55 protein-coding genes (1 of these 55 running past the window's edge) are annotated in these 57,671 nt (G+C 59.1%); 41 read left to right on the top strand and 14 right to left on the bottom strand.

What is annotated here, in order from left to right:
• The 3 genes in view from J122_RS09180 to pilG are tightly spaced (at most 32 nt apart) and all read right to left on the bottom strand, a layout consistent with a single transcriptional unit that may run on beyond the window.
• Window positions 1-40 carry the 5' portion of a chemotaxis protein CheW gene (locus J122_RS09180; protein WP_061331966.1) on the bottom strand. It extends 506 nt beyond the left edge of the window, so the window shows 40 of its 546 coding nt (coding positions 1-40); its start codon is at window positions 38-40; its stop codon lies beyond the left edge, outside the window.
• Between the two features lie 20 nt (window positions 41-60).
• The gene (pilH, locus tag J122_RS09175; protein ID WP_011787171.1) at window positions 61-423 is read right to left on the bottom strand and encodes a twitching motility response regulator PilH; all 363 of its coding nucleotides are present in this window, start codon (window positions 421-423) and stop codon (window positions 61-63) included.
• Window positions 424-455: 32 nt separating this feature from the next.
• The gene (gene pilG, locus J122_RS09170; protein WP_058090780.1) at window positions 456-848 is read right to left on the bottom strand and encodes a twitching motility response regulator PilG; all 393 of its coding nucleotides are present in this window, start codon (window positions 846-848) and stop codon (window positions 456-458) included.
• A 291-nt stretch (window positions 849-1,139) separates the two neighbouring features.
• Here pilG and gshB point away from each other — a divergent pair, with 291 nt between their 5' ends.
• The 8 genes from gshB (at window position 1,140) to J122_RS09130 (ending at window position 8,086) form a co-directional block, all read left to right on the top strand.
• The gene (gene gshB / locus J122_RS09165) at window positions 1,140-2,093 is read left to right on the top strand and encodes a glutathione synthase (RefSeq protein WP_061331965.1); all 954 of its coding nucleotides are present in this window, start codon (window positions 1,140-1,142) and stop codon (window positions 2,091-2,093) included.
• 46 nt (window positions 2,094-2,139) lie between these two features.
• Complete coding sequence (locus tag J122_RS09160; RefSeq protein ID WP_061331964.1) at window positions 2,140-3,006, top strand: energy transducer TonB; 867 nt, start codon at window positions 2,140-2,142, stop codon at window positions 3,004-3,006.
• Window positions 3,003-3,569 carry a YqgE/AlgH family protein gene (locus tag J122_RS09155; protein WP_061331963.1) on the top strand — a complete coding sequence of 189 codons (567 nt, stop codon included), beginning with the start codon at window positions 3,003-3,005 and terminating at the stop codon, window positions 3,567-3,569. Before J122_RS09160 ends, J122_RS09155 begins: the two co-directional genes overlap by 4 nt.
• Entirely contained in the window at window positions 3,562-3,993 is a 432-nt protein-coding gene (gene ruvX / locus J122_RS09150) for a Holliday junction resolvase RuvX (RefSeq protein ID WP_061331962.1), read from the top strand. The genes J122_RS09155 and ruvX overlap by 8 nt, the downstream gene beginning before the upstream one ends.
• A gap of 19 nt (window positions 3,994-4,012) precedes the next feature.
• Complete coding sequence (pyrR, locus tag J122_RS09145; RefSeq protein ID WP_061331961.1) at window positions 4,013-4,522, top strand: bifunctional pyr operon transcriptional regulator/uracil phosphoribosyltransferase PyrR; 510 nt, start codon at window positions 4,013-4,015, stop codon at window positions 4,520-4,522.
• A 26-nt stretch (window positions 4,523-4,548) separates the two neighbouring features.
• On the top strand, window positions 4,549-5,568 hold the full coding sequence (locus J122_RS09140) for an aspartate carbamoyltransferase catalytic subunit (protein WP_061331960.1): 1,020 nt from the start codon (window positions 4,549-4,551) through the stop codon (window positions 5,566-5,568).
• Window positions 5,565-6,860 (top strand): dihydroorotase, encoded by a 1,296-nt coding sequence (locus J122_RS09135; RefSeq protein ID WP_061331959.1) that lies wholly within the window; start codon window positions 5,565-5,567, stop codon window positions 6,858-6,860. Before J122_RS09140 ends, J122_RS09135 begins: the two co-directional genes overlap by 4 nt.
• Before the next feature lie 206 nt (window positions 6,861-7,066).
• On the top strand, window positions 7,067-8,086 hold the full coding sequence (locus tag J122_RS09130; protein WP_061331958.1) for a putative solute-binding protein: 1,020 nt from the start codon (window positions 7,067-7,069) through the stop codon (window positions 8,084-8,086).
• Between the two features lie 65 nt (window positions 8,087-8,151).
• Here J122_RS09130 and J122_RS09125 read toward each other — a convergent pair whose 3' ends face one another.
• Window positions 8,152-8,424: an HU family DNA-binding protein gene (locus J122_RS09125; RefSeq protein ID WP_058090771.1), complete on the bottom strand. Its 273-nt coding sequence runs from the start codon at window positions 8,422-8,424 to the stop codon at window positions 8,152-8,154.
• A 273-nt stretch (window positions 8,425-8,697) separates the two neighbouring features.
• On the opposite strand from J122_RS09125, the gene J122_RS09120 reads away from it, so the two are divergent.
• Window positions 8,698-9,741, top strand: coding sequence for a hypothetical protein (locus J122_RS09120; protein WP_061331957.1), 1,044 nt, complete (start codon window positions 8,698-8,700; stop codon window positions 9,739-9,741).
• Window positions 9,742-9,767: 26 nt separating this feature from the next.
• Window positions 9,768-11,834 (top strand): TRAP transporter large permease subunit, encoded by a 2,067-nt coding sequence (locus J122_RS09115; RefSeq protein WP_061331956.1) that lies wholly within the window; start codon window positions 9,768-9,770, stop codon window positions 11,832-11,834.
• 83 nt (window positions 11,835-11,917) lie between these two features.
• On the opposite strand, the gene J122_RS09110 is transcribed toward J122_RS09115, so the two are convergent.
• The 6 genes from J122_RS09110 to mutM all read right to left on the bottom strand — a co-directional run bounded on the left by J122_RS09110 (window position 11,918) and on the right by mutM (window position 17,084).
• On the bottom strand, window positions 11,918-13,453 hold the full coding sequence (locus J122_RS09110; protein WP_061331955.1) for a phosphoenolpyruvate carboxykinase: 1,536 nt from the start codon (window positions 13,451-13,453) through the stop codon (window positions 11,918-11,920).
• A gap of 177 nt (window positions 13,454-13,630) precedes the next feature.
• Window positions 13,631-14,485 carry an Hsp33 family molecular chaperone HslO gene (gene hslO / locus J122_RS09105; protein ID WP_061331954.1) on the bottom strand — a complete coding sequence of 285 codons (855 nt, stop codon included), beginning with the start codon at window positions 14,483-14,485 and terminating at the stop codon, window positions 13,631-13,633.
• A 99-nt stretch (window positions 14,486-14,584) separates the two neighbouring features.
• Window positions 14,585-14,992: a ribosome-associated heat shock protein Hsp15 gene (hslR, locus tag J122_RS09100; protein WP_061331953.1), complete on the bottom strand. Its 408-nt coding sequence runs from the start codon at window positions 14,990-14,992 to the stop codon at window positions 14,585-14,587.
• 63 nt (window positions 14,993-15,055) lie between these two features.
• Window positions 15,056-15,742, bottom strand: coding sequence for a GMP/IMP nucleotidase (yrfG, locus tag J122_RS09095; RefSeq protein ID WP_061332072.1), 687 nt, complete (start codon window positions 15,740-15,742; stop codon window positions 15,056-15,058).
• Window positions 15,743-15,833: 91 nt separating this feature from the next.
• Window positions 15,834-16,166, bottom strand: a complete 333-nt coding sequence (locus tag J122_RS09090; protein WP_061331952.1) for a hypothetical protein — start codon at window positions 16,164-16,166, stop codon at window positions 15,834-15,836.
• 105 nt (window positions 16,167-16,271) lie between these two features.
• The gene (mutM, locus tag J122_RS09085; protein WP_061331951.1) at window positions 16,272-17,084 is read right to left on the bottom strand and encodes a bifunctional DNA-formamidopyrimidine glycosylase/DNA-(apurinic or apyrimidinic site) lyase; all 813 of its coding nucleotides are present in this window, start codon (window positions 17,082-17,084) and stop codon (window positions 16,272-16,274) included.
• Window positions 17,085-17,269: 185 nt separating this feature from the next.
• Here mutM and J122_RS09080 point away from each other — a divergent pair, with 185 nt between their 5' ends.
• Window positions 17,270-18,448, top strand: coding sequence for a fatty acid desaturase (locus tag J122_RS09080; protein ID WP_061331950.1), 1,179 nt, complete (start codon window positions 17,270-17,272; stop codon window positions 18,446-18,448).
• Between the two features lie 75 nt (window positions 18,449-18,523).
• On the opposite strand, the gene rsmD is transcribed toward J122_RS09080, so the two are convergent.
• Window positions 18,524-19,156 (bottom strand): 16S rRNA (guanine(966)-N(2))-methyltransferase RsmD, encoded by a 633-nt coding sequence (gene rsmD, locus J122_RS09075; protein WP_061331949.1) that lies wholly within the window; start codon window positions 19,154-19,156, stop codon window positions 18,524-18,526.
• A 159-nt stretch (window positions 19,157-19,315) separates the two neighbouring features.
• Between rsmD and ftsY the strand changes: the two genes are divergently transcribed.
• From ftsY to J122_RS09035, 8 genes are all read left to right on the top strand, one after another.
• Window positions 19,316-20,539 (top strand): signal recognition particle-docking protein FtsY, encoded by a 1,224-nt coding sequence (gene ftsY, locus J122_RS09070; protein WP_061331948.1) that lies wholly within the window; start codon window positions 19,316-19,318, stop codon window positions 20,537-20,539.
• A gap of 28 nt (window positions 20,540-20,567) precedes the next feature.
• Window positions 20,568-21,260: a cell division ATP-binding protein FtsE gene (gene ftsE / locus J122_RS09065; RefSeq protein WP_061331947.1), complete on the top strand. Its 693-nt coding sequence runs from the start codon at window positions 20,568-20,570 to the stop codon at window positions 21,258-21,260.
• Window positions 21,250-22,257, top strand: coding sequence for a permease-like cell division protein FtsX (gene ftsX / locus J122_RS09060; RefSeq protein ID WP_061332070.1), 1,008 nt, complete (start codon window positions 21,250-21,252; stop codon window positions 22,255-22,257). Before ftsE ends, ftsX begins: the two co-directional genes overlap by 11 nt.
• A gap of 192 nt (window positions 22,258-22,449) precedes the next feature.
• The gene (rpoH, locus tag J122_RS09055; RefSeq protein WP_058090758.1) at window positions 22,450-23,310 is read left to right on the top strand and encodes an RNA polymerase sigma factor RpoH; all 861 of its coding nucleotides are present in this window, start codon (window positions 22,450-22,452) and stop codon (window positions 23,308-23,310) included.
• Between the two features lie 238 nt (window positions 23,311-23,548).
• Window positions 23,549-24,481, top strand: a complete 933-nt coding sequence (locus tag J122_RS09050) for an NAD(P)-dependent oxidoreductase (protein ID WP_061331946.1) — start codon at window positions 23,549-23,551, stop codon at window positions 24,479-24,481.
• Between the two features lie 10 nt (window positions 24,482-24,491).
• Window positions 24,492-25,271, top strand: a complete 780-nt coding sequence (gene hyi / locus J122_RS09045) for a hydroxypyruvate isomerase (protein WP_061331945.1) — start codon at window positions 24,492-24,494, stop codon at window positions 25,269-25,271.
• Window positions 25,272-25,374: 103 nt separating this feature from the next.
• Entirely contained in the window at window positions 25,375-26,055 is a 681-nt protein-coding gene (locus J122_RS09040) for a response regulator transcription factor (RefSeq protein WP_011787144.1), read from the top strand.
• Window positions 26,042-27,523, top strand: coding sequence for a sensor histidine kinase (locus tag J122_RS09035; protein WP_061331944.1), 1,482 nt, complete (start codon window positions 26,042-26,044; stop codon window positions 27,521-27,523). The genes J122_RS09040 and J122_RS09035 overlap by 14 nt, the downstream gene beginning before the upstream one ends.
• A gap of 3 nt (window positions 27,524-27,526) precedes the next feature.
• Here the strand turns inward: J122_RS09035 and J122_RS09030 are convergent, their stop codons facing one another.
• Window positions 27,527-27,799, bottom strand: coding sequence for a hypothetical protein (locus J122_RS09030; protein WP_061331943.1), 273 nt, complete (start codon window positions 27,797-27,799; stop codon window positions 27,527-27,529).
• Between the two features lie 287 nt (window positions 27,800-28,086).
• On the opposite strand from J122_RS09030, the gene greB reads away from it, so the two are divergent.
• Together greB and J122_RS09020 are read left to right on the top strand one after the other, a co-directional pair.
• Window positions 28,087-28,602: a transcription elongation factor GreB gene (greB, locus tag J122_RS09025; RefSeq protein ID WP_061331942.1), complete on the top strand. Its 516-nt coding sequence runs from the start codon at window positions 28,087-28,089 to the stop codon at window positions 28,600-28,602.
• A 181-nt stretch (window positions 28,603-28,783) separates the two neighbouring features.
• Window positions 28,784-29,164 (top strand): hypothetical protein, encoded by a 381-nt coding sequence (locus J122_RS09020; protein WP_138436131.1) that lies wholly within the window; start codon window positions 28,784-28,786, stop codon window positions 29,162-29,164.
• A 26-nt stretch (window positions 29,165-29,190) separates the two neighbouring features.
• On the opposite strand, the gene J122_RS09015 is transcribed toward J122_RS09020, so the two are convergent.
• Both J122_RS09015 and J122_RS09010 read right to left on the bottom strand, forming a co-directional pair.
• The gene (locus J122_RS09015; protein WP_061331940.1) at window positions 29,191-29,502 is read right to left on the bottom strand and encodes a site-specific integrase; all 312 of its coding nucleotides are present in this window, start codon (window positions 29,500-29,502) and stop codon (window positions 29,191-29,193) included.
• 141 nt (window positions 29,503-29,643) lie between these two features.
• Window positions 29,644-29,904 (bottom strand): acyl-CoA-binding protein, encoded by a 261-nt coding sequence (locus tag J122_RS09010; RefSeq protein ID WP_061331939.1) that lies wholly within the window; start codon window positions 29,902-29,904, stop codon window positions 29,644-29,646.
• Window positions 29,905-30,175: 271 nt separating this feature from the next.
• On the opposite strand from J122_RS09010, the gene tssB reads away from it, so the two are divergent.
• From tssB to J122_RS08910, 20 genes are all read left to right on the top strand, one after another.
• On the top strand, window positions 30,176-30,673 hold the full coding sequence (tssB, locus tag J122_RS09005; RefSeq protein ID WP_058090748.1) for a type VI secretion system contractile sheath small subunit: 498 nt from the start codon (window positions 30,176-30,178) through the stop codon (window positions 30,671-30,673).
• Window positions 30,674-30,734: 61 nt separating this feature from the next.
• The gene (gene tssC, locus J122_RS09000) at window positions 30,735-32,216 is read left to right on the top strand and encodes a type VI secretion system contractile sheath large subunit (RefSeq protein WP_058090747.1); all 1,482 of its coding nucleotides are present in this window, start codon (window positions 30,735-30,737) and stop codon (window positions 32,214-32,216) included.
• A gap of 3 nt (window positions 32,217-32,219) precedes the next feature.
• Window positions 32,220-32,657, top strand: a complete 438-nt coding sequence (tssE, locus tag J122_RS08995) for a type VI secretion system baseplate subunit TssE (RefSeq protein ID WP_061331938.1) — start codon at window positions 32,220-32,222, stop codon at window positions 32,655-32,657.
• A gap of 333 nt (window positions 32,658-32,990) precedes the next feature.
• Window positions 32,991-34,763 (top strand): type VI secretion system baseplate subunit TssF, encoded by a 1,773-nt coding sequence (gene tssF / locus J122_RS08990; protein ID WP_061331937.1) that lies wholly within the window; start codon window positions 32,991-32,993, stop codon window positions 34,761-34,763.
• Complete coding sequence (gene tssG, locus J122_RS08985; protein ID WP_061331936.1) at window positions 34,727-35,743, top strand: type VI secretion system baseplate subunit TssG; 1,017 nt, start codon at window positions 34,727-34,729, stop codon at window positions 35,741-35,743. The genes tssF and tssG overlap by 37 nt, the downstream gene beginning before the upstream one ends.
• A 17-nt stretch (window positions 35,744-35,760) precedes the next feature.
• Window positions 35,761-37,095 carry a type VI secretion system-associated FHA domain protein TagH gene (tagH, locus tag J122_RS08980; RefSeq protein ID WP_061331935.1) on the top strand — a complete coding sequence of 445 codons (1,335 nt, stop codon included), beginning with the start codon at window positions 35,761-35,763 and terminating at the stop codon, window positions 37,093-37,095.
• Window positions 37,092-37,625 (top strand): type VI secretion system lipoprotein TssJ, encoded by a 534-nt coding sequence (gene tssJ, locus J122_RS08975; RefSeq protein WP_061331934.1) that lies wholly within the window; start codon window positions 37,092-37,094, stop codon window positions 37,623-37,625. The genes tagH and tssJ overlap by 4 nt, the downstream gene beginning before the upstream one ends.
• Window positions 37,625-38,959: a type VI secretion system baseplate subunit TssK gene (gene tssK / locus J122_RS08970; RefSeq protein ID WP_061331933.1), complete on the top strand. Its 1,335-nt coding sequence runs from the start codon at window positions 37,625-37,627 to the stop codon at window positions 38,957-38,959. Before tssJ ends, tssK begins: the two co-directional genes overlap by 1 nt.
• A 3-nt stretch (window positions 38,960-38,962) precedes the next feature.
• Window positions 38,963-39,784 carry a type IVB secretion system protein IcmH/DotU gene (gene icmH / locus J122_RS08965; protein ID WP_061331932.1) on the top strand — a complete coding sequence of 274 codons (822 nt, stop codon included), beginning with the start codon at window positions 38,963-38,965 and terminating at the stop codon, window positions 39,782-39,784.
• Window positions 39,750-42,437, top strand: coding sequence for a type VI secretion system ATPase TssH (tssH, locus tag J122_RS08960; protein WP_082780544.1), 2,688 nt, complete (start codon window positions 39,750-39,752; stop codon window positions 42,435-42,437). Before icmH ends, tssH begins: the two co-directional genes overlap by 35 nt.
• Window positions 42,438-42,686: 249 nt before the next feature.
• Window positions 42,687-44,252, top strand: coding sequence for a sigma-54 interaction domain-containing protein (locus J122_RS08955; protein ID WP_061332068.1), 1,566 nt, complete (start codon window positions 42,687-42,689; stop codon window positions 44,250-44,252).
• The gene (gene vasI / locus J122_RS08950) at window positions 44,249-44,890 is read left to right on the top strand and encodes a type VI secretion system-associated protein VasI (RefSeq protein WP_061331930.1); all 642 of its coding nucleotides are present in this window, start codon (window positions 44,249-44,251) and stop codon (window positions 44,888-44,890) included. Before J122_RS08955 ends, vasI begins: the two co-directional genes overlap by 4 nt.
• Before the next feature lie 10 nt (window positions 44,891-44,900).
• A complete protein-coding gene (gene tssA, locus J122_RS08945) occupies window positions 44,901-46,343 on the top strand; it encodes a type VI secretion system protein TssA (RefSeq protein ID WP_061331929.1) in 1,443 nt (480 codons plus the stop codon).
• Window positions 46,344-46,367: 24 nt separating this feature from the next.
• Window positions 46,368-49,961: a type VI secretion system membrane subunit TssM gene (tssM, locus tag J122_RS08940; RefSeq protein WP_061331928.1), complete on the top strand. Its 3,594-nt coding sequence runs from the start codon at window positions 46,368-46,370 to the stop codon at window positions 49,959-49,961.
• A gap of 102 nt (window positions 49,962-50,063) precedes the next feature.
• The gene (locus tag J122_RS08935; protein WP_061331927.1) at window positions 50,064-52,151 is read left to right on the top strand and encodes a type VI secretion system Vgr family protein; all 2,088 of its coding nucleotides are present in this window, start codon (window positions 50,064-50,066) and stop codon (window positions 52,149-52,151) included.
• Window positions 52,151-53,017, top strand: coding sequence for a DUF4123 domain-containing protein (locus J122_RS08930; RefSeq protein WP_061331926.1), 867 nt, complete (start codon window positions 52,151-52,153; stop codon window positions 53,015-53,017). The genes J122_RS08935 and J122_RS08930 overlap by 1 nt, the downstream gene beginning before the upstream one ends.
• Window positions 53,010-55,874, top strand: coding sequence for a toxin VasX (locus J122_RS08925; RefSeq protein ID WP_061331925.1), 2,865 nt, complete (start codon window positions 53,010-53,012; stop codon window positions 55,872-55,874). The genes J122_RS08930 and J122_RS08925 overlap by 8 nt, the downstream gene beginning before the upstream one ends.
• Window positions 55,849-56,724, top strand: a complete 876-nt coding sequence (locus J122_RS08920) for a hypothetical protein (RefSeq protein WP_061331924.1) — start codon at window positions 55,849-55,851, stop codon at window positions 56,722-56,724. The genes J122_RS08925 and J122_RS08920 overlap by 26 nt, the downstream gene beginning before the upstream one ends.
• A 132-nt stretch (window positions 56,725-56,856) precedes the next feature.
• Window positions 56,857-57,318 (top strand): hypothetical protein, encoded by a 462-nt coding sequence (locus J122_RS08915; RefSeq protein WP_197463830.1) that lies wholly within the window; start codon window positions 56,857-56,859, stop codon window positions 57,316-57,318.
• 65 nt (window positions 57,319-57,383) lie between these two features.
• A partial coding sequence (locus tag J122_RS08910; protein WP_197463833.1) for a transposase occupies window positions 57,384-57,671 on the top strand: 288 nt, incomplete at its 3' end.

The raw sequence follows: 57,671 nt of genomic DNA, 5'->3' as shown, positions 1-57,671 counted from the left end.
TATCCGTCAGAACGGCGAAAGGGGCGGCCTGGGCGGACATGCTTACTCCACGGTTAGGGATCAGGCAATCAGGCTGTTGATTGTTTTGATCAGGTCATCTTCGTTAACCGGCTTGACCAGGTAACCCTTGGCGCCCTGGCGGGTTCCCCACACGCGGTCGGTTTCCTGATCCTTGGTGGTAACAATCACAACCGGAATGGACGCGGTTTCTGGCGCGCGGGTCAGCTGGCGGGTGGCCTGAAAGCCATTGAGGCCAGGCATGACCACGTCCATCAGAACCAGGTCCGGGGTTTCTGCGCGGGCTTTGGCCACGCCGTCCGCACCGTTGTCGGCGGTCAGCACTTCGTGCTTGTGTTTTTCCAGGATGGTGGAAATTTTTTTAACTTCTGTTGGCGAGTCGTCAACAATCAGAATGCGGGCCATGTTTTCCTCGATAATTACTGGTGTCAGCAGGTTTACTGTTGCGCCTGTGGAATGTACTGGCGAATAGTATTGAGCAGCTCATCCTTGCTGAACGGTTTGGTCAGATACTGGTCCGAGCCAACGATCCGGCCTTTTGCCTTGTCGAAAAGGCCGTCCTTGCTCGAGAGCATGATAACCGGCGTCTTTTTGAAAGAGGAATTGTTCTTGATAAGTGCGCAGGTCTGGTAGCCATCCAGTCGGGGCATCATGATATCAACAAAAATGATGTCCGGCTGGGAATCGGCAATCTTGGCCAGAGCGTCAAAGCCGTCAGTGGCGGTGATGACCTCACAACCGACCTTTTTGAGAAGGGTTTCTGCGGTGCGACGAATGGTTTTGCTGTCGTCAATCACCATAATCTTCAGATTCTCGAAGTTGTCATCCATTGTCCAACTGCCTTGCGCTCTAGCGACTGTCGTTATTTTCAAACGGGGGTTTTAACACAAACCTTAAGGTTGTTCTATAAACCCCGCTCATTTATAGAGTATCGATGGCCGGATAAAAAGTATTAGTTTGTGACCAAATGTACTTCTGCCTGTGCCGTCACGGATTTAACTGTGGATTTCACCGGGTGCAATCAAGGCTCGGGTACAATACCATTTCCAGCATAGCACTTTATCGCTGGTTCGCTCTGCTGACCGGTTCGTGTTTTCACATCGAAATTCCAGGAGACTCTGATGACAGTCCGGCTCGGGATCGTGATGGATCCTATCGAAGACATCAGCTTCAAGAAAGACAGTTCGCTGGCCATGTTACTGGCGGCGCAGAAACGCGGTTGGCAGATCGAGTATATGGAACAGCACGATCTGTATCTGGCGGGTGGCCAGGCCCGTGCCCACACCCGCGATCTCACCGTGCATATGGACCCGGAAAACTGGTTCAGCTATGGCGCCAGCCAGGATCGGGCCCTGGGTGATCTGGATGTTATTCTGATGCGCAAGGATCCGCCGGTGGATCGCGAGTTCCTGATGGCCACTTATATATTGGGGGCTGCTGAGCAACAGGGTGCGCTGGTGGTCAATCCGGCGGCCACGCTGCGGGATTGCAACGAGAAGCTGTTTGCCACCCAGTTTGAGGACCTCACGCCGCCGTTGATCGTCACCCGTTCCTCCCAGCGTTTCCGGGAGTTCTATGCTGAGCATGGCGACATCATCATGAAACCCGTGGATGGCATGGGCGGCCGGTCGATTTTCCGGGTCAGGGAAAACGATGCGAACCTTGGGGTGATCATTGAAACCCTGACCAACCATGGCGCCCACCAGGCGATGGCGCAGAAATTCATTCCGGAAATCACCGACGGCGACAAGCGGATTCTGCTGATCGAGGGCGAGCCGGTGCCTTACGCCCTTGCGCGAATTCCATCCCAGGGTGAAAATCGCGGCAACCTGGCGGCCGGGGGGCGTGGAGAGGGGCGCGAACTGACCGCGCGGGATCGGGAAATCTGTGCCCGCGTAGCGCCGGTGATCAAGGAAAAAGGGCTGATGTTTGTCGGGCTGGATGTGATCGGCGATTACCTCACCGAAATCAATGTCACCAGCCCAACCTGTATCCGCGAGCTGGATGCGGCCTTTGGCATCGACATTGCCGGCATGCTGATGGATGCCATTGATCGGCGCCTGGGCCGGAGCTGAGTCAGGCTTCCTCCAGGCACGTGCAGATAAACTATCAGGAAAGGTAATGGCAGTTCAGGTAAGCGATTTCGACCGGTTGTCCTTCACGCTGTTCATGGCGCTGGCGGTGCATGCCATTGTGGTTCTGGGCATTACCTTTGCTCCGGAGTCTCCCCGTTCGTCTGCCCAGACCATGGAGATTACGCTCTCGCAGTTTGATGATGAGCAGGCTCCGGATGAGGCGGATTTTCTGGCCCAGACCAGCCAGCGGGGTAGTGGCACGGAAGAAGAGGCCATGGAGATGACCACGCCGGAACCTGCGGAAATCAGCCAGCCCGAAATGGCCCAGGTGCAGCCTGAGCTCCAGACCACCACACAACCGCAACCCCGGGAAGAGCGTGCGGTGGTCCAGACCGAAACGACGGCGAGCCGGCAGGTAGAGCAGCCCGAAGACCGGTCAGAGCCTGAGCCGGAACCGTTGCCACGCAGTGAGCGCAAAAGCCTGATGGAGCGGAGCCTGGAAATTGCCAGCCTGGAAGCCCGGTTTGATGCCCAGCAGCAAGCCTATGCTCGCAAGCCAAGGGTCATGCGGGTGACGGCGGCCTCCACCCTCAGGTCAAGCAATGCCTGGTACGTTCAGAACTGGGTAAACAAGGTTACCCGGGTGGGCAACATCAATTATCCGACTGAAGCGAGGCAGGCCGGAATCTACGGAAATCTGCGTATGCTGGTTTCTCTGCGCAAAGATGGCACAATCAAGGAAGTGGCGATACTCCAGTCGTCCGGCAGCACGGTACTTGATGATGCCGCCATTCGCATTGTGCGCATGGCCGCGCCCTTTGCACCCTTCCCGGAAGAGATGCAGCAGGAAGTGGACGAACTGGAGATCATACGTACCTGGTCGTTCCAGCAGCGGGGGCTTACATCCGGATGACAGCGTCCAAGCAAACCGACGGTAATCTCAGGCATCACTTTCTGGTGGCGTCACCGTGGCTCGCCGACCCCCGTTTCCATGGCGGTGTTATTTACCTCTGTGAGCATTCCGAAGAAGGGGCCCTGGGGCTGATGATCAATCAGCCTCTGGATATCCACCTGGGAGAAATCCTCGAGCAGCTGGACATGCATGGCGGTGAGTTGGACCTGCCGGTGTTCACCGGTGGCCCGGTGCAGCCGGAACGGGGTTTTGTGCTCCACTCGCCTGGCCAGCAATGGCAAAGTACGGCACTGGTGACCGATGACGTTCTGCTCACCACCTCCCGGGATATTCTGGAAAGTATTGGTCGCGATGAGGGACCGGATGAGTTTCTGGTGGCTCTGGGTTACTCAGGCTGGGGTGAAGGGCAGTTGGAAGAAGAACTCGGCAGCAACGCCTGGCTGACCTGCCCGGCGAGCACCGATATCCTGTTCCGGACACCGGTCAGCCAGCGTTATGAAGCGGTACTCAGGTTGATTGGTGTCGATCTGAACCAGCTCAGTGATTCGGTGGGCCATGCCTGAACAAGGTAACCGTCGGCTGCTGGCCTTTGATTTCGGAACCCGTCGCATCGGTGTCGCTTCCGGTCAGGAACTGCTCGGCACCGGCCAGCCCCTGGCCATGATCCCGGCGAGGGACGGTATCCCGGACTGGCAGCAGGTCGAGAAACTTCTGGCGGAATGGCAGCCGGATGTCGTACTGGTCGGGTTACCGCTGAATATGGATGATACCGAGAACGACATGTGTGCCCGGGCCCGCAAATTTGGCAAGCGCCTGCACGGTCGTTTTCATGTGCCGGTAGAGATGGTGGATGAGCGACTGACCAGCTTTGAAGCCAAGGGCGATGTGATGGCTGCCGGTGGCAGCCGTGATTTTGGTCGCCATGGGGTGGATGACCGTGCCGCAGTACTGATATTGGAAACCTGGTGCCGGGAACAGGCCGGCTGATCTGACTGATGAGGCTCTGATGACCGCATTGATGGATATCAACCAGTTGCTGGATGAACTGGAAACCGGGTTACGCCGGATTCTTGAGCAACGTGGTATCGACAACCCTGTGTTGATTGGCATTCGCACCGGTGGCGTTTGGCTGGCCGATGTCATTGGCAAGCGCCTGGGTATAGATCAGCCGTTTGGTGAACTGGATATCTCCTTCTATCGGGACGACTTCAGTCGCATTGGCCTGAACCCGAAAGTGAAGCCCTCCAGCCTGCCTTTTGACACCGAAGGCCGTGACATCATCCTGATTGATGATGTGATCATGAGTGGGCGAACCATTCGAGCCGCGATGAATGAGATCTTCGATTACGGTCGTCCTGCCAGTATCATACTGGCCACCTTGATTGATCTGGGTGCCCGGGAGCTGCCGATTCAGCCCGATGTGGTCGGCCACTCCCTGGCGCTGGAAGCGCATCAGCGCGTCAAGTTGCGCGGCCCCGAGCCGTTGCGCATCGAACTTCAGGACTCCGGGCAGTAACACCCCCAATTGACGACAGGCGAGCCATGACCGCAAACGATCCCTCCCCGAACCACTTGCAGCTGACCCGGGATGGTCAGTTGCGGCATTTTCTCACTTTGGACGGCCTGGGCCGGGAGCTGCTGACCGACATTCTGGATACCGCCGATTCCTTTATCGAAGTGGGTGAGCGCAGCATCAAGAAGGTGCCGCTGTTGCGGGGCCGGACCGTCGTTAACCTGTTCTTCGAATCCAGTACCCGCACCCGCAGTACCTTTGAGCTGGCCGCCAAGCGGCTGTCTGCCGATGTGCTGAACCTGGACATCAACACGTCGGCCACCTCCAAAGGGGAATCCCTGTCAGACACCCTGCTTAACCTGGAGGCCATGGCCAGCGACATGTTCGTGGTGCGGCATTCCCAGAGCGGGGCGCCGCACTTTATCGCCGAAAGCGTGACACCGGGCGTGGCCATCATCAATGCGGGCGATGGCAGGCATGCCCACCCCACCCAGGCGATGCTCGACATGCTCACCATTCGCCAGCACAAGGGGCGTTTTGAAGGCCTGAAAGTGGCCATTGTCGGCGACGTATTACACTCCCGGGTTGCCCGTTCCCAGATCCGGGCCCTGAACGAACTGGGCGCAGAAGAGGTGCGGGTGATTGCCCCCGGTACCCTGTTGCCCAGGGATGTGGAAGATCTTGGCTGCACCGTGGAATATGACATGGCCCGCGGCATGAAAGACTTGGACGTGGTGATCATGCTGAGGCTGCAAAAGGAGCGTATGGAAGGGGCACTGCTGCCCAGCGAGCGGGAATTCTACCGCCTGTATGGCTTGAATCAGGAGAAGCTGGCGCTGGCCAGGCCGGACTGCATTGTGATGCACCCGGGCCCGATCAACCGGGGTGTCGAGATTGAATCGGCGGTGGCGGATGGTCCTCAATCGGTGATCTTGAACCAGGTAACCAATGGTATTGCCATCCGGATGGCGGTCATGTCCATGGCGATGGGTGGGCAAATGGCAGAGCGACAGCAAAAACAGACAGACAGCGAGGGACATCGGGCATGAGTGGCAGCCAGCAAGATAACAGCACCAGCCTGGTGATTACCGGTGGCACCCTGTTCGATGCTCATGGGCAATTGACCGACAATCCCGGGCTGTTGGTTCGCGACGGAAAGATTGCCGCTGTCGGTTCTGAGGCGCAGCAGGCCGGTGTAGCCCGGAGTGTTGACGCCAGTGGCTGTGTGATTTCCCCGGGGTTTGTGGATTTGTGTTGCAACCTCCGGGAGCCCGGCAATGGTCAGAAGGGCAATATTGCCTCGGAAACCCGGGCAGCCGCCCACGGTGGTTTCACCACGGTCTGCGCCAGCCCGGAAACCTCTCCGGTCAATGATTCCAGCGCCGTGACCCATCTGATTCGCGAGGGGGCCGCTACCCGTGGTGTGGTGAATGTATTGCCTGTGGGAGCCATTACCCGTGGCCTGGAGGGCGACTTGCTCAGCGACATGGCCGGCCTGAAAAACGCCGGTTGCGTGGCGGTGGGTAATGGTTCCCGTGGCGTGCGCAATGCCCGGATTCTGCGCCGGTGTATGGCCTATGCCCAGACCTTCGATCTGACAGTGATGTTCAGCCCTGAGAACCAGGCCCTGGCCGCGGACGGCTACGCTCACGATGGTCAGGTGGCGACCCGCCTGGGCCTGCTGGGCATCCCGGAAGTGGCGGAGACGGCTGCGGTTATGGAAATGTTGTTGCTGGCAGAAGAAACCGGCGTGCGGCTGCACTTGAGCCAGTTATCTTGCGGACGCAGCGTCGAGATGCTGGCGGACGCCCGGAAGCGGGGCATCCAGGTGACTGCGGATGTCGCCATGCATCAGCTGGTGTATACCGAAGACGCCCTGGCAGGCTTTGACAGTCGTTTTCACGTGCGCCCGCCCCTGCGTTCCGAGGCCGACCGTCAGGCGCTGTTGGCAGGCATTCGCGAGGGTGTGATTGATGCCATTGTAAGCCAGCATCAGCCCCACGACAGCGCCGCCAAGCAGGCACCACTGCCGGCCACCGAGCCTGGCCTGTCCAGCATCGAGAGCGTGTTGTCCCTGGGGTTGGGGTTGGTGGCGGCTGGTGAGCTTGAGATGCCTGATCTGCTGTCTGCGCTGACCCTTGGTCCATCCCGGGTTTTGGGCCGGGAATGGGCGCTGGCTGAGGGTGTGGCGGCAGACCTGTGCATTTTCGACCCCAAAGGCCATTGGGTACCGTCCCCATCTACCCTGGTGTCAGCCGGACACCATGCCCCCCGTTTCGGATGTGAGCTGCCGGGGTTAATGAAGCTAACGCTGGTTGGCGGACGGACCGCCTGGCAATAGTGACACTGCTGAAAATGCGGCAGAGGTTGGCCAACCTCTGTCGACGCCATCACAGATTACCCTGTTTTTGCTGAAAAACTCTTGAAGAGAGGCACCTGAGCCAACGTATTCTATGGCTCGGCCACTTATGGTCATCAAAAGGACGACGGAAAATGCCGGCGGCCTGCTGTGCCGGTGTCCGACAATAATAATTCAGGAGTCATCCCGTGAAATCAGTCAGTTTATCCCGCCGTATTGCCATGGCGGCTGCTTTGTGCGCCACCCTGGTTACCCCTGCTCTGGCGAAAGCCGAAACCGAGATTCTCGAGCGCAGCTTTTGCGTGTTTGATCCCGTGGGCGCCAACGGCCCGCTGTTTGCCATTACCAAAGAGTTCCAGCCGGTCGCCATGCAGCGAGGCATCAGGCTGAACCTGCGGGCTTACACCGATGAAAAGGTTGCCGCCGAGGACTTCAAGGCGGGCCAGTGCGACGCAGTGCTGCTCACGGGCACCCGCGCCCGTGAGTTCAACAAATTTACCGGCAGCCTGGAGGCCATGGGTGCCGTCCCTGGCGAGCAGGAAATGCGCCTGTTGTACAACACCCTGAGCCAACCCCAGGCACGCCAGTTCCTGGTTGAAGGGCCCTACGAGGTGGCCGGTGTATTCCCCGGTGGTGCTATCTACCTGCACACCCGTGATCGCAACGTCGACTCGGTTGAAAAGCTTCAGGGTAAGCGTATCGCCACCCTCGACTATGACAATGCGTCGGTACGCATGGTTCGTCATGTCGGCGCGTCAGTGGTGGGTTCCAATTCCGCTAATTTCGCTGGCAAGTTCAACAATGGCAGTGTCGATCTGGCCTATGCGCCTGCCGTGGCCTATCAGCCATTGGAGTTGTACAAGGGCGTCAACGAAAAGGGCGGTGTTTTCAAGTACGCCTTGGCATATATGAACTTTCAGGTGATTATCCATACCGACCGTTTCCCGGATGATGCCGGTCAGATGGTGCGCGATGAATCGATCAAGCGGATTGATCAGGCCTACGAGATCATCGCCGAGGCAGAAGCTGGCATTCCCGAAGAGGTATGGATGCACCCGCCCCAGGAAGATGTGGCCGAGTACGACCGGATGCTGCGCCAGGTGAGGCTGTCTCTGCTGGAGGATGGCGTGTATGACGAGCGTGCGATCAAACTGATGCGTGCCATTCGTTGCCGGGTGGACGGTTCGCGTTCGGAGTGTGCGTCTTAAGTCTGAAGGGCGTTGCTGGGCCTGTCAGGCAGGAGCTGGCCCGCCGGTTGGCGGGCCGGATCCGGTTAACGGATCGCGTCTTTCAGGGCCTTGCCGGCCTTGAATCCGACGGTCTTGCTGGCGGGGATCTGGATGGTGGCGCCGGTTTGAGGGTTGCGGCCTGTGCGAGCCTCGCGGGAGCGAATGCTGAAGGTGCCGAAGCCAATGAGCGTGGTGTCTTCACCCCGGGCCGCTGCTGCAGACAGCTGATCGGTAAAGGCGTTGATAACTTCGCTGGCTTTTTCCCGGGTCAGGCCGGTTTTATCGGCAATGGCGGCGGCAAGCTCTGGTTTGCGCATCGGATACTCCTGTTTGATTTCGTTCTGATTATTGTGTTTGACCGCAAGGCAGACCCTGCGGTTGAAGCAATCTATAGTGGCTTTGGCCGAAATGTGCAAACCCTGTTCGGTTACGAACTGTGGCCGCAGGCGTCATTTGCGGGGTTGGTCTCATAAACCGGAGCCCGGTTTGGTCATAATGCATGGTCGGTTACAGGATGTAACAAAACGATTCTGGCGGCGCCAGGCGCTGATGTTTTCTGAATAACACAAGAATAAAAAGGTGTTGATGCTATGAATGATTTCCGCAAAGCCGGTTCCGGAATTCGTGGGCTGGTGGCCGCTGTTGGTGCCAGCCTGGTACTCACCGGTTGTGGTGCCGTCAACCACATGATCTACAAAACCACCGGTGATGTGATGCAAGGGTTCTCGCGCAATCACACGGTGCCTTACCTGCTGGAATCGGATGACCTGGCCATGGGTTGCTCCATGAGTGAGGCGACAGCCCCACTGCTGATGTCGTTTGGCCGCGTGACCCGCGAACCGGACCAGCTGGCGGTTATGTTGTACCTCTCGGCGGGCGGTTGTGCGGAGGAGCAGGCCCGGGAGCATGAACTGGCTGCGGAGCGGGCAATGTATTCCATGAACGCCGGTGAGGCCCAGGATGCGATGATCCGGCAGAAACGGGCCCATACCCAGGCGGCGAAGCGTTACCTGAAGGGCTGGCAGCATCACCACGCCCATTACGGTGATCCGGATGGCGGGGAATGCCCCAAGTTCAAAGACGATCTGGATGAATTCATTTACCTGGCTGGCTTGTTGTCCGGGTTGCAGGCATTGAATGCCCAGATACAGGCATCGTCCTCAATTGGTGTGCCGTTCAACACCGGTTCCGTGGTTGGCCGGGCGACCCAATGCCTGGACAACAAGAAATGGTGGGGCGCACCGATGGGGCTGCGGGCAACGGTCTGGGCCATGATTCCGGGCACCCAGCCGGAAGGTGAAGACGCCTTTGAACGACTGGCTATCGCCAGCAAGCAGGGCGAAGAGGCGGGCGTCAGGCTCGGCCACGTTTTCCACGCGATCGCCGCAGTAAACAAGAACGACGAAGCCTTGATCAAATCGGTGATCCGGGACCACGCCGAATCGTTGAAGAATGACTCGTCCAGCGACCAGTGGCGGTTTGTTGATGCCATGGCCAGCAACATGCTGGTGGCCATTTCTGATCGTTTGTGGGTCGAGAACACCGGCCACCGGACCCCCATCGGTCAATTCGGCAGCTTCTGGGATGATCAGCGGGCGCCGGTCGAAACCATGGATCTGGATGATCTGCTGTAACTCCTTCAAATTCCAGGGTAGGTTTTATGACTAAGGGTGGTCTGCAACGTTCCGGGCTGGAATGGTTCTCTTCCTTGCCGGCGTGTCTGTTGCTGCTGGCTGTGGTGTTGTTCTCGACCAGCAGTGATATCCATAACCAGATGCTGCGCGGTGGTGAGCAGCTCTGGAGCGGATACTACAAACTCCGCATGGATCCGGTGCAACCGGAGTGCAACCCGGACCGGGATATTGAAGCTGCGGTTGCGGAGGAAATGGCGGCAGGGGCTCCAGACGATGACCCCATGGCGGCTTTGCTTGGTGCACATGACAAGGATCCGGCGGATGTCCGGCTGGCCATCGAGCGATCAGTCGGTGAGTGTCAGGCGGCCCATGCCAGCTATCTTGAGCTGCAGGATCAATTGACGCCCGGGGTGAAAGCCTATCGTGCGGTGGAATTGTTCGTGGCTGATCTGATCGCCTTCGGCCTGGCTGGCCAGCGTTATATCCTGGTGATTCTGGTGATGCTGTGTGCGGTTACCGCAACCCTGACCCGACACCACATCGCCATGCGGGCGATGGAAACCAGGCTCGATTACATCGTTTCCCATACCCTGCAGACCATTGCCAACGCCATGCTGCTGGGCTCCAGTGCCATCTTCCGGCAATCCAGCCTGGGTAGCAGTACTGCGGTTTCCGGTGAGGAGCTGATGCTCCACAATCTGTGGATTGTCGGTTTTGCCTGTCTCACCCTGGCCAGCCTGTATCGGCTGTTCCGGGTGCCCTCCAATCTACAGGAGGGTGGCCGGCTCGGGCAGGCCTTCCTTGCGGTGCCATTGTATACCGTCATGTGCCTGATCTCCGGCACTTATTTTGCGATGATCGGCCACTCCTCGGGTATTGGTATCTACCTGGGTAAGATGATGGAGCTGGCGGACATGTTCCTGAACGTTGGGCTGTACGTTTGGGTAGGCATGATGCTCAAGCAGACCCGTCTGGCGACCCTCGTGTTCAACGTATTCCGGCCCTGGCGCATGCCCCCGGAAATGCTGGCGGTTGTTGCCGTATTGGTGGCCGCTGTGCCGACGGCTTATACCGGTGCTTCCGGGATCTTTGTCATCGCAGCCGGCGCCGTGATTTACAGCGAACTGCGGGCCGCGGGCGCGAGACGGCACCTCGCCTTGGCCGCCACGGCCATGTCCGGTTCGTTGGGCGTGGTTCTGAGGCCATGCCTGCTGGTGGTGGTGATCGCCTACCTGAACCGGGAAGTGACGACCGACGAATTGTTCGGTTGGGGTATCTGGGTATTTGTCCTGACCGCGACCATGTTTGGTCTGGTGGCGATGTCGGTCAACCGGCAGAGCAAATTCGACCTGGCGCCGACCGCTCAGGCTTTCCCGGCCTCGTTCCGGGCACTCCGGCCACTGCTGCCCTACGTCCTGGTGATCGCCGGTGTTGTTCTGGTGTATCGATTCGCCCTGGACGTGAAGATGGATGAGTTCTCCGCGCCACGGTTGCTGCCGGTGATCATGCTGGCGATTCTGGTCTATGAGCATGTCAGTCTGAAGAAGCGGACCAGCCCGGAACCAGGGCAGGCTCGCCATCCGGGCCTCGAGCGCAGTATTCGTGGCGCAACCAACGATACCACCGCTGAAATCGGAGCACTGCTGTTGCTCCTTGGCTTGTCAGTCAGCATTGGTGGTGTCATCGAGCGTTCCCACATCATGGAAGCCTTCCCGCAGGCCTTCGATAGCGCCTGGTCTGCCATGTTGCTGATGGTGGTCATCCTGGTAATCCTGGGTATGATCATGGATGCTTTCGGTGCCGTGATTCTGGTCACTGCTACCGTAGCCACCATTGCCTATTCCAGTGGTATTCACCCGATCCACTTCTGGATGGTGACGCTGGTGGCCTTCGAACTGGGTTACCTGAGCCCACCGGTGGCGCTCAATCACCTGCTGACCCGTCAGGTGGTGGGTGAAGCCGAGGTGCTGGCTGCCCAGCGTGAGGGTGGCACCTTCTACCAGCGCCATGAGCGTATCATCATGCCGCTGATTGCCATGGGTATTTCCCTGCTGCTGGTGGCCTTCGTGCCGCTGTTGTTCTACGCCACCTGACCCGAGGGGCTTCGGCCCCTGCCAGTATCAGACAACAAAAAAGCGCCGTGCTCTCGCAGGGCGCTTTTTTTGTTGGGGCAGGCTCAACTGAGCTTCGGGCCCGCCTCGACGATGGCATCTGCCACATCGAATTTCTTGAAGTTATCCACGAACTGGGCAATCAGTTCCTGAGCCTTGCCGTCGTAGTATTCCGGGCTGGTCCAGGTGTTGCGTGGGTTCAGCAGTTCGGTGTCGACACCAGGGATGTGCTTGGGCACGTCCAGGTTCAGGGCGTCCAGATGCTCGGTTTCCACGTCATCCAGATCGCCATTCTGGATAGCGGCGATGATGGCTCGCGTGGTCGGAATGCTGAAACGCTTGCCTTCGCCGTAGGGGCCGCCGGTCCAGCCAGTATTGACCAGGAATACCTTGCTGCCGAACTCGTCGATCCGCTTCATCAGCAGCTCGGCGTATACGCCGGCCGGACGCGGGAAGAAGGGGGCACCAAAGCAGGTTGAGAAGGTGGACTTCAGCTTGGAAGACGAGCCCATCTCGGTTGAGCCAACCAGCGCGGTGTAACCACTCAGGAAGTGGTAAGCGGCCGCTTCACGGCTCAGGATGGATACCGGAGGCAGAACGCCAGTCATGTCGCAAGTCAGGAAGATGATGTGTGACGGCTCACCGGCGCGGTTCTCCAGAACCCGCTTCTCCACGTGCTCCAGCGGGTAGGCGCAGCGGGAGTTTTCGGTGAGGGATACATCGGTGTAATCCGGCTCACGGGTTTCCGGGTCAATCATCACGTTTTCAACGATGGCACCAAAACGGATGGCATCCCAGATGATCGGCTCGTTCTTCTGGCTCAGGTCGATGCACTTGGCATAGCAGCCACCTTCGATGTTGAACACGGTGCCAGGGCCCCAGCCGTGCTCGTCGTCACCGATCAGGAAACGGTGCGGATCGGCAGACAGGGTGGTCTTGCCGGTACCGGACAGGCCGAAGAACAGGCAGGTTTCGCCGTTCTCGCTGACGTTGGCGGAGCAGTGCATCGGCAGTACGTCTTTCTCGGGCAGCAGGAAGTTCTGTACAGAGAACATGGCTTTTTTCATTTCGCCGGCGTAGTGCATGCCTGCCAGCAATACTTTGCGCTTGGCAAAGTTGATGATCACGCAGCCATTGGAGTTGGTGCCGTCACGCTCGGGCACACACTCGAAGTTGGCGGCGTTGAGGATCTGCCATTCCTGCTTGTCGGCCGGGTTGTAGTCATCCGGGCGGATAAACAGGTTGCGGCCAAACAGGTTCTGCCAGGCGGTTTCCGTGGTCATTTTGACCGGCAGGTAGTGTTCGGGGTCAGAGCCGACGTGAACGTGGGAGACAAAACTGTCTTTTTCAGCAATGTAGGCTTCAACACGATCCCAGAGGGCGTCGAACTTGTCGGCGTCGAACGGGCGGTTGATCGGGCCCCAATGGATGTCGTCAGCGGTGCTGGGCTCCTCGACGATAAAACGGTCCATGGGAGACCGGCCGGTACGTTCGCCGGTGGTGACCACCAGGGAACCGTTGGCTGCCAGTTGTCCTTCATTTCTGGCCAGTGCCACTTCAACCAGTCTTGCTGTACTCAGATCATTATAAGTGTTGCTCACTTCGACCTCGCCCTCGGGATGTCTTCGTGATTGCTCAGGCCGTCCCCCCGAAAAAAATTGACGGAAATCTGAACAATCGGGTCAATTCAGGCGCGCTATTATGCCAGAGACGCCGGTAAAAAACGACTGCCCTGAAAGCCGCGCCAGATGCGGCTTCCGGGCAAGTTGAGTGACTGCTTAGTGTAACGTATGACCGGTGAAAAGGTGATCAATGTCATTTCTATTGAAGCGATAGTTTGCGTGACAGAACTGGCAGTCCATGTTGATGCTGCCCTGCTCGTCGAGGATGCTGTAACACTCGTCTTTGCCGATGGCCTCGAGGGCGGCGAGGGTGCGCTCCCTGGAGCAGCTGCAGCGAAAGGCCACCGGTTCGGGATCGAACAGCCGCACGGTTTCCTCGTGGAACAGCCGGTGCAGAAGGGTTTCGCTGTCGAGCGTCAGCAACTCTTCGGCCTCGACAGTGCGCGCCAGGTGATTGACCCGGTTCCACAAATCATCGTCTTCTTCGGTATGGCCCGGCAACCGCTGCAGCATCAGGCCGGCGGCGGTATCTTCGTTGGCGAACAGGAACAGGCTGGTGGCAATCTGCTCGGAGCGCTCGAAATACTCCTCCAGGCAGCCGGCCAACGTATTGGCTTCTCTGGGCACCACGCCCTGATAGCGTTGGCCCTGGTCCGGGGTGATGGTTATGGCCATGCGGCCGGTGCCCAGAAGTTCGTTCAGGGTATCGCCGGTAACGGCCTGATCGTCATGGCGGGCAAGGCCCCGGATATGGCGGTCGTGGCTGCATTCGGCCATCAGTGTGCGCAACGAGCCTTCGCCGGCCGCCTGCAAGGACAGGGTACCCTTGAACTTCAGGCTGCTGCTCATCAACACACTGGCCACCAGCGATTCGCCCAGTAACCGGCGAACAGATTCGGGGTAAGGGGCCTGGGTGCTGATGTCACTGAAACTGTTGCCCAGTTGAACCCAGGCACCCCGAACCTGGCTGTGTTCGAAAATGAAACGTTGGAATTGATCTCGGGATGCCATGGTGTCTCCTGACGCTGTCTGTGGGGTTGATGGTACTGCCCGCGCGGAAGGGTAATGTGAGGCGGGCGTACTGTTTACGAGCTTTGGTGTGATCCGGTTTTACAGGCCGTTCTGGTCCCGGAACCGCTGAATATCCCGGCGGTCTTTCTTGCTCGGCCGGCGGGCGGGTGGCAGTTGAGCTGCCTGCATGGTCTTGCGCTGCCAGGCCAGTTCTTCGCGTTTTTTTACGCTGTCATTGGTTTCGTGGTAAAGCTTCTGGGCCTCCGGAGCACCCCGGCGCCGGTCGCTGATCTCATCCACGATCACGATTTTTTCCTGCCAGCCCAGGCGCAGGGTTACTTTGGCGCCGGCTTCGACAATCTTGCCGGGCTTTGTGCGCTGGCTATTGTAGTGCACCTTGCCGCCTTCGATGGCTTCTTTTGCCAGGGAGCGGGTTTTGTAGAAGCGGGCGGCCCAGAGCCACTTGTCGAGCCGTACCTTTTGTTCGTCAGCGCTGGTTGCCGTCATATCTCCTCACCGGGTTGGCACCTGCCATCGTGCCTATGTATTAACCGGATTATAACCGGCCCGTCATCGGGATGGCAGGGGCTGTTGCGAACGCAGTGATGGCAGCACTTCATCAAAATGGCGAATGCCGGGGATCTCAGGGTGCTGTGCATTGGGTGCCTGGGTGCTGTCGGGCTCAAGAATGGCCAGGCATTGGCCGATGCCTGCCTGGCGGGCACTCTCCAGCACGGGAAAACTGTCGTCCACCATCAGGGTTTTGTCTTGCCGGTACGGGACTTTTCTGCCGAGGTCTCGCCAGAAATCCCGATCTTCCTTGGGTTTGCCGAATTCATGGCTGGAAACGATGGCATCCACATGTTGGTCCAGGCCGGTGCGCTCCAGTTTCAGTGCCAGGGGGTCCGGGTGGCAGTTGGTCACAATGACCGAGCGCAGGCCGGCTTGGCGCAACGAAGACAGAAAGTCGGGCACGTGGGGGCGGTAGCCGATGCGATCACTGACTTCCGCCTTCAGCTGGTTGATATTCACCGAGAGCCGTTCGCTCCAGTAGTCGGTGCAGTACCAGTTCAGTGACCCCCGTTCCGCCATGATCATGGCCACCAGGGTCTCTTTCGCCTGTTGGGGATGCAGGTTGTACTGCTCGGCGTAACGTCTGGGCAGGTGCTCAAGCCAGAAGTGCGAGTCAAAGTGAAGATCCAGCAGTGTTCCATCCATATCAAGGAACACCGTATCGAGGGTTGACCAGTCCACCACCATAAACAAAAACAGCCTGAAAGATTTCTTTCAGGCTGCCTCAGATTCCGGCGTCTGGCAAGCCGGGATTCTACGGATCGCCGGGGTAGGCTCAGTCAGCAGCTTGCTCAACGGTTTCGGACTTGCGGCCGGTACGCGAGCAGCCCAGACAGCGAACGAAGGTCGCCTTGGCAGGACCCACAACCAGCACTTCGCCGGCTTCACCGGCGTTTCCGCCGAGCGCAGAGAACGGCAGGGATACAAGGTAGACGGCACTGCCGACAATGGTGGTGGCCAGCAGGGCCGGACGCAGCAGAACCGCATCGGCCGTCATGGCCAGCGCTGACGGGCTCTCATCGACCGCTCTGGCGTGGCCCAAGGATGAAAAAGCCAGCAGGCAGGCTGCCACTGTTGCAACCAGAGTGCGGGAAATCTTGCGGGTCATGACGATTCTCTCCTGTTAATTCTCTGTTAACTATGAATCATATTGCCTGAATTTCAAACGGTTTTTGTTTGTATTGTGTGAGTTGTGTGATGTTGGTTTGCAGTTTCAGCGTTGGCAACGAGGGCAGTACACGGTGGAGCGATTGTTCATCCGGATTTCCTTCAGCACGGTGGCGCATTCCGGGCAGGGGGTACCACCATGCCCATAGACCAGCAATGACTGGGCAAAATAACCCGGCTTGCCGTCGCTGTTAACGAAATCCCGCAAGGTGGTGCCGCCCATCAGGATGGCTGCGCTCAGGGTTTCCTTTATGGCTTCAGCCAGCCGGTGATAGCGGTCCAGGCTGATCCGGCCCGCCTTCCGTTTCGGGTGTATGCCGGCTTTGAACAGTGCTTCGTTGGCGTAGATGTTGCCAACCCCGACCACCACATGATTGTCCATGATGAAGGATTTGATCGGGCTCTGTTTGCCCCGGGACAGCCGGAACAGCCAGGCACCACCAAATTCCGGCGACAGCGGTTCCGGGCCAAGATCCCGTATCAGTGGGTGCAGGGTGCAGTCGTCGGACCACAGCCAGCAGCCAAAGCGCCGGGGATCATTGAAGCGCAGGGTGCGGCCGTTGGCGAGACAGACATCAACGTGGTCATGGGCGGCGGCCGGGCTGCCGTCGGTGATCACCCGCAGGCTGCCGGACATGCCCAGGTGTACAATAACAGTGCCGCCATCCAGGTGCAGGAACAGATATTTCGCCCGGCGGTCTACGGACCGGATAACCTGACCCTGCAGGCGCTCCGGTAAATCCTCGGGAATCGGCCAGCGCAGCCGGGCATTACGAATCACTACCCCGTTTATCTTCTGGCCTTCACAGTGGGGCGCAATGCCCTGACGAGTGGTTTCTACTTCGGGTAATTCGGGCACGAAGCCTCCGCTGGCAAACGTATTCTGGGGCCATAAGTGTAAACAGTAACAAAAAAGCCACCAAACGGTGTTGTTGACGCGTACAGCTGTACGCTAAAGTTGGTCAAGCATATTCCCTTCGAGTGTTTGCGAATCTCCCTCCGCAGTATCGCCTTTCGAAGTTGATGAATTCTTGAGGATAATTTATGTCGTTTAACGGTCTCCTTGACCTCTCGGTATGGCAGTTGATAGCGGTCACCCTGGTGCTCACCCATATCACCATTGTCAGTGTTACGCTCTATCTGCACCGTCACTCGGCCCATAACGCCCTGGATCTGCATCCGGTGCTCAAGCACTTTTTTCGCTTCTGGCTGTGGATGACCACTGCGCAGAACACCAAAGAGTGGACCGCGATCCACCGCAAACACCACGCTAGGTGTGAAACCGAGGAAGACCCCCATAGCCCGGTGGTCCTGGGTATCCGCAAGGTCCTGCTGGAAGGCGCAGAGCTTTACGCCGAGGCGGCCACCCCGGAAACCCTCGAGCGCTATGGGCAGCGCACCCCGGAGGACTGGATCGAGCGCAACGTCTATAGCCGATACAAGATGCTGGGCATCATGCTGATGGCGGTACTCAATCTGGCACTGTTTGGCGTCCACGGGATCTGGATCTGGGCGGTACAGATGATGTGGATCCCGGTATGGGCCGCAGGCGTGGTCAATGGCGTTGGCCATTATCTGGGTTACCGCAATTTCGAATGTGCCGATAATGCCCGCAATATCTCGCCCTGGGGCATCCTGATCGGCGGCGAAGAACTCCACAACAACCATCACACCTATCCGAATTCCGCCAAGCTGTCCCGCCGTTGGTACGAAGTGGATATCGGCTGGGGCTATATTCGCCTGTTCCAGTTGTTTGGTCTTGCCAAGCCCAAGGGCTACCGGCCGATTGCTCATTACGTTCCGGGCAAGCAGGAGATGGATGTGGAAACCGTTCAGGCCATCACCAACAGCCGTTTCGACATCATGCGTCAGTACCGCAAGCGGGTCATGGAGCCGGTCTTGCGCCAGCAGCGTTCACTGATGGACGACGAAATTCGTCCCCGCTACCGGAAGCTGAAGCAGCTGTTATCCCGAGAAGCTACGCTGATCAAGCCCAAGGACAAAGAACAGCTGGAAACGGTACTGGAGCGCCACGAAATCCTGCGCCAAATCTACGAGAAGAGCCACGAACTGCAACGGTTGTGGCGTCAGCGCGGGCTGAAACCCCAGGAAAAACTGCAGGCGCTGATGGAATGGTGCAAAGAGGCGGAAGCCAGCGGCATTCGCTACCTGGAAGAGTTCGCGGCGCACCTGCGGGCCTACTCCCTGCGTCCGGTTGCCTGACGCGCCCCGCCGTTGAGGCACCAAAAAAGCCAGATGGGTTCGCTCATCTGGCTTTTTTGTTTTATCGCGACAGCACTAATCCGTTTCCGGGTTAACCCGGTACAGGCTGTAGGTTACCTGGCCCGCGGTCTTCTGCCTGTGCAGCATCCAGCCCGCAGGCACCGGCGGTGTTGCCCGTTCGCTCTCATGCTCCACGTACACCCAGCCACCCGGTTTGATCCATTGGCCGGATTCCAGTAGCGGAAATAATCGTTCCAGCCAGTCCTGTCGGAACGGTGGGTCCATGAACACGATGTCGAAGGGTGGACGCTGCCGGTTGGCCAGAAAACTTTCTGCGCCCTGACACACCACCACACCCTTGTCAGACTTCAATAACCGGAGATTGTCTCGCAGGGCGCTGGCCAGTGCGGGGGTATGGTCGACCAGCGTGGTGCTGGCGGCACCTCGGGAAAGCGCCTCCAGGCCCAGGGCTCCGGAGCCGGCAAACAGGTCCAGACAATCGCTGCCGGCAATCTGGAAGTTGAGCCAGTTAAACAGGGTTTCGCGGGTACGTGCAGGGCTGGGGCGAACACCGCCGGCATCCGGAAATCTCAGCTTTCGGCTGCGCCAGTCGCCGCCGATAATACGCAGCTCCCCGGTACCGCTGGAGAGCGCGCGCGCCGCAGGCGTCGGGCCGGTTTTGCGGTTTGCCGGTTTGCGTCTGGCCATGGTTGTGCTCCGGAGTTCTGAACAGGTTGAATTGTGGGCGATTATGTTACCGGAAAGCAGCCGGCAGGGGATAATGGGCCAGCCCCTCACTTAGGCCAGCAGGTCTGTTAGAATGTGCGCTTTATTTTCGCCCGCCCCTTTCAGACTGATGGTAAGACTATGACGGCAGAGTGGATTTCAATCGGCCTGTTGGCCCTTCTAGTTCTGTTCTTTGTACTGGATATCGCCGGTAACCGTAAGCGTGCCCCCCGGCCGAAAGCGGTGGTTCAGAGTAAACCTGAGGTAGCTCGGGGCCCGGCTCCAGCGGAACCAGAACCAGCCCGAGAAGAACCGGAAGCCGCGCAAGAAGCGCCGGTGGCCGAGGCGCAACCCGAGGCAGCCGCTGCGGAGGCAGAGCCGGCCAAGGAAGTGCCGGCGGCCGAGTTGACCCCAGAGCCCGAACCGGCTCCAGAGCCGGAAGCCCAGGTCAGTGTTTTTGAGCGAATCAGGAAGGGCCTCGGTAAAACCCGCGCCAGCCTGACCGGCGGCCTGGCAGACCTGTTCTCGGTGGGCAAGAAGATCGATGAAGACTTGCTGGAGGAAATCGAAACCACCCTGTTGATGGCCGATGTGGGCGTTACCGCCACTTCCGAGATCATTGAGTCGCTCACCGACAAACTTGAGCGCAACCAACTCAAGGACGGTGCGGCCCTGCGTAAGGCCTTGCGTGAAGAGCTGCATGGCCTGCTGAAGGACGTCACCAAGCCGCTGGATATCCACACCGACAACAAGCCTTACGTCATACTGATGGTGGGCGTGAACGGCGTCGGCAAGACCACCACCATTGGCAAGCTCGCCCGGAAGTTCCAGGCGGAGGGCAAATCCGTCATGCTCGCGGCCGGTGATACCTTCCGTGCGGCGGCGGTGGAGCAGTTGCAGGTGTGGGGAGAGCGCAATAACGTGCCGGTGGTGGCCCAGCATACCGGTGCCGACAGTGCTTCGGTGATTTTTGACGCTATCCAGTCCGCCCAGGCCCGGGGTACCGATGTGGTGATTGCCGACACCGCCGGTCGCCTGCAGAACAAAGACAACCTGATGAACGAATTGACCAAGGTTGTCCGGGTCATGAAAAAGCTGGATGAATCGGCGCCCCACGAAGTGATGCTGGTGCTGGACGCCGGTACCGGCCAGAATGCCCTGAGCCAGGCCCAGGTCTTCCAGCAGGCGGTGGGCGTCAGCGGTATTACCCTGACGAAACTGGACGGCACCGCAAAAGGCGGTATTGTATTTGCCATTGCCCGCCAGCTGCAGCTGCCTATCCGCTTTATCGGCGTGGGCGAGCAGGCCGAAGACCTGCGCAGTTTTGATGCGGAAACCTTTGTCGACGCCCTGTTCGACGACTGAAGCACCGGCTACGGAGCCCGCGCCTGAAATGATCGAGTTTCGCCAAGTTACCAAACGCTATGACAGCGACCACACCGCTTTGCGCCAGGTGAATTTTCACCTGGACCGGGGGGAGCTGGCGTTTCTGACCGGGCACTCCGGCGCGGGCAAAAGTACCCTGCTAAAGCTGATCATGGTCATGGAGCGGCCGACGGCCGGTGAGCTGATCGTTGGTGGACAGCGCCTGAACAGTTTGCCACGGCGCCAGATCCCCTACATCCGCCGGCATATCGGCGTGGTGTTCCAGAACCACCAGTTGCTGTTTGATCGCACTGTGTTCGATAACGTGGCGATGCCACTGGAGGTGATGGGAGCCTCGCCCAATGACATCGGCCGTCGGGTGCGGGCGGCGTTGGACAAGGTGGGCCTGCTGAACAAGGAGAAGATGAATCCGCTGCAGTTATCCGGCGGTGAGCAACAGCGGGTCGGCATTGCCAGGGCTGTGGTGAACAAACCGCCCGTGTTGCTGGCGGATGAGCCGACCGGGAACCTGGACCCGGAGCTGTCTGCAGATATCATGCATCTGTTTACCGAGTTCAGCCAGGTGGGCGTGACTGTCCTGATTGCCACCCACGACATTGCCCTGATCAATGAGATGGGGCGGCGTAAGCTGACCCTGGATCATGGCCAGCTGATTGCCGGTGGGCATGCACCGGCAGCGGGAGGTGTCAGTGGCTACTGAACCCAGGCACAAGCAGGACAACCGGCGCGGGGCTGCCAATCGGGGGAAGTCACCGTTGAACGCCCAGGCCCGCAGTTATCTGGACCATCATCGGAAGGTAGCCCGGGATTCCGCGCGGCGTCTCTGGCAAACACCGGTGGCCAGTTTGATGACCTGGACCGTGATGGGCGTGGCGCTCGCCTTGCCCGTCGCGCTGTTGCTGCTACTGGGCAGTTTGCAGGGCGTGAGTGCCGGCTGGGAGAGCAGTGCCAGGATCACTGCCTACCTGGCCATGGATGTCTCTTTGGAGCAAGCCGGGGAACTGGCGGAGGAGGTCCGGGGCGATGGCCGGGTCCTGTCGGTTCAGCTGGTGGATCGGGATCAGGCCCTGGAGGAGTTTCGCGCATCGTCCGGCCTGGACGATGCCCTGGATTTCCTGGATGACAATCCGCTGCCCCATACCTTGTTGATCACCCCCCAGGACAGCGCCCGCTCCGCTGATGGCGTGCAGGCCCTGGTGCGGTTTGTTGATGGAATGGATGGCATTGAGCAGGTGCAGGTGGATCTTGGCTGGTTGCAGCGGCTCAATGCCATGACCGACATTCTGGCCCGGGCGGTATGGGCCCTGGCGCTGTTGCTTGGCTCGGCGGTCATTCTGGTGATTGGCAATACCGTGCGCCTGGCGATTGAAAACCGGCGGGATGAAATCCTGGTGGCCAAGCTGGTGGGCGGTACCGATGCCTTTGTCCGCCGGCCGTTTCTGTACACCGGGGCCTGGTTTGGCCTCGGGGGTGGGGTCGTTGCCTGGTTGTTGATACAGCTCTCTTTGTGGTGGCTGAACGGCCCTATTGAACGGCTGGCAGGCCTTTACCGCAGTGAATTCTCGCTTGAGGGGCCGGGCTTTGACGGTGCATTGGCATTGATTATCATCGCAATGCTGCTAGGCTGGCTGGGCGCCTGGCTTGCGGTGAAGCGTCATCTGGATGACATTGAGCCGGGTGATATTGCCGGCGGGTGATCCCGGTATCGGGAAAACCGTATTGAGGAGAGAGTTTGTTCTGGCGTAGCTTAAGGGTCAGAAAAGCCACGGTGGACTTTTCAGGTTGTTGTTTTGTAACGTTTTACTGGAAAGTTTGGGAACTAATCAAGTTCTTGGCGGTCTAAGTTTTAGTTGTTATATTTAATGGCTGTCAGGTTCGGAGGTTAATACATGGGTACGAGTTTACAGCTGGCTGACAGACTGGTTCCGGGTGCCAATCTTGAGTCTTACATTCAGGCGGCAAGTCGCATTCCGGTGCTTTCCGTGGATGAGGAGCGGGAGCTTGCTGAGCGCCTGCACTATGATGGCGATGTGGAAGCCGCCCGCCAGCTGGTGCTGTCGCACCTGCGATTTGTGATTCATATTGCCCGGAGCTATTCCGGCTACGGCCTGGCTCAGGCGGATTTGATCCAGGAAGGTAACGTGGGCCTGATGAAGGCCGTCAAGCGCTTCAATCCTGAGTATGGCGTGCGTCTGGTGTCGTTTGCGGTGCACTGGATAAAGGCCGAGATCCATGAGTTCATTCTGCGCAACTGGCGTATTGTGAAGGTCGCTACTACCAAGGCTCAGCGTAAGCTGTTCTTCAACCTTCGCAGTCAGAAGAAGAAGCTGGCTTGGCTGAACCACGATGAGTTGAATGCGGTCGCGAAGGATCTGGGGGTAGAGCCTCGGGTGGTGCGCGAGATGGAAGGCCGGCTGGCGTCCCACGACACTTCGTTCGAAGGGCCGATGGATGACGACGATGACAGCAGCTACCAGGCGCCTGCTTACTACCTGGAAGATCGTCGCAGTGATCCTGCGGTGCAGCTGGAAAACGCTGATTGGTCTGAAGATTCCAATGGTCGGTTGATGCAGGCGTTGTCGGCCCTGGATGAGCGCAGCCAGGATATTCTGCGTGAGCGTTGGTTGACGGATGGTAAGTCGACGCTGCATGAGTTGGCGGACAAGTATGGTGTGTCGGCGGAGCGCATTCGGCAGTTGGAGAAGAATGCCATGAAGAAGATCAAGGCGCAGATGATCGAAGCGGCTTGATTGGCGCCACCCGGCTTGGCTTGAAACGCCACCACCGTTCGCGGTTGGTGGCGTTTTTGTTTGTATAATGGCTTCACATTCAAGTTGTCGAACATTCGGGCGGAAGCGTGTGGGTGGTTTGCTCCAAAACACGCTGTGAATACGTCCCTGTACGCTCTGCTCCGCCATCCATGGCTCCGCAAGGTTTTGGAGCAAACCACCCACACCCTTCTTCCGACTTCGGAGTGGAACTCTCAACATGACTAACAACCTTCCGCGTATCACCTTCCTCGGAATCGGCCTGATGGGCGCACCGATGACCCGTAACCTGCTCACGGCCGGTTACCCCATGACCCTGTGGAACCGCACCGCGAGTAAGTGTGAGCCTTTTGCCGGCGAGGCAACCATTGCCGGGACCCCGGCTGAGGCAGTTGCCGGTGCTGACGTGGTGATCACCATGCTGGAAAACGGCGCGGTGGTTGAGGACGTGCTGGTGGCTCAGGGCGCTCTGACGGCTCTGAAATCTGGGGCGTTGGTGATTGATATGAGTTCGGTGCAGCCGTCGCTGGCGCGGCGGTTGGCCGGGTTGGCGGCGGAGCAGGGGGCGGGATTTGTGGATGCGCCGGTGTCGGGCGGTACTCTGGGCGCGGCTGAAGCTCGCTTGAGTATTATGGCCGGTGGGTCTGAGGCGGATGTGGAGCGGGCCCGGCCGGTGTTTGAGGTGTTGGGCAAGTGTACCCGCATCGGGCCGGTGGGGGCCGGGCAGTTGGCGAAGTTGGCGAATCAGGCGATTGTGGGGATTACCATTGGCGCGGTGTCCGAGGCGTTGTTGCTGGCGGCCAAGGGTGGCGCAGACCCGGCGGCGGTGCGGGAGGCGCTGATGGGTGGGTTTGCCGGTAGTCGGATTCTGGAGCTGCACGGGCAGCGGATGATTGACCGGGATTTTGCACCCGGTGCGCCGGCGCGGATTCAGTTGAAGGATATGCGGATGATTCTGGACGAGGCCCGGGCCGAGGGGCTGACATTGCCGTTGGCGCAGCAGACCCATAACGAGTATTTGTCACTGGTGGCCAATGGCCACAGTGATGTGGACCACAGTGGTCTGTTACTGGAGCTGGAGCACCTGAACGGCACTCTGTTGGGGTCGATGGGCCGTGGCCCGAAGGAAGACACTTCAAACTCAAAGAACTAAGGAGCGGACAATGCCACGGTTTGTTGCCAATCTGTCGATGTTGTTTACCGAGGTTCCGTTTCTGGAGCGCTTTGCCCGGGCGCGGGCCGCAGGGTTCACCGCGGTGGAGTACCTGTTTCCCTATGACTGGCCGGCAGAGCAGCTGGCGGAGCAGCTACGGGAGCAGGGCCTGACCCAGGTGTTGTTCAACCTGCCGCCGGGAGACTGGCAGGCCGGGGAGCGGGGCATTGCCTGTTTGCCGGACCGGGTTGAGGAGTTTCGTGCCGGGGTGGATCAGGGTATTACCTATGCGCGGGTGCTGGGCAACCGGCAGCTGAACTGCCTGGCAGGGTTGAAGCCGGCAGATCTGGATGAGCAGATCGCCTGGGAGACGCTGGTGGCGAACGTGCAGTATGCCGCTGATCGCTTTGCCGACGCGGGTCTGACCCTGTGCCTTGAGGCGATTAACAGCCGGGTGGATATGCCGGGGTTCATGCTGGACACCACGGGCAAGGTGATGGCATTGCTTGAAGAACTCGATGCCGACAATGTGCGGTTGCAGTATGACGTCTATCATATGCAGATTATGGAAGGCGATGTGATTCGTTCCATGGAGTGTCTGCTACCGTGGATTGGCCACATCCAGTTTGCCGATAATCCGGGCCGGCATGAGCCCGGTAGCGGCGAGATTAACTTTTCGAATGTTTTCGCAGCGCTGGATCGAATGGGCTATCAGGGCTGGGTGAGTGCGGAATACCGGCCATCGTCGGTAACGGAGGACACTCTGAGCTGGTTCCGGTCGGCAAATTGACCGTCGTCATAGGCGACACCCTCTTACAAGATGGTAACTGGCTGGTTTCCGGAGTTCTTCGTACCCTAAGAGTTAATGTAATCCGCTATCAGGAGGAGCACCGGTGAAAGCGCTGGTAATCGAAGACGATCGGGATGTAGCAAATTATCTGCTGAAGGGACTGAGAGAATCCGACTTCGTGGTGGATCATGCGGCCGACGGCAAGGAAGGCATGATGATGGCGGCCAGTGAAGAGTACGACATCATGATTGTGGACCGCATGCTGCCTGGCATGGATGGCCTGTCCATCATCAAGACGGTGCGGGCAACGGGAAATCAGACTCCGGTACTTATCCTCAGCGCCTTGGGCGATGTGGATGACCGGGTAGAAGGGCTGCGTGGCGGCGGTGACGACTACCTCACCAAACCCTTTTCGTTCACCGAACTGCTGGCCCGTATCGAATCTCTGATTCGACGCAATCGCCAGGCGGCGGAAACGGAAACCGTGCTGAAGGTTGCCGATCTGGAGATGGACCTGCTGGCCAGGACCGTCAAGCGTGCTGGTCAGAACATTGATGTTCAGCCGCGGGAATTCCGTCTGCTGGAATATCTCATGCGTAACGCCGGCCAGGTGGTCACCCGGACCATGCTGCTGGAAAAAGTCTGGGACTATCACTTTGACCCCCAGACCAACGTGATTGACGTGCACATCAGCCGCCTGCGGGCCAAGATCGATAAGGAATTCGACACGCCCCTGCTGCAGACGGTTCGGGGTGCGGGATACATGCTGCGTGAAACTGCTTAGTCAGCTCAGGACATCCTCTTTTCAGCTGGCCCTGCTGTATATGGTGGTGTTTGCCACATCGGTATTCCTGTTGTTGGCATTCATCTACTGGCGCACGGCCGGCTTCATGACCGCCCAGACCGATGAAACCATCGAAGCGGAAATCGCCGGTCTGGCGGAGCAGTACCGTGGGCGTGGCGTGAACGGACTGATCACCATCATCCGTGAGCGCGTCGCCCGCGACCCCAACGCCAAATCCATCTACCTGCTCACCACAGACGACTTCCTCAAACTGGCCGGTAACATTGAAACCTGGCCAGGGGGCAGTCGCTCGTCTGACACCGGCTGGATCAACTTTACCCTGGATTCCTCCGTGGGCTGGCAGGGGCCGGAGCGGCTTGCCCGTGCCCGGATTTTTGAGGTCCAGGGCGGGTTGAAATTACTGGTGGGGCGGGATGTTGAGGAACTCACTAACCTCAAGCGGGTGATCGAAACCGCCATCAACTGGGGTATGGGCATCACCCTGGCACTGGCGTTACTGGGTGGCTTTTTGATGAGCCGTGGCACCACGCGCCGAATCGAAGTCATCAATAACACTTCCCGGCGAATCATGAATGGCCATCTGTCATTGCGCATACCCACCCGGGGTACCGAAGACGACTTTGATCAGCTCGCCGAAAACCTGAACCAGATGCTCGACCGCATTGTTTACCTGATGGAAGGTATTCGCCATGTGTCAGACAGCATTGCCCACGACCTTCGCACCCCGCTGACCCGCCTGCGCAACCAGCTTGAGAACACCCTGATTGCCGTGGATAACGACGAAGCACGGGACCAGGTTGGCAGGGCAGTGGCCGAGGCGGACCAGCTGCTGGCAACGTTCAACGCTCTGTTACGCATTGCCCGGCTGGAAACCCGGGGGAATTCGGCGGACATGAAAGTGGTGTCCCTGGACGAGCTGGTCAGTGATGCCTGTGAATTGTACGAAGCCCTGGCGGAAGACAAGGAGCAATCCTTCGCCCAGTCGCTGGAGCAGGGCGTGATGATCGAGGGAGATCGGGACCTGCTGTTCCAGATGATCAGTAACCTGATCGACAATGCGATCAAATACACACCGGAGCACGGTTCCATCCAGGTTGTGGTTCGCCGCGATGGCGCGGGCGCGGTGTTTGAGGTGCAGGATTCCGGTATCGGTATACCGGACGACGAAAAAGGCCAGGTGTTCCAGCGCTTCTATCGGGTGGGCAAGAGTCGGTCACTGCCGGGCAACGGCCTGGGATTGAGCCTGGTCAGTGCGGTGGCGGAAATCCACCAGGGCCAGATTTTGCTCAGTGATACCCATGAGAGAGAGGAGCCGCCTGGCTTGACGGTCACCGTGTGGATGCCCGCCTATACCGGGATCCGCAAGCGGATCAAGGCAGCACCGGACGAGCAGGCAGAGGAAACCCAGAACGATAGGTCGTCCTCTACCGAAACCAGTAGCGCCTGAGTCTTACTGACTGGCGCGAAAACGGTTAACCACCGGACTGATCAGTGCACCAGCGCGGGCTTCGACCAGGCCGCTGATATGCTCGAACTGGGAGCGGCGGCGGTCCACTTTGGCCTGAATGCTGTCCCATTCCCCCTCCAGATGCTTCTGCTCAGCCATCAGAAAGGCCGCGATGTTGTGGCGATTCAGTTTGCTGGTGATGCCCAGACTGTCCAGGCGAAAGCCCAGGGTATCGACACCTTCCAGAGCCAGGTTCATCAGTTTCTTGGTGTTCATGGATTTGTCTCCAAACGAAAAGTCAGTGTTGATTACCTCGCACGCTATCTCCGGCGCCTAGAGTGTACAACCTAATTTCAGCCCATCTGCCAGGTTTCAGCCTTGCGAAAAGGTAATTCCGTGGCCACCGCCGGGTAATGCCCGCTCTGTAGAATGGATATTGTAGATGCAGAAGCAGGTAGAAAGTTGCTTGCTTCTCCCTCCAGCACAGCGCTAGCCTTATACCCCGTGACCCACGGGGTTTTTTTTGCCCTGAATTTTCTGTTTAACCCGGAATCCCTGATCTGATGAGCAAGACCGAAGGTTCGACGGCTCCAAGACCGCGCTATATCACACCGGACGGCGAGCAGGCGTTACGGGAGGAGTTGCAGTACCTGTGGAAAGTGAAGCGCCCCGAAGTCACCCAGGCCGTGCGCGAGGCTGCTGCCTTGGGGGATCGCTCTGAGAACGCTGAATACATCTATGGCAAAAAGCAGCTACGGGAAATCGATCGGCGGGTAAGGTTCCTGAGCAAGCGCCTGGATGAACTTACCGTGGTCGACCGGCTGCCGGCCGATCAAAGCCGGGTATTTTTCGGGGCCTGGGTCACCATCGAGGACGATGACGGTGAGGAACAGACCTACAGGTTGGTGGGTGCGGATGAATTTGACCTGGCCAAGGGCTATCTCAGTATCAATGCCCCGCTTGCCAGGGCATTGATCGGCAAGCATCTGGACGATGAGGTCTCCGTGAAAACGCCGGAGGGCTGGAAGACGGTGGTCATCACCGGTATTCGGTATCAGCCGCCAGACACTGGCAAGTGAAAATCGTCACAGAATCGTCTTTTGGTTGAGCAAAGCGTCACCAATGGCGATAGACTGATCAAAAATTGTCACCCGAAAGGGCAATGGAAGATCAATCAGGGTTGATGCGATGAATTCGTCAGAGTCTCACACCGGTTCAAAATGGGCAGGCTTGGTTGCCGTGGTGCTATCGCTGGGGCTGATGTCTGCCAGCGCTCAGGGGCAAAGCGCCAGCAACACGGCACCGGCGTTTGAACTGGAGCAGCGCTCCACCATTGATACCATTCCGTTCCGCTCCATCGAAGAGGAAACCCTGGCCAATACGGTTATTGAAGGCGGGCTGGAAGCGCCGGCCGCAGGCGTTCCCGTGCAAACCGCCAGTGACGACGATTTCTATCTTGATCCTCTGGCGTTGCAGCCCAGAGACAGCCGCACCGATCTCGGGCGCTCCGAAATTCCGGTGGATATCCGGTTCAGCAATCCCAAGCTCATTCCGGGCCAGACCCACAGCAACACCTACTCGATCCGGCCACCGGAGAATCGCACCTACGATACTCTGAACGTCAATATGACCGGGCGCTGATTCCCCCGGCGCCACTTCGAGCCCGTTCAGGCCACTGCTGCATTCGGGGTGGCCGTCTTACCAAGTACGTCCTCGTAAAAGAAGGTCAGCGCCTGGGTGGCCTGGTTAAGCCTCGCCCGAGATACGCGGATCTTGTTGCTCAGATAATCCAGAAACAGCAGTTGATCTTCTGCCGCCAGATGAGCCGGGTCTTTTAGATCGTGAAACAGCACGAAACGGCTGATCCAGTGCAGGTAGGTTTGCTCGGCCCGCTGATTCAACTGGCGTTTGCGGATGGCGGCCTGTACATCTCCGACCATACCGGGCCGTGACTGCTCGAGCGCCTGGGTAATATCCATGGTGTGTACTCTTCGGAAAGCTTGTTGTTGTTATGTTGCGCGCATCATATGACAAACGTTTGAACGGCGCAAAACCGAAGGCGGTATTTTAATGCGGCTGAGGGCTGCACGCGCCAAAGGGGCGGGCACAGCCCAGGGGACTTACTTCAGTGAGTCGAGCTTATCGATGTACTGCTGCATAGCCTGATCGCTGGAGGTGCCTTTCAGCTTCTCCCAGGCGTCGTATTTGGCGCGGCCCACGAAATCCATCATGCCCGGGCGCTTGCCGGACACGTCGCCTTCAGTAGCCTGTTTGTACAGGGCGTAGAACTCCAGTTTCAGCTCGTTGGACGGTTTGAAATCGCCCTCGGCGGTCTGGATATAGTTTACCGCTTCATCAAACTTCGCCTTCAGGTCACTCATGGTGTGTCTCCTTGGTGTAAATGGTTGTCTCCTCGAAGGATATCGCGAGTATAGCCTTGGCCGGCAGTGCCGTCATTGACTGAAACTGCATTCGGTCCGGCAACAGGGCTATCTGGCAAAAGTTTGCCCGACAGCACAGTTTGGGCCATTACTGGCCAGTTTTTGCTTGAGAATGCCAGGTCACCTGTGTACAGTTTGACGCGTTGTCTGCCAGGACGGCAGGCATCAAGGACTGAACAACACTGCAAATGAATTGCACAGGGAGCACGCCATGTCTGCCAAAGACGGTTCCGTCGCGCCGAAAGAGCGCATCAATATCAAGTATGTCCCCGCCACCGGCGACCAGCAGGCTGAAACCGAGCTGCCGCTGAAGATGTTTGTGGTTGGCGATTTCAAGGGCCATGCTGAAGAAACCCCCATCGAAGACCGCAAAGCCATTTCCGTCGACAAGAACAACTTCCGTTCTGTCATGAAGGAAGCGGGTCTGACCTTGTCTACCTCGGTCTCCAACAAGCTCGAAGAGAATGCCGATGACCTGCCGGTCAATCTGGAATTCCAGGGTTTGGACGACTTTTCTCCGGACAGCATTGCCCGCCAGGTACCCGAGCTGAAAAAACTGATCGAGCTGCGTGAAGCCCTGGTTGCCCTCAAGGGCCCGCTGGGCAACGTGCCTTCGTTCCGTTCCAAGCTGCAGGAACTGCTGGACAACGACAGCGCCCGGGAAAAACTGCTGGCCGAGCTCGAACTGGCCACCGAAGGCGGCGAGTAACCGCACCACCGGAACCCGGTAACCAACACCGATTATCAATCACGTACTGAAGGGATGTGGTATGTCTGATACTGCTGTGCAGCAATCTGCTGCCTCCGAATCCGTAGCAGAAGGGTCCTTGCTGGACCAGGTCATGGCCAATAGCCGTATGGCGCCGGCCGACGAAGGTTACGATGTTGCCCGTAAAGGGGTAGCTACGTTTATCGCCAACCTGCTGAAAAGCGACGAAAAAGGCCAGCCGGTCAACAAGGCCCTGGTGGACCAGATGGTGGTCGAGCTGGACCGCAAGATCAGTGCCCAGATGGATGAAATCCTGCACGCACCCAAGCTGCAGGAACTGGAATCGTCCTGGCGCGGCCTGAAACTGATGGTCGACCGCACTGAATTCCGCGAGAACATCAAAGTCGACATCCTGCACGCCACCAAGCAGGAGTTGCTGGAAGACTTCGAGTTTGCACCGGACGTTACCCAGACCGGCTTCTACAAGCACATCTATGCCGCAGAATACGGCCAGTTCGGTGGTGAGCCGGTGGGTGCCATTGTCGGCAACTACGCCTTCAGTCCATCAACGCCAGACATGAAGCTGCTGCAGTACGTGTCCTCTGTAGGCGCCATGTCCCACGCGCCGTTCCTGTCCTCGGTGGCACCGTCGTTCTTTGGTGTCGACAGCTATCAGGAACTGCCGGCGATCAAGGAACTGAGCGCCGTCTTCGAAGGCCCGAAATACGCCAAGTGGCGCTCCCTTCGGGAATCCGAAGACGCCCGTTACCTGGGTCTGACCGCACCGCGCTTCCTGCTGCGGGTACCCTACGATCCCACCGAGAACCCGGTGCGCAGCTTCAACTACAAAGAAGAAGTCTCCGGCGACCACGAGCACTACCTGTGGGGCAACACTGCGTACCTGCTGGCTACCCGCCTGACCGAGAGCTTCGCCAAGTACCGCTGGTGCCCGAACATCATCGGCCCGCAGAGTGGCGGCGCGGTGGAAGACTTGCCGGTGCACACCTTTGAGTCCTTCGGCCAGCTGGAAGCCAAGATTCCCACCGAAGTGCTGATCACCGACCGCCGGGAATACGAACTGGCGGAAGAAGGCTTCATCGCCCTGACCATGCGCAAGGGCAGCGACAACGCCGCGTTCTTCTCCGCCAACTCGGTGCAGAAGCCCAAGCAGTTCCCGAACACCAAAGAAGGCAAGGAAGCGGAAACCAACTACAAGTTGGGTACCCAACTGCCGTACATGATGATCGTGAACCGCCTGGCCCACTACATCAAAGTGTTGCAGCGCGAGCAGATCGGCTCTTGGAAAGAGCGCCAGGATCTGGAGCGGGAACTGAACACCTGGATTCGCCAGTACGTGGCCGACCAGGAAAACCCGCCCGCCGAAGTCCGCAGCCGCCGCCCGTTGCGTGCCGCCAAGGTGGAAGTGTCGGAAGTGGAGGGCGATCCGGGCTGGTACCAGGTCTCCCTCGCCGTGCGCCCGCACTTCAAGTACATGGGTGCCAACTTCGAACTCTCGCTGGTCGGCCGCCTGGACAAGGATTAATCCATGTTCGGCGCCACTGGCACTGACGGCGTTCGCAATACTGGCAGCCTGTTTGAACGGCTCGAACAGGCCGCCGCCCCCGCGGGGCAGGGCATGGGTGAAGTGACCCATGTGGTGGAATCCATCAAGCGCCACCTGGTGCGCCTGCTGAATGCCCACCCGGGCAACAGCGCCAGCGTACCAGACCTGGGATTGCTGGATTTCAACGATGCCACCCTGGGTACTCAGGATTTGAGTATCCAGATTCGCGGGGCGATTCGTCAGTGCATCGAGAAGTTTGAGCCGCGGGTCAAGCGGGTGGATGTGGTGGCGTTGCCACCGGGCCCGGACCCGCTGCAGTTGAAGTTTCAGGTGACCGTTTACCTGCAGGTAGCCGGTGCTGATGACCGGACGACCATTGATCTGGTCCTCGATGATAAGCGCTATTACCGGGTGCTCTAGGACTTGGTGGTTGCTTGGACTTGGGGCGGACACTGGAGTTGGGAGGGGGCGGGGATGCTTTTCTTCTGGGAAAAAACAACTCGCTTCGCTCAGACATCTTTTTTCCCGGCAGAAAAGCATCCCCACCCCCTCCGTCAAACCTGAGTGTTTGCGGTCCGGGTGACTTTGAAGGCAAGTATGAGAGACAGGGTGTGGGTAGGCCTTTCCAAAAGTGTGCGGAGCCATGGATGGCGGAGCCCAAGCGCCCCACGGACGGGCTTGAAGCGTCTTTTGGAAAGGCCTACCCACACGCTGGCTCGGAGCTAGACAAAGAGCAGACAAGGTTCAGTAAAGATGAAGTTGAACAGGTTCTACAGGGATGAGTTGAGCTTTCTGCGGTTGCAAGGCAGGGAATTTGCCGAGGCGCATCCGCAGCTTACCCGATTTTTGTCCGAACAAAGCACCGACCCGGATGTGGAACGGCTGCTGGAAGGCTTTGCCTTCCTGACCGGCAAATTGCGGGAAAAGGTTGAGGACGAGTTTCCAGAGCTGACCCATTCCCTGCTGAACATGCTATGGCCCAACTACCTGCGGCCGGTGCCCAGTTGCACCATCATGCGCTTTGACCCGCAATTGCACGCCATCAGCGAGCGGCAAACCGTTGAGCGCCATACCGAAATCAAGAGCCGACCCCTGGGCGAAGCCAGCCGCCAGACCCAGTGCCGGTTCCGTACCTGCCGGGCGGTCGATATCTTCCCGGTCAGCGTGGCCGATGCCCACGCCGAGCATTCCCGGGAAGTGTCTTCGGTCACCGTCGACCTGGGACTGCACACAGACCAGCCGTTGAATGCTTTGGGCCTGGGCAGCCTGCGGTTCTATCTGGGCGGCGATAACCACACCGCCGAAACCCTGTACCTGTGGCTGAACCACTACCTCACCCGCATGGAGCTGGTGGTGGGCGACAATGTATACAACCTGCCGTCGTCGCTGTTGCAGCCGGTGGGTTTTGCCGCCGATGAGGCGATTTTGCCGTATCCGAAGAACGCCTACGCCGGGTACCGCATTATCCAGGAATACCTGAGCTTTCCCGAGGCCTTCCGGTTTATCGACATCGCCGGCCTCAAGTCCCGGTTGCCGGCGGTGCAGGCCGATGAGATCAGTCTGCGTTTTCATTTCAGCCGGATTCTGCCGCCCGATGTTCGGGTCACCCGGGACTCCCTGCAGTTGTACTGCACCCCGGCGGTCAACCTGTTCAGCCACGAGGGCGAGCCGGTAGACCTGAACGGCCGGCAGACCGAGTATCGTATTTCCCCGTCCAGCCGCTGCCCGGAGCATTTTGAAGTGTTCAGTATCGAACAGGTGGAAGGCTGGCTGGAGGGGCGTTCCGGCCGGGGGGAACCGCGGTTGTACACCGCGTTCGAGAGTTTCCAGCATGAGGTGGAGCGGGACCGTGGCCGCACGGCGCTGTATTACCGGGTTCGGACCCGTGAAAGCGTGCGCGGTGATGGCTTTGATCACTACATCTCGTTTGTCCGGGGCGACGAGTCCGAATGCATGAACCGCCAGGAAGCGGTGTCGTTGACGCTGACCTGCACCAACCGGCAACTGCCCCAGCAGCTGGCCGTGGGTGAGATCTGCATGGCCACCGAGACCACCCCGGCGTTTGCCTCGTTCAGCAACATTACCCGGCCCACGGCCACGCTGCGGCCAACGCTGGACGGCAGCCTGTTGTGGACGCTGATTTCCAATCTGTCCCTGAACTACCTGTCGATGCTGGATGTGGATGCCCTGCGCACCGTGCTGCGGGTATACGACTTCCGGGCGCTGGTCGACCGGCAGGCCGAGCGGGTGTCCCAGAAACGGTTGGCGGGCATCAGTGAGATCACCACTCAGCCGGTGGACCGCATGGTTCGCGGCTTGCCGGTGCGTGGCATTCGTTCGGTGCTGAAGCTTGATCAGCAGAATTTCGGCAGTGAAGGGGATCTGTACCTGTTCGGAACGGTACTGAGCCAGTTTTTTGCGCTTTACGCGAGTATCAATGCCTTTCACCAGCTGGAAGTGGTGAATACAGACAATCAGGAACGGTACACATGGACGTTACAGCAAGGTCAGCAGCCGCTGATGTAGCCGGGCTGGAACCTGTCCTCGGCAACGCGCGGCGTTACAGTTTTTTCCAGTTGGTGGATCTGATTCACCGGCACCATGGCGACGATCTGGAAAACTCCGGTAGCGGCGAGCCCCGCCAGGAGCGTATCCGGTTTTCGGCCTCGGCCGGTCTGGGCTTTCCGGGTAGCGATGTGGTCTCGGCCCTGTCGCCGGAACACGAGCACGCGCCTTACCAGATGGAAGTGAGCTTTCTCGGCCTGCACGGCTCCCAGTCGCCGTTGCCGGGCTACTACTTGGAGGACCTGGCCTGGGAAGCAGGCCAGAACCTGGGAGTGCGTCGTCACTTTCTGGACTTTTTCAACCACCGGTTGGTCACCCTGTTCCACCGGGCCTGGCGCAAGTACCGGTACTACGTGCGGTTCCAGCCCGGCGCCAGCGACGGGTTTTCCGAGCTGGTGTTTTCACTGGTCGGTCTGGGTGACAGCCGCTTGCGGGAAGCCACACCGGTCAACTGGTCCAAGATGCTGGCCTACGCCGGCCAGATGGCGGGCCGCAGCCGGTCGCCGGAAGTGGTCAGTGGCATTGTCGCGCACTGTTTCGACCTGGAAGACGTCAGCATCGAGCAGTGGGTGTTGCGCAAGGTGGCCATCGGGCAAGACCAGCAAACGCGGTTGGGCCAGGCCAATGCCAGCCTGGGCCAGGACACCCTGGTTGGCTCCAGCATCCGGGACCGTAGCGGCAAGTTCATCCTGCGCCTGCGTAACCTGAGCCGGCAGCGCTTTGCGGATTTCCTGCCCAACGGCCGGGACCATGAGCGACTGGTGAAGCTGGTGGAATTCACCACCCGAGAGCAACTGGCGTATGACCTGGAGCTGCAAATGCGGCCCAAGGATATCCGGCCCATGCAGCTGGGTGAGGATGTGCGCCTGGGCTGGAATTCCTTTGTGACACCGGACCGGGCCCGTGAACGCCCGGCGGTGCGCATCCAGATACGACGATAAGGCAAGGAGCCAGACAGGTGTCAAACCGGACAGCAGCATTAACCCTGGTGATCATCAACCCGACCGAAACCGGCGGTGGTGCCAGCATTGAACACAGTTTTGGTACTGGTGGCGGGTCGATTGGCACGGCGGCCAACGACACCTGGCGGTTGTCGCCCCATCGCACCGGCGCCGTAGCCGGCCATGCCGAGGTTCGCTTCCTGGATGGTGGCTTCTGCCTGATTGACCGCAGTGGCCGCACCTACATCAACAGCAGCAGCCAGCCTGTGGGCCGGGGCCGCAGGGCGCGGCTGAATCATGGTGACACCCTGACCATCGGCCGTTACCGGATGCGGGCAGAGCTGAACGGTGACGCGGTTGACCGCTCAGAGCTGGATGAAGGTTCCGGGCAGGACCGGCAACTGGTGGATGTGGAGGAAGAATCACTGTTGCGGGCAGAGACCGGTCAGAGGATGCCGGATGGCCGGGAGCCCCTCGAGGGACTGCACACGCCCGCCGGTGAACCGGTCAGTGACGACCCGCTGGCGCCATGGCAGGAAATGGCCCGTGAACCTGCGGAAGAAGCCCCGGAGCTGTTGGCCAGTGACCAGTCCTGGTTTGCCCGTTCGGCCGAGGTCAGCGATGAATATCGGGAAAACCGGGATGTGGCCATGGGCCTGCCAATGAACCGTAACGCCCGCAAGCACGGGCACGACACACAGGAGCGACAGGGAATGTCAGAGTTCAGGGAACACAGCCGGGAAACCAAAGACACCAGCCGGCAACACATCAGCGGTGCCCCCCTGATGCGAGGTATGGAAGCCGACATCGATTTTGCCGACAGCGATGAAATGCGGTTGTTCCTGGAGGAAGCCGGCCAGACCCTGAAAGCCACGGTCGAAGGCCTGCTGGCCCTGCATCAGGGTGAAGATTCGCGGCACCGGGCCCTGCGCACCCGTCTGCAGCCGATTGAAGACAACCCGTTGCGCCTGGGTGACGACTACACCGGCACCATGCAGACCCTGTTTGCAGCCGAGCGCAGCCCGGTGCACCTGTCTGCTCCGGCAGCGGTTCGGGAAAGCCTGGAGAGCCTGAACCATCACCAGCAAGCCACCCGCGAAGCCATCCGGGAAGCCCTGGAAGCCATTCTTTATGCCTTCTCGCCGGAGGCCCTGTTGCGCCGGTTCCACGGCTACCGCCGTGGCCTGCAAGACAACGAAGACGAAGGCCGTTGGGCCTGGAACATGTACCAACACTATTACCAGGAACTCAGATCCAGTCGTCAGCAGGGATTTGAACGCCTCTTCCAGGAGGTGTTCGACCAGGCCTACGACCAACACTTGCGCCAATTACAGAGGGAGAGCCTTTCATGAAGTACTGCAAATGGAGCTTGCTGGCTATTGTCATGCTGATGATGGGGTGCAGCACCCCGTACAACGCGGTAACCAAAACCGCCAAGGTGCTGTGGGACCCCGATATTCCCGTGGGCTATCCGGAAGAGCTGCCCAGCAAGGTGGCGCTGACCATGCTCGCTGAACCGGATGTAAACCCGAACGAATCCCTGGCGCCCACGCCGATTGCCTATCAGATCATCGAGCTGCGGGACAGCTCCCTGCTGATGGCCGGCGACTTTGACCAGCTGTTGAACGATCTGGAAAAGTCCCTGGGCCGCAACTACGTGGACCACAGCGACTACACCCTGGTACCGGGCCAGTTCAAGTACGTGGCACCGTTCGAGATCAGCAAGGACACCCGGTTTATCGGCGTTATCGCCTTCTATGCTTACCCGAACCTGTCCCAGTGGAAAAAAGTCATCCGGGTGGATCCGGTGGGCGACACCTACCACCTGCTGGTCAACCTGCGTGAGCGGGAAGTTCAACTCAGACGTTCGGAAGATACCTGATGGCAGCTACCAATCGAGTCGTCTGGAGTGACGGGCTGTTTATCAAGCCCCAGCACTTCCAGCAGCAGCAACGATATCTGGAACACCAGATCAACGAGCGGGCGCTGGCGGTCTCGGACTACCTGTATGGCTTCAGTGACCTGGAGCTGAACGCCGAGTACCTGAGCTTTGGCCGGGTTGGCCTGGTGCGGGCTTCCGGACTGTTTCCGGATGGTACCCGGTTCAATCTGCCCCAGGACGATGTGATGCCGGAGCCCCTGGAAATCACCGATGCGTCGGTGGCCAATCAGGTGGTGTATCTGGCGCTGCCCCTGGGCAGCGATACCCTGGCGGAAGTGGAGTGGCCGGATGCCCCGGTAGCAGGGCGTTTTCGTGCCCAGACCGTGGAAATCCGGGATCTGCATTCCATTGATGGCGACGCCCACAGCATCGATGTGGGCCGGGTTGCGCCGCGCCTGATGCTGGAGCGGGACGATCGCAGTGCCTATGCCTCGGTGGCCATCGGCCGGATCCTGGAAAAACGCCCGGATGGCAGCCTGGTGATGGACCCCAACTTCCTGCCCACCATGCTCAGCGTGCGCTCGGCCCCGCGCTTGCAGCGGTTCGTCGGCGAAATGGCTGGCTTGATGCAGGAGCGGGCCCGCAACATCGCCGAGCGCGTAGGTGCGCCAGGGCAGGGCGGTGTGGCGGATGTGTCTGACTTCATGCTGCTGCAGATGCTGAACCGGGCGCACCCGAAATTCATGCACCTGGCCCGGCTGCGCCAGCTGCATCCCGAGCGCCTGTACGAGGCTCTGCTTGAGCTGTGTGGCGAGTTGGTGACCTTTACCGACGAAAGCCGGCTGCCCAAGGAATTCACCCCCTATGACCACGACCTGCCGGAAGCCTGCTTCAGCCCGCTGATGCAAGTGCTGCGACAGGCCCTGAGCACTGTGCTGGAACCGAGAGCGCTGTCGATCACGCTGCAGCAGCGCCAGTACGGGCTGACGGTGGCACCGGTGCAGGATGGACAGATCATCAAGGATGCTGAATTCATCCTGGCGGTGAAGGCCGACATGCCGCTGGACGACCTGCGCAAGCAGTTCACCCAGCAGTGCAAAGTGGCGTCGGTGGAGAAAATTCGCGACCTCATCAGCCTGCAGCTGCCGGGTATTCCGTTGTCGGCTCTGCCGGTGGCGCCGCGCCAACTGCCGTACCACGCCGGCTTTGTCTACTTCCGGCTGGACGACCAGAGCCAGGCCTGGCAAATGCTCGACAACGCCAGTGGCTTTGCCTTCCACGTGGCCGGCAGCTTCCCCGGGCTGGAAATGCAATTCTGGGCAATCAGGAGCTAAACCATGGCAGATGCACCGGTAATGGACAGACCAGACAACACCAGGGATTCGGGTGACAGTGCATTCAGTGACCTTCTGTTTGCGGACGCCGGCAACAGTGGCTCCCGAACCGAATTCGACAACGCCGGCTTCCAGCTGCGAGGGCTGGAAGAAAACCGCCTGATCGACGCCGCCACGCCACTGCTGGGCCTGGTGATCCGGGTCCGCCGGCTGGCGGATTTCCGGGACGTGGAAAACCTGTACCAGCAGGTGGTCGACGAAGTGGCGGCCATTGATCGGGAGCTGATCGAGCAGGGCTATGAACGCCCGACGGTGGTGGCCTATCGCTACGTGCTCTGCGCCTTCATTGATGAAGCGGTGCTGGGCACCGATTGGGGCGCCCATAGTGTGTGGTCCCAGCACTCCCTGCTGTCCCGCTTCCACAATGAAACCTGGGGTGGGGAAAAGGTATTCGCCATCCTTGCCCGCATGGAAAAGGAGCCAGGGCGCTACCGCGATATGCTGGGCTTCATTTACCTGTGCCTGTGCCTGGGTTTTGAAGGCCGTTACAAGGTAATGGAGAACGGCCGGGATGAGTACGACCGGATTGTTCGCGGCCTCTATGAGCAACTCCGCGAACTCCGTGCCGACCGGGACCCGCAGCCGCTGGCCGATGCCACGGAGAACGTAGCTCCAGCCCGCAACCGGCTGCGCAGCGGCCTGCCCCTGTGGGGTATCGGCGGCCTTTTTATTGCCGCCATGGCGGGCATTTACCACTTGTACAACGTCGCGCTGAACGAACGCATCAGGGATGTGCTCAGCGTACTGGACCAACTACCGAAATAAGGATATCACTGTGATTCGGGTAGAACTGCCGGCGCTGATCGGGCGCCTCAACGACATTTCACGCCAGGCCCTGGAAGCCTCCGCCGCCCTGTGCATCAGCCGCCAGGGCGCCGAGATTACCCCGGCCCATTTGCTGTTCAAACTGCTGGAAACGCCGTTCTCTGACGTGCGCCAGATTCTGGAACACACCGGCATCAATCATCAGCAACTGCAGCCATTGGTGGGCGACAGCCTGAACGGCGAGCCGCAGACCGCCGAGCCTTATCCCTCGTTCTCGCCGTTGCTGGTGGAACTGATGCAGGACGCCTGGCTGTTGGCCTCCACCGAACTGGGCCACACCGAACTGCGTTCCGGCGCCGTATTCCTGGCCCTGCTGATGAACGCCGACCGCTACCTGATGCCCCGGGTGGCCCAGGCCCTGGTAGACATCAATCGGGAACAGCTGCGCAAACAATTCGACCGCCTCACGGAAGGTTCCGTCGAACGCCCGCAGCTGACGGAAAACGGCTCTGCCAAGCCTGTGGCGGATACCGACATGGACCCGCTCAAGCGCTACGCCACCGACTTCACCAAACTGGCCCGGGAAGAAAAACTGGACCCGGTAGTATGCCGGGATGCCGAAATCGACCAGATGATCGACATCCTCTGCCGCCGCCGCAAGAACAACCCGATTGTGGTGGGTGATGCCGGCGTGGGCAAAAGCGCCCTGGTGGAAGGTTTGGCCCTGCGCATCGTCAACGGTGACGTACCGGACCGACTGAAAACCGTTGAACTCTGGACCCTGGACATGGGCGCCCTGCAGGCCGGTGCCTCGGTCAAAGGCGAATTCGAGAAGCGCCTGAAGGGCGTGATCGAAGCCGTTAAAGGTTCTGTTACGCCAATCATCCTGTTCATCGACGAAGCCCACACCCTGATCGGTGCCGGCAACAGCGAAGGTGGCTCCGACGCCGCCAACCTGTTGAAACCGGCACTGGCCCGGGGCGAGCTACGCACCATCGCAGCCACCACCTGGCGCGAGTACAAGAAATACTTCGAAAAAGACCCGGCCCTAAGCCGCCGCTTCCAGCCGGTCGCCCTGGACGAGCCGACCCCGGGCGAAGCCGTCCACATACTCCGGGGCCTGCGTACTGTCTACGAAAAAGCCCATCAGGTACTGGTCGCCGACAGCGCCCTGAAAGCCGCCTCGGAAATGTCTGCCCGTTACCTCGCCGGCCGCCAATTACCGGACAAAGCCATCGACGTACTGGACACCGCCTGCGCCAGGGTCAGCCTGAACCTGAGCACACCTCCGCGCCGTCTCAGCCACGTGCGCAGCGAGTTGCACCAACTGGCCATGGAACAGGACCTGCTGAGCCGGGAACATACTCTGGGCCAGAACGTTGACGCCGAGCGGGAACAGGAACTTGAACAACGCATCGCCGACCTGACCGCCGAAGCCGAAGCCCTGGAGCAAAGCTGGAACGACCAGCGCGAGCTGGTGGCCCGGCTGGTCGACATCCGCGAACAATTGCTGCTGGGTGATGTCGAAGCCGAATCCGCCGATGACGCTGATGTTGAGTTGGCCGAGACCGAGCACGAAGAACGCCCGAACCTGAAAAGCGAAGCCGCCGCCATCGAACAGGAACTGGCCGAGCTGCAAGCTGATGAACCCCTGGTCCATGCCCGCGTGGACGCTCGTCAGGTCGCCGAAGTCATCGCCGACTGGACCGGCATTCCTGTCAATCGCATGACCACCGACGAACTGGAGAAAATCACACACTTGCCGGCGTACCTGCAGGCCCACATCAAAGGCCAGGACACCGCCATCGACTGCCTGCACCAGCACTTGCTCACCGCCCGCGCCGACCTGCGCCGCCCCGGCCGCCCCATGGGCGCCTTCCTGCTAGTGGGCCCGAGTGGTGTTGGTAAAACCGAAACCGTGGTGCAACTGGCCGAACTGCTCTACGGCGGCCGCCAGTTCCTCACCACCATCAACATGTCCGAATACCAGGAGAAGCACACCGTCTCCCGCCTGATCGGCTCACCCCCAGGCTATGTGGGCTTTGGCGAAGGCGGCATCCTCACCGAAGCCATCCGCCAGAAGCCCTATTCCGTGGTCCTGCTCGACGAAGTCGAAAAAGCCCACCCGGAAGTCCTCAACCTGTTCTACCAGGCCTTTGACAAAGGCGAGCTGGCGGACGGCGAAGGCCGGTTGATCGACTGCAAAAACGTCGTCTTCTTCCTCACCTCCAACCTCGGCTACCAGACCATCGTCAACCACGCCGAAGCACCGGAAAAGATCGAAGAAGCCCTGTACCCGGAACTGGCCAACTTCTTCAAACCTGCGTTGCTGGCACGAATGGAAGTGGTGCCCTACCTGCCGCTGGGTGAGGACACCCTCAACCGCATCGTTGGCGACAAACTCCAGCGCCTGGCCGACCAGATCAAAGCCCGTTACCACACCGACGTGGAACTGGAAGACGGCCTGGTAGAAGCCATCCGCAGCCGCGCCACCCGCAGTGAAAACGGTGCAAGGATGCTGGAGTCGATCATCGAAGGCGAACTATTGCCACCGGTGTCCCTGGCGCTGCTGGAAAAACTGGCGGCAAGAGAGCCGGTGACCAAGGTCACTCTTGGAGTTAACGAAAACAAATTCACAGGAACAGTCGCCTAGCGTGGAAACTCGCTGAAAGCAGCGCACTGCGGGGTTAAGTCTTCCAAAACCCTGCGGAGCCATGGATGGCGGAGCGGAGCCTACAGGGACGTATTCACGGCGTGTTTTGGAAGACTTAACCCCGCAGTGTGCGGGCGCCGAACGGCAGCGGAGCGGACAAGGATGTATTCACGGCGTGTTTTGGAAAGCTATCCCCCACGGTGTGCGGGCGGCGATCTCCATAAAGAAGGAACGATAGCAATGGGACGGATGCAGAAGGAACTGCACACCGGCATAGATCTGGCGGTGGCACTCATCAAACAGGACACCCTGCCTGCGTTGCTGAACACCGCCACCAGCCAGCTCCAAAAAGCCTTCGGCCTCACCAAATGCTGGGCCCTCGAACTCGACCTCAGCGGCCGAACCCTCCACTGTGGCCAACTGGGCGACACCAGCGAATTCGACTGCAGCGACTTCAGCCACCCGTTTGCCCATGTACTGCAAACCGGCCAGCCCAGAGAGCTTACCCGCGCCGCCAGCTACCGCCTGGACCACCTCGGCTTCCAGACCCTGTTCGACGCCAGCGACCGCCCCAGAAGCCTCTGGCTTGAACCCCTCGCCGGCGAAGACGGCCGCACCCTCGGCATCCTCGTTCTTTGCAGCGACCATCCAGACTGGCAAGGCATCGTCGGCCAGCCCCTGTACGCCGGCATCAAACAACTGCTGGTGCATCAGTGGATCAGCCAACTGCAAACCCGCGACCAGGTCTGGCAGCGGCGCATGCTTAAACGCTCCCTGGACCACCTGCACGACGCCGAAACCCTGCGCCAGCGCTGTGAAAAACTGGCCCACACCCTGGTCGGCAACTCCGAAGCCATGGTGAACCTCCGGGCCCAAGTGGTGCGTGCCGCCGGCAGTCAGCTGTCTGTGCTGATCCAGGGCGAAACCGGCTGCGGCAAAGACGTGGTCGCCCGGGGCATCCACGACATGTCCGACCGGGCGAATGGTCCGCTGGTGGTGGTCAACTGCGCTGCCATCCCCGACACCCTGCTGGAAAGCGAACTGTTCGGCCATACCAAAGGCGCCTTCTCCGGCGCCGACCAGTCCAAAGAGGGCCTTCTGGCACAGGCCAATGGCGGCACCCTGTTCCTGGATGAAATCGGTGACATGCCCATGGCCCTGCAGTCCAAACTGCTGCGGGTACTGGAAAGCCGCCAGTTCCGCCCCCTGGGCGCCCGGGATGAACAGCACTCCGACTTCCGGCTGGTGGCGGCTACCCATCAGCCCCTGCAGGAAGGCATCGAAGACGGCCGCTTCCGCCGTGACCTGTTCTATCGCCTCAGCCAGTTTCCATTGAGGGTTATTCCGCTGCGCGAACGCACGGAAGATCTGGAAGCCCTGAGCCGGCACTTCATTCGCCTGTACACCGAACGCGAAGGCAGTGGCCCACTGGGTATCAGTAGCCACGCGCTGCACACACTGGCTGGTTACAACTTCCCCGGCAACGTGCGGGAACTGCGCAACATCGTGGAACTGGCCTGCCTGCAAACGCCCGCCGGCGATGACATCCAGCCGGAAGTGTTACGCCTGGATGACCTGTTTGCCGATCCAGGCCCGGCCATGGATGCCAGTGTTGAACCGAAAACCATGGTGGGGGTTCCGGTGGCGGATGACATCCGCGACCTGAAAGCCGCCGCCCAGGCCTTCGAGGCCGCCATTATCCGTGAACGACTGCGCCAGTACGGCGGCAACCGTGCCCAGGCTGCTGAAAGCCTGGGCCTGCCAAAACGTACCCTGGCCCATAAATGTCTGAAGTATCAGGTAACTGACGTATGACCCTGAAAGACCGAATCCAACCCGGGCTGTTCGGCCTGGCCATGGTGCTGGCCAGCACCGTCACGCTGGCCGACACCCGCCTGGCGGAAGCCGAGGCCTGCACGGCCGAAGCCAACCGGCTCGACCGGCTGGCCTGTTTTGATGAGGTGTTTGCCACCCCACTGGCCCGTTACGAGGAGGGTCGGCGGGTGCCGGAGGTCAACCAGTCCGAACGCTGGCGCCGGGCCTTTGCCCAGGCCAGTGGTGAGGATGCGTCCGGGGTGACCTATCGGGATACCGGTGCCGCGGCTGGCCACTTGGTAACCGTTTCCGCGCTGGGCGTGCAGCCTCCGCGACCAGTACTGGCACTGCAGTGCCACAACAACATCACCGAATTGACCGTCATGCTGCCGGAACCCATCAACCGGGAGCGGGTGGAGGTGGCACTGGGGCCCGAGCGAGCCTATTGGCGGGTACGGGATGACGGCCTGGTGGTCAGTGCCGGCCGGGGCTTACCGGCAATCCGCATAGTGCAGCAAATCGTCGGGCAGCCGGACGCCCGCATTCACGCCGAAGCCCAGGAGCTGGATGGGTTGCTGTTTGATCTCTCTGGTTATGCAGAAGCGATCCGGCCACTACGTCAGGCCTGTGGCTGGTAAGGGGGCAACGATGCAGGTTATTGAACAACACCCTTACGTTGAACAGGTACTCGGTGCGATTCCGGGGGAAAGCGGCACCGGCGACAGCCTGGCCGAAGACCCGGTCCTGGAGTTCCTGGAAGACGAAGTGATGAAAGTGGGTTCTCTGGCCCACAACGACATCGACTGGAACAAGGTAGAGAGCGAGGCCCTCAAGCTGCTGGCAGACCGCAGCAAAGACATCAAGGTGCTGGGGTTTCTGATGCTCAGCCTGCAGCGCAGTGGCGACGGCGAACGCTTTGCCTTGTCACTGTACCTGCTGCACCGGGTGTTGGATGGCTGGTGGGAAAACGCCTGGCCCTATCCCGGCGCCAAGGGCCAGCGTGCCCGAAAAATGCTGTTTACCCAGATGCTGCAGCGCGCCCTCAAAGGTGTGGAGAGCCTGAGTTTTGATGCCAGCGTGGGTGATGGCCGCCAGTACTGCCTGGACCTGATCGACAAGCTGGATGACCAGGCCAAAGCCAAAGACCTGCCGGGTGACGCCTTGTTTGATCTGAAGCGGGCGGCAGAGAAACTGCCCAAACCAGACCAGCCTGGCAGCCAGGCCAGTGTCGGGGAGCCTCAAACCGCTCCGAGCCAGCCGGCAGCGGCGGCAGTAAACAAGCCGGCGGCTACCACTGCCGCAAGCGCTTCACTGGGCAACCTGACACTGGACCCGAGTAATGAGCGGGCGACCCGCCAGAGCCTGCTGAAAGTGGCTGAACTGCTCACCGACACTGAGCCGGAAAACCCCTTGGGTTACCAGATGCGCCGCCATGCCATCTGGCAAAGCATCACCAGTCTGCCGCCCACCCGGGATGGCAAGCGAACAGACCTGGCTGCTGTGAGTGCAGACCGGGTGGCAGAGTACAAGGAAAGTCTGGATAAAACCCCGGATAACGAACTCTGGCAGCGTATCGAACAGAGCCTGTCGGTCAGCCCGTTCTGGCTGGATGGCCACTGGCTCAGTGCCCGGGCGGCAATGGCGTTGGGCCATAGCGATTGCGCCGAAGCCATCCGGGAAGCCCTGAAAGCCTTTGTGGAAAGGCTGCCGGAACTGGCAGAGCTGACCTTCAATGACGGCACCGCCTTTCTCAGTGACGATGCCGCGGACTGGATGCATACCGCACCGGCGACGGTCAAAGGCAACGGCGGTGGCGCCAACCCTTGGGAGCAGGCGCTGGACAGTGCGGTTGAACTGGCAAGGCAGAGCAAACTGCCGGCGGCACTGGAGCTGCTGGAACAAGGCCTGGCCGATGCCCGGGAACCCCGGGAACGGCTGTACTGGCGCCTGGCCAGTGCCAAGCTGCTGAAAGAAACCGGCCTGAAAGCCATGGCCGCGCAACAGATTCAGGACCTGCAAGGGCAGGTCCGAGGCCTGGTTCTGGAAGACTGGGAACCCGGCCTGATCAAACAACTGGAACGACTGGCGTAACGCCCGCACGCATCAAACGCAGGAATGGAAACCATGTGGAGAAAAGCCTTACTAATTGGTCGTTGGCTACTGCCTCATCTTCGTAACGCCGCACCGGTCACCCTGGCGCTGGCGGTCATCGCCTTGCTGGTGGCCACCTGGTGGCTGGGCCCCCGCCTGGAAATTGGCGGAGAGTACCCGTTGATGGCCTGGCAGATGCGGGCCCTGGTGACCCTGGGTGTGATTTTGCTGGTGGTGGTGTTCTGGGGTATGGCCCTGGCTCGCCGGCTGGGCAAGGTGAATAAAGCCAAGGCCGAGGAGCAGCAGGAACAGGAAGATCCGATCCTGCCCATGGAACGCCGGCAGCAGCGCCTGCTGGACCGCCAGTTGCAGGCCCTGAAAAGCAATCTGCCCGACCGCAAAGGCCTGTACCGCCTGCCCTGGTACCTGGTGATGGGCCTGGAAGATGCCGGCAAGACCAGCCTGATTCAGCGGGCAGGGCAAACCTATACCCTCACCAACGTTACCCGAAATAACCGGGGCGACCGCAATCCCTTTGGTTTTGACTGGTGGATTGGCGATAACGGTGTACTGATCGATCCGGACGGCGAACTGCTGAGCCAGAACCAGGGCGAAGGCGCCACCGGCGAAATCCAGAACCGGCTGTGGAACCACTTTATCGGCTGGCTCGAGCGCAGCCGTCCCCAGCGCCCGCTGAACGGCGTGATTCTGGCCGTGGATCTGGCCCGCCTGAGCACCGCCAGTGATAAGCAGCGGGAAGCCCACGCCATCCTGCTGCGCACCCGCCTGCGGGAGCTGATGGAACAGCTGGGTTCGCGGCTGCCGGTGTATGTCACCTTCACCAAGATGGACCTGATGTACGGCTTTGCGCCGTTCGTGCGTACCCTGTCAAAAGCCGAGAAAGACAAGGCACTGGGCTTCACCTTCCGACTGGATGGCCAGCAGGATCACGATCAGTGGCTGGAGCAGTTCGCAGACCGCTACAACGAGATGGTGGATGAGATCAGCCAGCGCCTGCCGGATGTCCTGGCGGACACCCGCGATAACGAAGAGCGGGCTGCGGCCTATTCGTTCACCCGCCAGCTGGCGGGCCTGAAAACCACCATGGAACAATTCCTGACCGACCTGTTGTCGGCCGATGCCTTCTCCACGCCTGCCTTGGTCCGTGGGACCTATTTCACCTCGGTGCTGCAGGAAGGTGTGCCGGAAGATGCCTTTGTCTCTGCCGCTGCCCACAATTACCAGATGACCAGCCCCATCCAGCCGGCCCAGCGAGGCGGTCAGTCGGTCAGCCTGTTTACCAAAGGGCTGTTCCCGGAGGTGATCTATCCGGAAGCGGGCCTGGCCGGCGATAACCGCAAGGTGGTCGGCAAACGCCGGCGCAAAGTGGCTGTGGCCGCCGCCGTGGCAGTGTGTGCCGGTGCCGGCATGACCGCCGGCTGGCAGCACTATTTCATCAAGAACGCAGACGCCGCCGCCCAGGTGGAAAGCCGGGTAAACGCCTTTATCAATAACTGGCAGCCGGTGGGCTACGAGCCCGACAGCACCGGCCGTAACCTGCTGCAACCGCTGGATGAATTGCGCGAGGCCACCATGGCGTTCGGCGACTACCGCAACGAGTGGAGCCTGGTAGCCGATATGGGCCTGTATCAGGGCCACAAAGTGGGACCGGAAGTGGATGCCGCCTACCTCGACATGTTGGCCTACCAGTACCTGCCTGCATTGATGTTCGGCGTGATGGAAGAAATGGGCCGGGCACCTGACAACAGCACCGAACGACTGGAACACCTGCGGGTGCTGCGTATGCTGTACGACGCCAGCGGTCGGCGCAGTGACCTTGTTGCCGCATACATGCGCAGCTACTGGCAGAACCGTTTCCCCGGCCAGCGGGAGGTGCAGAACCGCCTCTATGGCCACCTGCAATACGCCATGGCCCACACCAACCTGGCCGGCATGGCGGCCGAGGGCGACCAGACCGCCACCATGGCACTGGCACCGTTCCGCAGCAGCGTGCAGTGGGCGCAGCATGAGCTGGGCCGGGTCAGCACGCCAGACCGCGTGTACCGTGATCTGGAGGTGGAAGCCAACCGGGAATTCCAGGCACCGCTGGAGCTGGCGCGCAGCTCCGGGCCGGCCTTCTCCACCGTGTTCACCCGCATGGACGCCTACGGCGAACCGCTGGGTGATGAATTACCGTCCGCAGAGGATCCGTTGTCCATCCCTGCGTTGCTGACCCGCGAAGGCCTGGAGAAGTGGTTCCTGCGCAAATCCGGTTCGGTTACCGAACTGGCGTTGGTGGATGCCTGGGTGCTGGGCCGGCGTAACGATGTGGATTTCAGCAAGGCGGACGAGGCAGAGCTGCTGGCCAGCCTGCAAACGCTGTATGCCGAGAATTATGCGGAAGCCTGGCGCACCGCCGTCAGCCGGCTGGATGTCCACCGGTTTGAAGACCTGAACCACGGCGTGCGCATTCTGGAAAGCCTGACCAGCGGCCACGAACCCCTGGCCCGGTTCCTTGGCCAGGTCCAGAGTAATACCCGCCTGATCCCGGTGGGTGACGGTGAAGCCGAGGCCGCCCGAAAACTGCTGGAACAGTCGCCCCATTTCCGTATGTTGCAGGATATCGAGCGCCAGTTCGCCGACCTGAACCGGCTGACCCGCAAGCAGGGTGACCAGCCTTCTGGCCTGGATGAAATCATGCAGGTGGTGGGTGAACTGCATGAATACCTGCGCAACATCCAGGAGTCCCCGGATGCCGGCAAAGCCGCGCTCAGCGCCGCCCGTGCCCGCATGGGCCTGCAGGGGGCAGACCCCATCTTCACGCTGCAGCGCATGGCCAACCACCAGCCGGAGCCACTGAACCGCGTGCTCAACCGACTGGCCACGGAAAGCTGGCGCGTGGTGCTTGACCGTGCGGTGGCTCAGTTGGAGCGCGAGTGGTACCGGGAAGTTTACCAGCCGTTCCAGCAGAACCTGGCCCGGCATTATCCGTTCACCGCCGGTGCAGGTCGCGACGCCGCACTGCAGGACTTCGAGCGCTTCTTCGCCCCGGATGGCATCCTGGAAACCTTCTACAACGACAACCTGAAACTGTTCCTGGAAGACCATCCCGAGCATGTGGGCGACGCCCGCCGGGCCAGTCTGGTGCGCCGCGACGTGGTGGCCTCTCTGGATCGCGCAAGGCAGATCCGCCAGGCCTTCTTCACCCGCAGTGGCACGCTGGATGTGGAATTTGCCCTGGAACCCCTGAACCTCACCAACAACAAGCGCCGGGCGGTGGTGAACATCGACGGCCAGCTGGTGGAGTTCTCCCACGGCCCACGCCAGAGCATACCGCTGGTTTGGCCCAACACCCTGCGGGATTCCGTGGAAAGCCGCATCACTCTGGTGCCGATTCAGGTCAACCGTTCGCCCCGAAGTATCTCGGAAAGCGGCCCCTGGGCGCTGTTCCGGTTGCTGGATAAAGCGGAAATTGCCGGCGTCAGCAGCAATGCCGTGGATGTGAAGTTCACCGTGGACGATGGCGAGATGCGATATCGCCTGCATGCGGCCAGTAATACCAACCCGTTCACACAGCAGCTGCTCTCGGGGTACCGCATACCCCGCAGCTTGTATTAAACTGTGTCCCGTCGCCCGGGCTTGAATGCCCGGGTTGACCGGAGCCTGCACCCGGATGGTGCCGGCTGAAACGGAAATGTTCATTCTTCAGGGACCGAAGTCATGCCCCAGGCAAGCGGATTGCAGTTCACCGCCCGTGTAGGCGAATTCCCCTCAGATCACTTTTCGGTAGTTGGCTTTAAGCTGGCCGAACAGCTGTCTTCCTTGTTTCATGGCCGGTTAGAACTGGCGAGCACCGACCCCGATGTGGCCGCTGCTGACGTTCTGGAACAACCGGTGGACCTGGTGGTGTGGCAAGACGGCCAACCCCTGCGGCGTTTCACCGGCGTGGTCAACGAGTTCGTCCGCGGCAATACCGGCCACCGCCGCACCGCCTATGAAGTGGTCATCCAGCCCCCGGCCTGGCGTCTGGGCCTGATGCACAACAGCCGCATCTTCCAGACCCAGACCACCGATGCCATCGTGCGCACCCTGCTGGAAGAGCGGGGCATCATCGACACCGTATTTGATTTCAAGCGCCCCCCGGAAGAACGGGAATACTGCGTCCAGCACCGGGAAAGCGACCTGCAGTTCATCAACCGCCTGGCCGCCGAAGAAGGCTGGCACTACCGCTACCAGCACGGCAGCGTGGACGGCGAAGAACAACCGGCCCTGATCATTGCCGACCACCACGGCGACGCCCCGAAACTGGACCCGGTGCCCTGCAACACCCAGGCCGGCGGCAGCAGCAAACAGGCCTGTGTATTCAGCTTCGCATACGAAGAGCGCATCAAAGCCTCCTCCGTGGCCATGAAGGACTACACCTTCAAAAACCCAGCCTACGCCCTGATGCATGAACAAAGTGCTGGCGGTGTTAACCATAGAGAAGACTATCAACACTACGACTACCCCGGCCGTTACAAAGCCGACGCCAGCGGCCAGCCCTTCACCCAGGCCAGACTGGACGCTCTGAGAAACGACGCCTCCCTGGCCAAGGGCGAAAGCAACCGCCCGGACTTCACCCCCGGCGCCAAAGTGGAGTTGCAGGAACACGACAGCCAGAGCCTGAACCGGGAATGGCTACTGACCGCCATCACCCACACCGGCAAACAGCCCCAGGCCATGGAAGAAGAGGGTGGCAGCGAACCCACCAGCTACCACAACGACTTCACCGCCATCCCGGCGGACAAAACCTGGCGTACCGTTTACAACTTCCGCAAACACAAACCGATGATGGACGGCCCCCAGATGGCCATCGTCACCGGCCCCGAGGGTGAAGAGATCCACTGTGACCAGTACGGCCGGGTGAAAGTCAGATTCCCCTGGGATCGCTATTCGAAAAACGACGAACACAGCAGCGCCTGGCTACGCGTCGCCCAGGGCTGGGCCGGCGGCCAATACGGCTTTATGGCATTGCCCAGAATCGGCCACGAAGTCATCGTCTCCTTCCTCGACGGCGACCCGGACCAGCCCATCATCACCGGAAGAACCTACCACGCCACCAACACACCGCCGTACGCGCTGCCGGAACACAAAACCCGGACCACATTAAAAACCAAGACTCACAAGGGTGAGGGTAGCAACGAACTCAGGTTTGAAGACGAAGCTGATCAAGAGCAAATCTACGTTCACGCCCAGAAAGACCTGGACCTGCTGACCGAAAACAACCGCACCGAAGTCATCAAGAACGACAGCCACCTGACGGTGGAGAACAATCGCTTCAGCCACACCAAAGGCAGCAGCCACCACACCGTGGACGGCGAAAAGCGCGAACAAACCGGCAAAGACCACAGCTTCAACGTCACCGGCACCCTGCACCTCAAAGCCGGCACCGCCTGGCTCAGTGACTCGGGCACCGAACTGCATATCAAAGCCGGCCAAAAAGCGGTGATCGAAGCAGGAGCCGAAATCACCCTGAAAGCCGGTGGCAGCTTCATAAAGATCGACCCCAGCGGCGTGGCCTTGGGTGGTGCGAGTATCAAGATGAATGTCGGTGGGGCTGCCGGGAAAGGCAGCGGGCAGAAGGTGCAGGTGCCGGAGAGGCCCGGGTTGGTGGAGAAGAGAGGTGGAACAGTCGCTCCTGTCGTGCTGTCAGGGACACCCCAAAGGCCGATGGCGAAGCCCGACCAGATACGCGCCATTAGGAATGCCGCAAACCAGGGTAAGGGTATCTGTCAGATCTGCTCACCAGAATCACAAGGTGCGATCTGATGGGTAATCTGGCAACCCTTCCAGGCGACAGTAAGACATTTCTTCTTATTGACGGTGCAAAAGTGAATGGCTTGGCTCAGGTTATTTATCGTGAGATAGAAACGCCTCAATGCGATGCGCTATACAGGGGAACTGAGCTCGCCGATCTGTTGGAAATCTCACCCTGGTTGGTTGAAGCGGGAATAGAGAGCTCTTTGGCGCTTAAATGCTTCGAGGAGTGGAAGCACCTGGGTGCTGCCATTGTTTTGCAGGCGGACTGCCCATTTGAAGAGGTCATGGGCCACCTACGTGGATTGCTTATGGCCCGGTTGGTCACGGATGATGACGTTGTTTTCCGGTTCTATGATCCTGAAATCGCACGGCATCTGTTGAAGGCGGATTCATCAGGTGAAGATCTGAATCAATTGATGGGGCCTTGCAGCTTGTTTGCCATTCAGGACCGCCGCACAGGTGAGTGGGCGTATTTTAATAATGATCAACCCAATAGGGTGCAGCAGGCAGAAGTGTTCAATATTCGTGAGCAACACCAGGTTGCCATGGAAAGGGCGGCGGAGCAGACAGCGCTCAGGAAACTCGAGCTCCACACTTCGAACTACTTCCCTCACCTGCTTCAACAATCTGACGCAGATGAACAGGATTGGGATGCAGTGTCCGGGCTAGTCAACGCGGCGAAAGCACGGGGGCTATACAGCGCCCGCGATATCGCCTTGTATATCAATACCATTGGCTGGCTCGGGCATCATGCATTCGAGGATAGTGAAGTGATGAATCTGTGGAGAGAAAATTCCGAAGCGCCAGGCAGGGCTATAGCGCGAATTGCAGAATTCGCAGAGAAAAAGTCAACGGAGGGACTGGTTCATGGGTAGTGCTAACAGCTCGGCGTTTTTGCAGGGTTCTGATGACATCAATTCAGCCGTACAAATGTGCGCGCTGCAGCTTAAAACCGTCGCGTTGTATCCGGTGCGCTGGGCAATCAGTCAGGAAGAGGTTGCCTTGCCTGCGAACTTTCATGCGCCTTCCGTTGAACTCGGAAACACGCATTACTGCGTTCGAAAATTGACACCCGGTTGGGTCTACATGTACTCCGAAGTTTTCGGGACTCTGCATGAGTACCGAGTCAACGAGCAAGGCGAGATAATGGAAGTGCGGCCCGGCGTTAACTCGGTACTGCTCCCGGATGTTGAAGCGCAAAGTGCATTGCCTGCTATACATCACCCTGCGCAAGGTAAGGTGTTGCTGAAATTCGTACGGCATCGATGGTCAGTACGCATACAGGAACTTGTGCGAACGGATACGCAAGTCCGTGAAGAGAACATGCAGACGTTCGACCTGAGTGGACTCACTGAAAGGCGTGAAGGCATAAATATCAGCGAAACCGAAGTTATAAATAGCGTGGTTGAAGATTTTCGGCAGGGATCAATAGATTTCGAGTGGAGCCTGACGGATTTTGCACAAGGCGTCAGTGAGCCGGATTTGCAGGGGCTGTGTAAAAAAGAAACGGAATTCTCATACAGCATTGTTCTTGATGATGAAATCGGCATCACCTCCGAATTAGGTCAACTGCATGCCCTTTATGTAAACCTGATTACGAATTACGCGGAGGAGAACGCCTATCCCTACACCATCTCCAAAATGGTGGACGCACTCATCGCCCGCGAGGCCAGCAAGAAAAAGTCGTCTAAAGGCCAGCAGAAAGTTACCGAGGAACTGAAAGAACGAATTCGTTCCTGGGAAAAAGACGCATTCGTTGAAGGCTACTATAAGCAGCTTGAAGAGTATGACCAGGCTAGGGCCTTGGTATTCGATGACTGGAAACGGTGGGTTGACTCCGACCAGTTGGCCAGAAAACTGGAGTTCAACGACTGTTACTGCGCGGAGGGATTTGAGGCAGTCGAGCAGGAGCTAGCCGATATTCTGGACGGTTATGTCAGTGCCGAAAAGGGCAAGGAAGATGCAGAAAAGTGGTTGGCTGCGGAGGAAGGTGAAGCCAGTACGATCGGCAACCTGCTGAAAACTGCTTTGTTCCTAGCATCAGTCACCAACGGAATTACACAGAAACTTAAAGACCTACCCGGCTTTGACTACGGCAGCCTGAAGATCGTGGACAGTATCTTAGACATGCCGGCGTATGTGCGCGCGAGTAACGCCACCGAGACCCTGATGCTAGAATTTGCCGCCCCCGCCGCAAAGATGGGGGCCTGGGCGAAAGACTCTCAAACGTGGCCGCAGTGGAAAAAATGGATCAAGGCGGTCAGGGACCGGTATGGCATTGAAGTACACCGGCAGGGAATAACCCTGAATACTGCGACGGACCTGCTCATGGCGGTCCACCGCAGAACACTGGAAGGTGGGGGCCATAACCTATCCGAACACACAATGACCCCACTGGCCGCCAGTATGGCGGATGCCAGGGTGCGGAGTTACCTGAACCGAACCCTGATCGACATGTTCTACCTGACCCCAGACTTTAAAGACAACCCCTTCGGCTGGCTTCATACTCGGCTGGACCCAGTGGTTGATAGCATCAAGCAGAACCGGGGCAAGTTCATTGGGGCGGTGACTTTCTTTCACGCGGCTAACATGGCAAGTCTGTTCTCCGGCCTGAAAAAGACCCAGCAGGATGTAATGCTGGGAGACCGGTCCGTCATCGATCGGTGGGGGTACTTTCTATCTGGCCTGTGGAGCATTGGCGAAGGCGTGGTCAATCTCAGTGGGTTGTTGATAAGGGAGGAATACGCTAAAGCCTTGGGGACAAAGCTGTCTGCGACTGGGATGCGGGTGTCGGTGGCTCCAAGTGGGTTGAAGGAATTGAAGGCGTTGTCTCGTTTTGCAACCGGTCTGGCGAAAGCCACGGTAAAGTACCTTCCCTATGTAGGTGTTCTACTGGCAACAGGTTTGGAAGGGTGGACTGGCTATAAGGCCTTGAATACAGGTCATCATGCGATGGTGGCCCTGGCCGGGGCCCAGATTGGGCTGAGCATCGGTATCACTTGCCTGGCGACCCTGGCGGTGGTGGGTGCAGTTACCGGAGCGGGCGTGACTGTTGTGCTCGTGGTAGGCGCGGTGCTGGTTGCGGTGTCCTTCGTCATCACGGCGGTACAACTATATATCGCCCGGTCCCGGATCGAGGATTTCCTGTCACTGTCCTTCTGGGGCAACGCGCCCATGTTGAGATACTGGGATGAGCAGTCCAGGCCCCCGAGCAGAGAGCTGCTGGAGGAAAGTCGGGTTATTGTTTCTCAGGATGAGGGCGCTGAAGTCAGGCGCTATTTTGAAGCGGAACTGGATGCATTTTATTACACCCTGTTCTCTCCCATTGTGCGGATAACGGAGCATATCGGTCGGCACGGTGATATAAACCGGGGTGAGTATCAGATCATGTCGGAAGTGACGAGTTTTATCATCTACTTCCCGGGATACAGTGACGGGACGTGCGAGGTCTCGATCAAGCTGTTTGAGGTGGATAAAAACTGGTTCTCTGCCGACGATTTGAACGAAATTACCGATCTATTCAATAGAAGGAAAGAGATAGAGGCCTCACCCCACGGCGTTATGTACCGGTTTACTCACTACAACCACGACAAGTGGGACCAGCTTGAATTGCTGATCGAGTACGAGAAGGACGGCCGGAAAGTTACGGGAGAAAACGGGTTACGTTTCATTCTGGACGGAAACGATGTGAAGGAGCTGAGTGTCGATGAAAAACTCGCCTTTGAAGTGTGATTTTCCGGAAACGGATTTGGAACAACAGCTGGAAAAGAAGCTGTACCGTACCCATGGAACTCGGCTCGCCAGCCCTCCAGCCTTGAAGGTGGCGGGGGTGTCCGATTCCTCGGAAGGAATGGAGGTTGGCGTCGCCTATATCAGCGAACGGTTCATGGATATCCGGACGGCCTTCTTGACTTTCCGAAGGGGGCAGTTGGTCGTCATAAATCTGTTTATGATCATTGTCCTTGCATTGGGCTGGGTTGTTAGCCTGTTTTATTCGAAGGCATTGCTCGGAGTCTTGATCGCTTTCGGGCCTGTCTGGGCGGTCATTTACCTGTTTGAAACTTTCTTTCCGCTCACGCTGCCGGTCCGGATGGACCGGCAGGAAGGGTTTGTGTACGTAGGGCACCGGGGCACGTTTTACCGGATTCCCTGGGACGAGCTGGAGGTGACCTTTTCCTACAACTGGCAGTATCTGGGCTCTGGCGTTGTGTGGGAACGGCAGTATTACGCCCAGCTGTTCATGCGGGAAAAGCATTACTTTTGCGGGAAGCCCCCCAAGATGCCGCTACAGCGCAAGAGGGTCTATTCCGGGTTTAAGGAAGAGGATATGTATCGGAGATGGAATTTTATTGTCAGGTACTACAACGACGGAATTTTTGACGGGGATGCTGATAACCTTGTGATGGCTAATTACGACACATATCGTAATTATATAAGTTCAAAGTCGATAGGAAGGCGTATTTTTAGCTATTTTGTTTTAATTATTTTTATGCCAACGATGTTTTGGTGGAAATATACTCCCTTCAAGTATAAGTGGCCGAAAGAGGTTGAGGAGGTTTTTGGGAAGGCTAACAATTATTGATCCCTGATTGAGTATTTCCTGTGGCCACGAGAAATAGAAGATGTTTTTGGGAGAAATAACCGTTATTGAAGCTCCGAATTCGATGTCGGTTAGCGAGATTTTCTCAGGGTCTCCGCAAGGATTTGGGGATTTATGAACAATGGATCTGCAGCGCCCAAGATGGATAACTTCTATGGACCGCATGCATACTGCTCCAATGCCATTCCGCTCCAAAGAAACCAGCCGGAAGAGTTGAATCGGACAGGACTGGATCGGTCTGCCAGTCTTCGTCTGCCATGGGGTAATACCCGTGAGGTGGTGCCCCCGACCTTCATGTCCGATGATCCACCAAAAAAACTGCGAAGGCTGGAGAAAAAGGAAGATTTGGCTGACAAGCTCGGGCTATACGTCGAGAACAGCCACGAATGCTTCCGGCACGCACCGTTAGCGTTTCAGGCGCGTTTTTTCGACATGATTTCTGTTTTGGGAAAGGTGTGGGCTTATATTGTGTCTCCGATAGTTCTGATCGTTTTGATCTTGGTGTCCCCCCTGTTTGGCGTGCGAGATGAAACTTGGCCTAAATTCTTGCACAGCTTGATTCCGTTGAGGCTGTAAACCAAATTGTGTAACTGCCCACGACTGAGTAATCTTTTCAAAAGGATACCATCGTGGGTACACAAGTGGATCAAGAAAAACTCAAAGCCATGGCCGCCGAGCTGGCCAAGGACATCAAGTCTGAAAAAGATCTCGGAGCCCTCACACAGCAGCTGGTCAAGCTCACCGTCGAGACCGCACTCAACGCCGAACTGGACGAGCATCTCGGATACGAGAAGCACGCTCCTGAAGGGCGTGGCACCGGCAACAGCCGTAACGGCTATTCTGCCAAGCGCCTGAAGGGCCAACACGGCGAAGTACCGATACAGGCTCCCCGTGACCGGGACGGTTCCTTCGAGCCTCAGTTCGTCCGT

Source organism: Marinobacter excellens LAMA 842, assembly GCF_001574445.1.
Classification (GTDB): domain Bacteria; phylum Pseudomonadota; class Gammaproteobacteria; order Pseudomonadales; family Oleiphilaceae; genus Marinobacter; species Marinobacter shengliensis.
The sequence above is the reverse complement of the archived record's forward strand: the minus strand, read 5'-3'. Positions and strand labels throughout refer to the sequence as shown.

Coding starts and splice junctions, on each gene's coding strand:
- pilH (WP_011787171.1), bottom strand. CDS start 423: ATGGCCCGCATTCTGATTGTTGACGACTCGCCAACAGAAGTTAAAAAA.
- pilG (WP_058090780.1), bottom strand. CDS start 848: ATGGATGACAACTTCGAGAATCTGAAGATTATGGTGATTGACGACAGC.
- gshB (WP_061331965.1), top strand. CDS start 1,140: ATGACAGTCCGGCTCGGGATCGTGATGGATCCTATCGAAGACATCAGC.
- J122_RS09160 (WP_061331964.1), top strand. CDS start 2,140: ATGGCAGTTCAGGTAAGCGATTTCGACCGGTTGTCCTTCACGCTGTTC.
- J122_RS09155 (WP_061331963.1), top strand. CDS start 3,003: ATGACAGCGTCCAAGCAAACCGACGGTAATCTCAGGCATCACTTTCTG.
- ruvX (WP_061331962.1), top strand. CDS start 3,562: ATGCCTGAACAAGGTAACCGTCGGCTGCTGGCCTTTGATTTCGGAACC.
- pyrR (WP_061331961.1), top strand. CDS start 4,013: ATGACCGCATTGATGGATATCAACCAGTTGCTGGATGAACTGGAAACC.
- J122_RS09140 (WP_061331960.1), top strand. CDS start 4,549: ATGACCGCAAACGATCCCTCCCCGAACCACTTGCAGCTGACCCGGGAT.
- J122_RS09135 (WP_061331959.1), top strand. CDS start 5,565: ATGAGTGGCAGCCAGCAAGATAACAGCACCAGCCTGGTGATTACCGGT.
- J122_RS09125 (WP_058090771.1), bottom strand. CDS start 8,424: ATGCGCAAACCAGAGCTTGCCGCCGCCATTGCCGATAAAACCGGCCTG.
- J122_RS09120 (WP_061331957.1), top strand. CDS start 8,698: ATGAATGATTTCCGCAAAGCCGGTTCCGGAATTCGTGGGCTGGTGGCC.
- J122_RS09115 (WP_061331956.1), top strand. CDS start 9,768: ATGACTAAGGGTGGTCTGCAACGTTCCGGGCTGGAATGGTTCTCTTCC.
- hslO (WP_061331954.1), bottom strand. CDS start 14,485: ATGGCATCCCGAGATCAATTCCAACGTTTCATTTTCGAACACAGCCAG.
- hslR (WP_061331953.1), bottom strand. CDS start 14,992: ATGACGGCAACCAGCGCTGACGAACAAAAGGTACGGCTCGACAAGTGG.
- J122_RS09090 (WP_061331952.1), bottom strand. CDS start 16,166: ATGACCCGCAAGATTTCCCGCACTCTGGTTGCAACAGTGGCAGCCTGC.
- J122_RS09080 (WP_061331950.1), top strand. CDS start 17,270: ATGTCGTTTAACGGTCTCCTTGACCTCTCGGTATGGCAGTTGATAGCG.
- rsmD (WP_061331949.1), bottom strand. CDS start 19,156: ATGGCCAGACGCAAACCGGCAAACCGCAAAACCGGCCCGACGCCTGCG.
- ftsY (WP_061331948.1), top strand. CDS start 19,316: ATGACGGCAGAGTGGATTTCAATCGGCCTGTTGGCCCTTCTAGTTCTG.
- ftsE (WP_061331947.1), top strand. CDS start 20,568: ATGATCGAGTTTCGCCAAGTTACCAAACGCTATGACAGCGACCACACC.
- rpoH (WP_058090758.1), top strand. CDS start 22,450: ATGGGTACGAGTTTACAGCTGGCTGACAGACTGGTTCCGGGTGCCAAT.
- J122_RS09050 (WP_061331946.1), top strand. CDS start 23,549: ATGACTAACAACCTTCCGCGTATCACCTTCCTCGGAATCGGCCTGATG.
- hyi (WP_061331945.1), top strand. CDS start 24,492: ATGCCACGGTTTGTTGCCAATCTGTCGATGTTGTTTACCGAGGTTCCG.
- J122_RS09030 (WP_061331943.1), bottom strand. CDS start 27,799: ATGAACACCAAGAAACTGATGAACCTGGCTCTGGAAGGTGTCGATACC.
- greB (WP_061331942.1), top strand. CDS start 28,087: ATGAGCAAGACCGAAGGTTCGACGGCTCCAAGACCGCGCTATATCACA.
- J122_RS09020 (WP_138436131.1), top strand. CDS start 28,784: ATGTCTGCCAGCGCTCAGGGGCAAAGCGCCAGCAACACGGCACCGGCG.
- J122_RS09015 (WP_061331940.1), bottom strand. CDS start 29,502: ATGGATATTACCCAGGCGCTCGAGCAGTCACGGCCCGGTATGGTCGGA.
- J122_RS09010 (WP_061331939.1), bottom strand. CDS start 29,904: ATGAGTGACCTGAAGGCGAAGTTTGATGAAGCGGTAAACTATATCCAG.
- tssB (WP_058090748.1), top strand. CDS start 30,176: ATGTCTGCCAAAGACGGTTCCGTCGCGCCGAAAGAGCGCATCAATATC.
- tssC (WP_058090747.1), top strand. CDS start 30,735: ATGTCTGATACTGCTGTGCAGCAATCTGCTGCCTCCGAATCCGTAGCA.
- tssE (WP_061331938.1), top strand. CDS start 32,220: ATGTTCGGCGCCACTGGCACTGACGGCGTTCGCAATACTGGCAGCCTG.
- tssF (WP_061331937.1), top strand. CDS start 32,991: ATGAAGTTGAACAGGTTCTACAGGGATGAGTTGAGCTTTCTGCGGTTG.
- tssG (WP_061331936.1), top strand. CDS start 34,727: ATGGACGTTACAGCAAGGTCAGCAGCCGCTGATGTAGCCGGGCTGGAA.
- tssJ (WP_061331934.1), top strand. CDS start 37,092: ATGAAGTACTGCAAATGGAGCTTGCTGGCTATTGTCATGCTGATGATG.
- tssK (WP_061331933.1), top strand. CDS start 37,625: ATGGCAGCTACCAATCGAGTCGTCTGGAGTGACGGGCTGTTTATCAAG.
- icmH (WP_061331932.1), top strand. CDS start 38,963: ATGGCAGATGCACCGGTAATGGACAGACCAGACAACACCAGGGATTCG.
- tssH (WP_082780544.1), top strand. CDS start 39,750: ATGTGCTCAGCGTACTGGACCAACTACCGAAATAAGGATATCACTGTG.
- J122_RS08955 (WP_061332068.1), top strand. CDS start 42,687: ATGCAGAAGGAACTGCACACCGGCATAGATCTGGCGGTGGCACTCATC.
- vasI (WP_061331930.1), top strand. CDS start 44,249: ATGACCCTGAAAGACCGAATCCAACCCGGGCTGTTCGGCCTGGCCATG.
- tssA (WP_061331929.1), top strand. CDS start 44,901: ATGCAGGTTATTGAACAACACCCTTACGTTGAACAGGTACTCGGTGCG.
- tssM (WP_061331928.1), top strand. CDS start 46,368: ATGGAAACCATGTGGAGAAAAGCCTTACTAATTGGTCGTTGGCTACTG.
- J122_RS08935 (WP_061331927.1), top strand. CDS start 50,064: ATGCCCCAGGCAAGCGGATTGCAGTTCACCGCCCGTGTAGGCGAATTC.
- J122_RS08930 (WP_061331926.1), top strand. CDS start 52,151: ATGGGTAATCTGGCAACCCTTCCAGGCGACAGTAAGACATTTCTTCTT.
- J122_RS08925 (WP_061331925.1), top strand. CDS start 53,010: ATGGGTAGTGCTAACAGCTCGGCGTTTTTGCAGGGTTCTGATGACATC.
- J122_RS08920 (WP_061331924.1), top strand. CDS start 55,849: ATGAAAAACTCGCCTTTGAAGTGTGATTTTCCGGAAACGGATTTGGAA.
- J122_RS08915 (WP_197463830.1), top strand. CDS start 56,857: ATGAACAATGGATCTGCAGCGCCCAAGATGGATAACTTCTATGGACCG.